General features: G+C 67.3%; 50 protein-coding genes and 3 pseudogenes (2 of these 53 only partly in view). 36 read left to right on the top strand and 17 right to left on the bottom strand.

All coding sequences use genetic code 11. The features are described 5' to 3' along the window. Window positions 1-1,302, top strand: the 3' portion of a protein-coding gene (locus ACTJKF_RS17510) for an OprD family porin (RefSeq protein ID WP_440624754.1). 171 nt of this gene lie to the left of the window's left edge; only the last 1,302 of its 1,473 coding nucleotides appear in the window; its start codon lies beyond the left edge, outside the window; the stop codon is at window positions 1,300-1,302. Window positions 1,303-1,369: 67 nt separating this feature from the next. Here the strand turns inward: ACTJKF_RS17510 and ACTJKF_RS17505 are convergent, their stop codons facing one another. Together ACTJKF_RS17505 and ACTJKF_RS17500 are read right to left on the bottom strand one after the other, a co-directional pair. After that, window positions 1,370-2,362: a DedA family protein/thiosulfate sulfurtransferase GlpE gene (locus ACTJKF_RS17505; RefSeq protein ID WP_440624753.1), complete on the bottom strand. Its 993-nt coding sequence runs from the start codon at window positions 2,360-2,362 to the stop codon at window positions 1,370-1,372. A 163-nt stretch (window positions 2,363-2,525) separates the two neighbouring features. Beyond that, entirely contained in the window at window positions 2,526-2,795 is a 270-nt protein-coding gene (locus ACTJKF_RS17500) for a hypothetical protein (RefSeq protein WP_040138862.1), read from the bottom strand. Between the two features lie 263 nt (window positions 2,796-3,058). Here ACTJKF_RS17500 and ACTJKF_RS17495 point away from each other — a divergent pair. After that, window positions 3,059-3,291 (top strand): annotated as a pseudogene (locus tag ACTJKF_RS17495) (GNAT family N-acetyltransferase); the annotation flags it as partial. 174 nt (window positions 3,292-3,465) lie between these two features. Here the strand turns inward: ACTJKF_RS17495 and ACTJKF_RS17490 are convergent. Continuing rightward, window positions 3,466-3,717, bottom strand: a complete 252-nt coding sequence (locus tag ACTJKF_RS17490; protein ID WP_440624752.1) for a DUF4148 domain-containing protein — start codon at window positions 3,715-3,717, stop codon at window positions 3,466-3,468. 436 nt (window positions 3,718-4,153) lie between these two features. Beyond that, window positions 4,154-5,557 (bottom strand): GntP family permease, encoded by a 1,404-nt coding sequence (locus ACTJKF_RS17485; protein ID WP_440624751.1) that lies wholly within the window; start codon window positions 5,555-5,557, stop codon window positions 4,154-4,156. A 326-nt stretch (window positions 5,558-5,883) separates the two neighbouring features. On the opposite strand from ACTJKF_RS17485, the gene ACTJKF_RS17480 reads away from it, so the two are divergent. The 5 genes from ACTJKF_RS17480 to ACTJKF_RS17460 all read left to right on the top strand — a co-directional run bounded on the left by ACTJKF_RS17480 (window position 5,884) and on the right by ACTJKF_RS17460 (window position 11,650). Then, window positions 5,884-7,425 carry a sigma-54 interaction domain-containing protein gene (locus tag ACTJKF_RS17480; RefSeq protein ID WP_440624750.1) on the top strand — a complete coding sequence of 514 codons (1,542 nt, stop codon included), beginning with the start codon at window positions 5,884-5,886 and terminating at the stop codon, window positions 7,423-7,425. Between the two features lie 21 nt (window positions 7,426-7,446). Beyond that, window positions 7,447-7,974, top strand: a complete 528-nt coding sequence (locus tag ACTJKF_RS17475; RefSeq protein ID WP_440624749.1) for a BON domain-containing protein — start codon at window positions 7,447-7,449, stop codon at window positions 7,972-7,974. A 61-nt stretch (window positions 7,975-8,035) separates the two neighbouring features. Continuing rightward, on the top strand, window positions 8,036-8,320 hold the full coding sequence (locus ACTJKF_RS17470; protein WP_260432353.1) for a hypothetical protein: 285 nt from the start codon (window positions 8,036-8,038) through the stop codon (window positions 8,318-8,320). A gap of 103 nt (window positions 8,321-8,423) precedes the next feature. Then, window positions 8,424-8,720, top strand: a complete 297-nt coding sequence (locus tag ACTJKF_RS17465; RefSeq protein ID WP_440624748.1) for an H-NS histone family protein — start codon at window positions 8,424-8,426, stop codon at window positions 8,718-8,720. A 572-nt stretch (window positions 8,721-9,292) separates the two neighbouring features. Further along, window positions 9,293-11,650, top strand: coding sequence for a GNAT family N-acetyltransferase (locus tag ACTJKF_RS17460; RefSeq protein WP_440624747.1), 2,358 nt, complete (start codon window positions 9,293-9,295; stop codon window positions 11,648-11,650). 703 nt (window positions 11,651-12,353) lie between these two features. Here the strand turns inward: ACTJKF_RS17460 and ACTJKF_RS17455 are convergent. Together ACTJKF_RS17455 and ACTJKF_RS17450 are read right to left on the bottom strand one after the other, a co-directional pair. After that, complete coding sequence (locus ACTJKF_RS17455) at window positions 12,354-12,905, bottom strand: hypothetical protein (protein ID WP_440624746.1); 552 nt, start codon at window positions 12,903-12,905, stop codon at window positions 12,354-12,356. A 277-nt stretch (window positions 12,906-13,182) separates the two neighbouring features. Continuing rightward, on the bottom strand, window positions 13,183-14,007 hold the full coding sequence (locus ACTJKF_RS17450; RefSeq protein WP_440624745.1) for an IclR family transcriptional regulator: 825 nt from the start codon (window positions 14,005-14,007) through the stop codon (window positions 13,183-13,185). A 607-nt stretch (window positions 14,008-14,614) separates the two neighbouring features. On the opposite strand from ACTJKF_RS17450, the gene ACTJKF_RS17445 reads away from it, so the two are divergent. Then, window positions 14,615-15,463 (top strand): ureidoglycolate lyase, encoded by an 849-nt coding sequence (locus tag ACTJKF_RS17445; protein WP_440624744.1) that lies wholly within the window; start codon window positions 14,615-14,617, stop codon window positions 15,461-15,463. A 247-nt stretch (window positions 15,464-15,710) separates the two neighbouring features. On the opposite strand, the gene ACTJKF_RS17440 is transcribed toward ACTJKF_RS17445, so the two are convergent. After that, the gene (locus ACTJKF_RS17440) at window positions 15,711-16,094 is read right to left on the bottom strand and encodes a VOC family protein (RefSeq protein WP_440624743.1); all 384 of its coding nucleotides are present in this window, start codon (window positions 16,092-16,094) and stop codon (window positions 15,711-15,713) included. 254 nt (window positions 16,095-16,348) lie between these two features. Here ACTJKF_RS17440 and ACTJKF_RS17435 point away from each other — a divergent pair, with 254 nt between their 5' ends. Then, entirely contained in the window at window positions 16,349-17,002 is a 654-nt protein-coding gene (locus ACTJKF_RS17435; protein WP_440624742.1) for a CGNR zinc finger domain-containing protein, read from the top strand. 54 nt (window positions 17,003-17,056) lie between these two features. Here the strand turns inward: ACTJKF_RS17435 and prpR are convergent, their stop codons facing one another. Beyond that, complete coding sequence (gene prpR / locus ACTJKF_RS17430; RefSeq protein WP_440624741.1) at window positions 17,057-19,039, bottom strand: propionate catabolism operon regulatory protein PrpR; 1,983 nt, start codon at window positions 19,037-19,039, stop codon at window positions 17,057-17,059. 170 nt (window positions 19,040-19,209) lie between these two features. Between prpR and prpB the strand changes: the two genes are divergently transcribed. The 11 genes and pseudogenes from prpB to ACTJKF_RS17375 all read left to right on the top strand — a co-directional run bounded on the left by prpB (window position 19,210) and on the right by ACTJKF_RS17375 (window position 29,970). After that, entirely contained in the window at window positions 19,210-20,103 is an 894-nt protein-coding gene (gene prpB, locus ACTJKF_RS17425; RefSeq protein WP_440624740.1) for a methylisocitrate lyase, read from the top strand. 41 nt (window positions 20,104-20,144) lie between these two features. After that, window positions 20,145-21,317: a bifunctional 2-methylcitrate synthase/citrate synthase gene (prpC, locus tag ACTJKF_RS17420; protein WP_440624739.1), complete on the top strand. Its 1,173-nt coding sequence runs from the start codon at window positions 20,145-20,147 to the stop codon at window positions 21,315-21,317. 82 nt (window positions 21,318-21,399) lie between these two features. Next, a complete protein-coding gene (gene acnD / locus ACTJKF_RS17415) occupies window positions 21,400-23,994 on the top strand; it encodes a Fe/S-dependent 2-methylisocitrate dehydratase AcnD (protein ID WP_440624738.1) in 2,595 nt (864 codons plus the stop codon). Window positions 23,995-24,021: 27 nt separating this feature from the next. Continuing rightward, on the top strand, window positions 24,022-25,212 hold the full coding sequence (prpF, locus tag ACTJKF_RS17410) for a 2-methylaconitate cis-trans isomerase PrpF (protein WP_440624737.1): 1,191 nt from the start codon (window positions 24,022-24,024) through the stop codon (window positions 25,210-25,212). A gap of 312 nt (window positions 25,213-25,524) precedes the next feature. Further along, window positions 25,525-26,574 carry a CaiB/BaiF CoA transferase family protein gene (locus tag ACTJKF_RS17405; protein ID WP_440624736.1) on the top strand — a complete coding sequence of 350 codons (1,050 nt, stop codon included), beginning with the start codon at window positions 25,525-25,527 and terminating at the stop codon, window positions 26,572-26,574. A gap of 247 nt (window positions 26,575-26,821) precedes the next feature. Beyond that, complete coding sequence (locus ACTJKF_RS17400) at window positions 26,822-27,499, top strand: PAAR domain-containing protein (protein ID WP_440624735.1); 678 nt, start codon at window positions 26,822-26,824, stop codon at window positions 27,497-27,499. Beyond that, window positions 27,496-28,056 carry a hypothetical protein gene (locus tag ACTJKF_RS17395; protein WP_440624734.1) on the top strand — a complete coding sequence of 187 codons (561 nt, stop codon included), beginning with the start codon at window positions 27,496-27,498 and terminating at the stop codon, window positions 28,054-28,056. The genes ACTJKF_RS17400 and ACTJKF_RS17395 overlap by 4 nt, the downstream gene beginning before the upstream one ends. Further along, a complete protein-coding gene (locus ACTJKF_RS17390) occupies window positions 28,053-28,667 on the top strand; it encodes a hypothetical protein (RefSeq protein WP_440624733.1) in 615 nt (204 codons plus the stop codon). The genes ACTJKF_RS17395 and ACTJKF_RS17390 overlap by 4 nt, the downstream gene beginning before the upstream one ends. Then, the gene (locus ACTJKF_RS17385) at window positions 28,664-29,368 is read left to right on the top strand and encodes a hypothetical protein (protein ID WP_440624732.1); all 705 of its coding nucleotides are present in this window, start codon (window positions 28,664-28,666) and stop codon (window positions 29,366-29,368) included. The genes ACTJKF_RS17390 and ACTJKF_RS17385 overlap by 4 nt, the downstream gene beginning before the upstream one ends. 136 nt (window positions 29,369-29,504) lie before the next feature. Next, on the top strand, window positions 29,505-29,753 hold the full coding sequence (locus tag ACTJKF_RS17380) for a type II toxin-antitoxin system Phd/YefM family antitoxin (protein ID WP_440624731.1): 249 nt from the start codon (window positions 29,505-29,507) through the stop codon (window positions 29,751-29,753). Then, a pseudogene (locus ACTJKF_RS17375) lies at window positions 29,743-29,970 on the top strand (type II toxin-antitoxin system RelE family toxin). The gene ACTJKF_RS17380 and the pseudogene ACTJKF_RS17375 overlap by 11 nt, the downstream one beginning before the upstream one ends. A gap of 121 nt (window positions 29,971-30,091) precedes the next feature. Here the strand turns inward: ACTJKF_RS17375 and ACTJKF_RS17370 are convergent. Further along, window positions 30,092-30,535: a PaaI family thioesterase gene (locus ACTJKF_RS17370; RefSeq protein ID WP_440624730.1), complete on the bottom strand. Its 444-nt coding sequence runs from the start codon at window positions 30,533-30,535 to the stop codon at window positions 30,092-30,094. Between the two features lie 302 nt (window positions 30,536-30,837). Here ACTJKF_RS17370 and ACTJKF_RS17365 point away from each other — a divergent pair, with 302 nt between their 5' ends. After that, the gene (locus ACTJKF_RS17365) at window positions 30,838-32,466 is read left to right on the top strand and encodes a methyl-accepting chemotaxis protein (protein WP_440624729.1); all 1,629 of its coding nucleotides are present in this window, start codon (window positions 30,838-30,840) and stop codon (window positions 32,464-32,466) included. Here ACTJKF_RS17365 and ACTJKF_RS17360 read toward each other — a convergent pair. Continuing rightward, window positions 32,439-33,548: an AGE family epimerase/isomerase gene (locus ACTJKF_RS17360; RefSeq protein ID WP_440624728.1), complete on the bottom strand. Its 1,110-nt coding sequence runs from the start codon at window positions 33,546-33,548 to the stop codon at window positions 32,439-32,441. The genes ACTJKF_RS17365 and ACTJKF_RS17360 overlap by 28 nt on opposite strands. A gap of 115 nt (window positions 33,549-33,663) precedes the next feature. Between ACTJKF_RS17360 and ACTJKF_RS17355 the strand changes: the two genes are divergently transcribed. The 5 genes from ACTJKF_RS17355 to ACTJKF_RS17335 all read left to right on the top strand — a co-directional run bounded on the left by ACTJKF_RS17355 (window position 33,664) and on the right by ACTJKF_RS17335 (window position 37,077). After that, window positions 33,664-34,362 carry an MgtC/SapB family protein gene (locus ACTJKF_RS17355; protein WP_440624727.1) on the top strand — a complete coding sequence of 233 codons (699 nt, stop codon included), beginning with the start codon at window positions 33,664-33,666 and terminating at the stop codon, window positions 34,360-34,362. A 104-nt stretch (window positions 34,363-34,466) separates the two neighbouring features. After that, window positions 34,467-35,909 carry a flagellar hook-length control protein FliK gene (locus ACTJKF_RS17350; protein ID WP_440624726.1) on the top strand — a complete coding sequence of 481 codons (1,443 nt, stop codon included), beginning with the start codon at window positions 34,467-34,469 and terminating at the stop codon, window positions 35,907-35,909. Window positions 35,910-36,083: 174 nt separating this feature from the next. Continuing rightward, on the top strand, window positions 36,084-36,239 hold the full coding sequence (locus ACTJKF_RS17345) for a hypothetical protein (protein ID WP_440624725.1): 156 nt from the start codon (window positions 36,084-36,086) through the stop codon (window positions 36,237-36,239). Window positions 36,240-36,374: 135 nt separating this feature from the next. Continuing rightward, window positions 36,375-36,854 carry a GNAT family N-acetyltransferase gene (locus ACTJKF_RS17340; protein ID WP_440624779.1) on the top strand — a complete coding sequence of 160 codons (480 nt, stop codon included), beginning with the start codon at window positions 36,375-36,377 and terminating at the stop codon, window positions 36,852-36,854. A gap of 31 nt (window positions 36,855-36,885) precedes the next feature. After that, window positions 36,886-37,077: a hypothetical protein gene (locus tag ACTJKF_RS17335; protein ID WP_440624724.1), complete on the top strand. Its 192-nt coding sequence runs from the start codon at window positions 36,886-36,888 to the stop codon at window positions 37,075-37,077. A 54-nt stretch (window positions 37,078-37,131) separates the two neighbouring features. On the opposite strand, the gene ACTJKF_RS17330 is transcribed toward ACTJKF_RS17335, so the two are convergent. The 3 genes from ACTJKF_RS17330 to ACTJKF_RS17320 form a co-directional block, all read right to left on the bottom strand. After that, entirely contained in the window at window positions 37,132-40,185 is a 3,054-nt protein-coding gene (locus ACTJKF_RS17330; RefSeq protein ID WP_440624723.1) for a heavy metal translocating P-type ATPase, read from the bottom strand. Between the two features lie 212 nt (window positions 40,186-40,397). Further along, entirely contained in the window at window positions 40,398-40,721 is a 324-nt protein-coding gene (locus tag ACTJKF_RS17325) for a type II toxin-antitoxin system HicB family antitoxin (protein ID WP_440624722.1), read from the bottom strand. Next, the gene (locus ACTJKF_RS17320) at window positions 40,718-40,969 is read right to left on the bottom strand and encodes a toxin HicA (RefSeq protein WP_440624721.1); all 252 of its coding nucleotides are present in this window, start codon (window positions 40,967-40,969) and stop codon (window positions 40,718-40,720) included. Before ACTJKF_RS17320 ends, ACTJKF_RS17325 begins: the two co-directional genes overlap by 4 nt. Before the next feature lie 260 nt (window positions 40,970-41,229). Between ACTJKF_RS17320 and ACTJKF_RS17315 the strand changes: the two genes are divergently transcribed. Together ACTJKF_RS17315 and ACTJKF_RS17310 are read left to right on the top strand one after the other, a co-directional pair. Continuing rightward, window positions 41,230-42,669, top strand: coding sequence for a DUF1254 domain-containing protein (locus ACTJKF_RS17315; RefSeq protein WP_440624720.1), 1,440 nt, complete (start codon window positions 41,230-41,232; stop codon window positions 42,667-42,669). A 151-nt stretch (window positions 42,670-42,820) separates the two neighbouring features. After that, window positions 42,821-46,594 carry a DUF748 domain-containing protein gene (locus ACTJKF_RS17310; RefSeq protein ID WP_440624719.1) on the top strand — a complete coding sequence of 1,258 codons (3,774 nt, stop codon included), beginning with the start codon at window positions 42,821-42,823 and terminating at the stop codon, window positions 46,592-46,594. A gap of 54 nt (window positions 46,595-46,648) precedes the next feature. Here ACTJKF_RS17310 and ACTJKF_RS17305 read toward each other — a convergent pair whose 3' ends face one another. Continuing rightward, window positions 46,649-46,870, bottom strand: coding sequence for a hypothetical protein (locus tag ACTJKF_RS17305; RefSeq protein WP_040130869.1), 222 nt, complete (start codon window positions 46,868-46,870; stop codon window positions 46,649-46,651). A gap of 251 nt (window positions 46,871-47,121) precedes the next feature. Here ACTJKF_RS17305 and ACTJKF_RS17300 point away from each other — a divergent pair, with 251 nt between their 5' ends. Continuing rightward, the gene (locus tag ACTJKF_RS17300; RefSeq protein WP_440624718.1) at window positions 47,122-48,798 is read left to right on the top strand and encodes an alkaline phosphatase family protein; all 1,677 of its coding nucleotides are present in this window, start codon (window positions 47,122-47,124) and stop codon (window positions 48,796-48,798) included. 72 nt (window positions 48,799-48,870) lie between these two features. Here the strand turns inward: ACTJKF_RS17300 and ACTJKF_RS17295 are convergent, their stop codons facing one another. Then, window positions 48,871-49,767 (bottom strand): LysR substrate-binding domain-containing protein, encoded by an 897-nt coding sequence (locus ACTJKF_RS17295; RefSeq protein WP_440624717.1) that lies wholly within the window; start codon window positions 49,765-49,767, stop codon window positions 48,871-48,873. A gap of 160 nt (window positions 49,768-49,927) precedes the next feature. On the opposite strand from ACTJKF_RS17295, the gene ACTJKF_RS17290 reads away from it, so the two are divergent. The 7 genes and pseudogenes from ACTJKF_RS17290 to ACTJKF_RS17260 all read left to right on the top strand — a co-directional run. Continuing rightward, entirely contained in the window at window positions 49,928-50,779 is an 852-nt protein-coding gene (locus ACTJKF_RS17290) for an ABC transporter permease (protein WP_440624716.1), read from the top strand. Between the two features lie 7 nt (window positions 50,780-50,786). After that, window positions 50,787-51,830 (top strand): ABC transporter ATP-binding protein, encoded by a 1,044-nt coding sequence (locus ACTJKF_RS17285; protein ID WP_440624715.1) that lies wholly within the window; start codon window positions 50,787-50,789, stop codon window positions 51,828-51,830. A 26-nt stretch (window positions 51,831-51,856) separates the two neighbouring features. Then, complete coding sequence (locus ACTJKF_RS17280) at window positions 51,857-52,945, top strand: extracellular solute-binding protein (protein ID WP_440624714.1); 1,089 nt, start codon at window positions 51,857-51,859, stop codon at window positions 52,943-52,945. Window positions 52,946-52,955: 10 nt separating this feature from the next. Then, window positions 52,956-53,789 (top strand): ABC transporter permease, encoded by an 834-nt coding sequence (locus tag ACTJKF_RS17275; protein ID WP_440624713.1) that lies wholly within the window; start codon window positions 52,956-52,958, stop codon window positions 53,787-53,789. After that, window positions 53,782-54,315: a TIGR00725 family protein gene (locus tag ACTJKF_RS17270; protein WP_440624712.1), complete on the top strand. Its 534-nt coding sequence runs from the start codon at window positions 53,782-53,784 to the stop codon at window positions 54,313-54,315. The genes ACTJKF_RS17275 and ACTJKF_RS17270 overlap by 8 nt, the downstream gene beginning before the upstream one ends. A 113-nt stretch (window positions 54,316-54,428) precedes the next feature. Further along, window positions 54,429-54,623, top strand: coding sequence for a YqaE/Pmp3 family membrane protein (locus tag ACTJKF_RS17265; RefSeq protein ID WP_440624711.1), 195 nt, complete (start codon window positions 54,429-54,431; stop codon window positions 54,621-54,623). 450 nt (window positions 54,624-55,073) lie between these two features. After that, window positions 55,074-55,258 (top strand): annotated as a pseudogene (locus ACTJKF_RS17260) (helix-turn-helix domain-containing protein); the annotation flags it as partial. 84 nt (window positions 55,259-55,342) lie between these two features. Here the strand turns inward: ACTJKF_RS17260 and ACTJKF_RS17255 are convergent. Together ACTJKF_RS17255 and cydB are read right to left on the bottom strand one after the other, a co-directional pair. After that, complete coding sequence (locus ACTJKF_RS17255; protein ID WP_440624710.1) at window positions 55,343-55,531, bottom strand: hypothetical protein; 189 nt, start codon at window positions 55,529-55,531, stop codon at window positions 55,343-55,345. Beyond that, window positions 55,503-56,264, bottom strand: the 3' portion of a protein-coding gene (gene cydB, locus ACTJKF_RS17250) for a cytochrome d ubiquinol oxidase subunit II (protein ID WP_440624709.1). Its footprint extends 246 nt past the window's final position; the window shows 762 of its 1,008 coding nt (coding positions 247-1,008); the start codon falls outside the window, past its right edge; it ends in the stop codon at window positions 55,503-55,505. The genes ACTJKF_RS17255 and cydB overlap by 29 nt, the downstream gene beginning before the upstream one ends.

The following is a 56,264-nucleotide window of genomic DNA, read 5'->3' as shown; positions in this document are numbered from 1 at the left end:
CAGGCAATGACCCCGAACGCCATTGTCAACGCCGAGGCGCAGCAGGCCGTCACGCCGCCGGACGAGCCGTCGGCACAGTCGAAGTCGAACGGCTTCATCGCCGACAGCCATCTGAACTTCCTGTTCCGCAACTATGCGGACACGCTCGACAACAAGGGCGGACCGCATCGTCACGCGTGGGTCCAGGGCGCGATGGCGAACTTCGAGTCGGGCTTCACGACCGGCCTGATCGGTATCGGTTTCGACGCGTCGCTGTATGCGGCGCTGAAGCTCGACGGCGGCGCGGGCGCAGGCAGCATGGTGCACATCGCGAAGGGCGGCGGCGGTTCGAATCAGCTCGCGTGGGCCTATCCGGGCGTCTACGACGTGAAGGCACGGATTTCGAACACGGTGGTCAAGTACGGTCTGCAGGCCGTCGACAACCCGTTCATGGAGCAGCACGACAACCGTGCGCTGCCGCCGACGTTCCTCGGTGCGACGATCGTCAGCAACGAATTCAAGAACGTGATGCTCGAAGCCGGCAGCTTCACGAAGAACGACGCGCGCGGCCATACGACGCTCACGAACCTCACGACGCAATACGGCGGCACGCGCATCAACCGCCTGACCTACGTTGGCGGCACGTGGGACTATGCGCCGAACGGCGAAGTCGCGCTGTACGCGAACCAGGCCGACGACGTGTGGCACCAGTACTACGCGTCGGTGAAGCACAGCATCGGCGATGCGAAGTCGATCAAGTGGACCGGCTTTGGTAACGTTTACTCGACGCACGATACGGGCGACGCGCTGCAGGGCAAGATCGACAACAACGCGTACAGCCTGTCGCTGGCCGCGCAGCACGGTCCGCACGAGCTGTTGCTCGGCTACCAGCAGATCCTCGGCGACCAGTTCTTCGACTACCTGAACGAAACGAACGGCATCTTCCTGGCGAACTCGATGGACGTCGACTACAACGCGCCGCACGAAAAATCGCTGCAGCTGCGTTATACGTTCTACGGCAAGGAAGCGGGCCTGCCGGGCTTCAAGGCGATGGTCTGGGGCGTGACGGGCTGGGGCGCGGACGCCAGCGCTGGGGCCGCGAACGACCCGAGCAAGTCGAGCATCTACTGGAGCAACGGCGCGCCGGTGCAGGGCCGTCACCACGAGTTCGGCTTCATCCCGTCGTACACGTTCCAGAGCGGCAAGCTGAAGGACACGAAGGTCACGTTCATCGCGATGTGGCACACCGGTTCCGCTCACTACTCGGACGCGACCAACAAGGAGTATCGCCTGGTCGTGAACGTGCCGCTGCACGCGTTCTGATCGACGGGGGACGCCGCGTCCCCCGCGGGTTTTTCCGTTTCGCGCGGCCGGCCTGTCGCCCGAGTGCTCAGGCCGGCTTGTGCAACTCCGCCACCGGATCGTTTGCGGCCGGGGTGTCATCCACCAGCGACGTGAGCTGGCGGCCGGTGTCGCGCCACGCGTCGAGGCCACCGCGCAGCGGCAGCGCATCGGTGAAGCCTGCGTCGAGCAGGCGCTTGGCCATCAGTGCGGCCGTCACTTCATTCGGGCACGAACAGTACACGACGAACTTCTGCGTGAACGGGTAGCGCGCGACGATGTCCTCGATGTGCCGTTCGTCCGCGAACTGCGCACCGGGAATCGTGAACGGATCGAGCTTGCGGTGCTCCGGCGAGCGCACGTCGAGCACCACCGGCGCGGACGCGTCGCGCAGCCGCAGTTCGAGCTCGTCGACGCCGATCCGCGCGGTCGCGAGCTGGCGGATCAGTGCACGGCGGCGCATCCAGCGCACGGCCGCATAGACGGCCAGCAGCGCGACGATCACCAGCAGCACCGCGCGGCCGAGCCGGCTCGCGCCGGCGAACAGCCAGTCGATCTGCTTGTAGAACACGAGCCCGGCGACGAGCCCGACGATCGTCCACAGCGCGGCGCCCAGCGCATCGTAGCCGGCGAAGGTGCGATAGCGCGTGCCGAGCGCGCCCGCCATCGGCACCGAGACCAGCGACAGCCCGGGAATGAAGCGTGCTACCGCGAGCACGCGCACGCCGTAGCGGCCGAAGAATCGTTCGGTCTTCTTCACGCAGGTATCGCGCGACAGCGACAGCCGGCAGATCGTCTTCAGCGTCGTGCCGCCGTAGCGCCGCCCGGCGAGGTACCACGCGGTGTCGCCGATCAGCGCGCCGAACACCGACATCGCCAGCACCGTCAGGAGCTGCGAGCCGATCATCGCCGGATGCATCGCGGCCATCGCGCCGAACAGCACGAGCGTCGGCATGGCCGGCACCGGCAGGCCGATGGCCGCCGCGAGCACGTTGGCGAAGACGAGAAGCGGCCCGTATTGGGCGACGAGGTCACGGAGCATGACGGCTGGCCGAAAAGGAAGCGCGTGGTGGGAATGCGCAGATGGGCCGATTATCGGCCATTTTCAACCGGGCGGCGGGGAATGACGAAAAGCGCCTGACGGCGGCAGGGAGATGCAGGCGGATCGGTGAGCCGGTGCGTTGCGCGCGGCTCACTGGTTGACATCAGGACGGGGTGCGGGCGAGCGATGCCGCGCCGTGGTTTTCGCCGGGCAGCTCGGCGCCGTGCGAGCGGATCGCCGCGATCAGTTCGGCCGGCGTGATCTCGTAGCGGACCTCGCGGTGAATGCCGGGCTTGCGTTCGTCGATCTCGATCAGCAGCACGCTCTTGCCGTCGCCGGTCGATTCGAGCCGGAGCGAGCGCAGTTCGCGGCCGTCGGCCGGATCGTGTTCGGTGAGCAGGGTCATTGCCCCGGATGAGCCGGTAGTGCGCATCGAACCTATCCTCGTTTCGTGGGTGCCGGGTTGGCGAAGATGTCATTGTTGAATGCAGCTTGACGCAGTTTAACGCGAACGGGCCGCGACACGGAGCATTTTCGTGCGCGCGCAATGGGGGCTGCGCCAGCCATCCGTCGGATGGTTGGCCCGTTTCACAACCCTATGACGAATGCGTGCAATCGGAGAGTCTCGAAGGCTTACCGGCACGACATCGAAGCCCGATCCGGGGCTGTCGCGTGCGGCTTCGATCCGGGACCCTCATGGCCAACATCACGATTCGACACAGCGAGACGAAAGATATCGACGCGATCGGCAGATCGCCGCGGCCCCGGCCGTCTATGCGAACACGCTGCAGGCGCCGTTCCCGTCGTTCGAAAAATGGGCGCAACGCATCGACGGCAGACGCGAACGGGGTTTGAGCCTCGTCGCCGAGTTCGACGGTGAGGTGGTCGGCCATCTCGGGCTTACGCCGGAACAGAATCCGCGGCGGCGCGCACGATGCGTCGGTCAGGTCTGTCGTGAAGCAGGTCGACGGGGTGTGCGCGAAGCTGCCTGCCGCGGATCCGCAGGCAGCGGCATGCGTGAAACCGAATCAGCCGATGAAGGCGTGATGATGTGAGGGGGCGCGTGCGGATGGGCGAGGAAGCCGGGGGAGCGCATGCCGCGATTACTGGCTCGACTCCGACGATCCACCGCGATTGCCGCCATACCCGGCACCCTGCTCGCGGGCGATCTTCGCTTCGGCGGACTCGATGCTGGCTGGATAGAACCAGTCGCTCGGCTGGAAGCCGGCCTGCTTGAGCGCTTTCACTTCGGCGTGGACTTGCGCGCGCGTGAGCGGCGGGTTCGACTGCGCGTGCGCGGCCAGCGGCGCAGATACGGCAAGGGCAATGGCAACGGCATGAATCAGGCGCTTCATGATGGGAGTCTCCAGGTTTCCGACTGGGCGGCCGGCCTTCATTCGGCGAAGCGGCCGCGGTGGAAAACAGTGTAGGCGCGGCCGCGCGCGGGAAAAATGCGATCGCTCCCAACGCAGTGTTCTGCTGCCGGCAACAATGGACGGGGGTGGGGCCAGAGGGCGGGGCGTGGCGGGCCGTGACGGATGCCGGGTAATCCGGGCCGCGTGCGGCGGTGTCGCGCCGAGCGGTTCCGGTCGGTCGGGGAGGGAGGGCAATCCGGCGGGGATGAATTCCGGCGATCTGCCCAGGTCTGCATTGACGCTGTCGCCTTGCGGCGATGCCTGGCCTGTCGAACCGGCGTGACGAACAGCGGAAGGCGTGAGGGACGAAGCGTCGGCCGCGTCGATGCGACCGGCAAGGTCGGGCGGCGCTCGGTGTGCCGCCCGATGCGCAGGCTTACACGAGGCCCGTGGTGTAGTACACGGCGATCACGAAGAACACCGCGAGCGTCTTGATCACGGTGACCGCGAAGATGTCGCGATACGACTCGCGGTGCGTGAGGCCCGTGACCGCGAGCAGCGTGATGACCGCGCCGTTGTGCGGCAGCGTGTCCATGCCACCGCTGGCCATCGCGACGACCCGATGCAGCACTTCAAGCGGAATGTTGGCCGCCTGCGCACCCTTGATGAACAGGTCCGACATCGCGGCGAGCGCGATGCTCATGCCGCCCGATGCGGAACCGGTGATGCCGGCGAGCGAGCTGACCGACACGGCGGCGTTGACGAGCGGGTTCGGAATGTTCTTCAGCGCATCGCCGACCACGAGGAAGCCGGGCAGCGCGGCGATCACGCCGCCGAAGCCGTATTCCGACGCGGTGTTCATCGCGGCGAGCAGCGCACCGCCGACGGCGGCCTTCGAGCCGGCCGCGAAATGGTCGCTGACGCGCTTGAATGCGGTCAGCACCACCAGCACGACGCCGAGCAGCAGCGCGGCCTCGACCGACCAGATCGCGACGACTGTCTTGATCGATGTCGTGATCGGCGCATGCACGCCAGGCAGCACGTCCGGCGCGACCGTATACGATGCGGCGCCGTACCACTGCGGAATCAGCTTCGTGAACGCGAAGTTCGACCCGCCGACGAGGATCAATGGCAGCATCGCAAGCGCGGGATGCGGCAGCGACGTCGCCTCGACGCGCTCCGGCTCGTTGACGAGCGACGTGCCATAGCCTTCGCCCTTTGCCATGGCCGAACGGCGGCGCCATTCCAGATAGGTGAGGCCGACGACGATGATGAACAGCGAGCCGATCGTGCCGAGCGCGGGCGCGGCCCAGGCGGTCGTCTTGAAGAACGTGGTCGGGATGATGTTCTGGATCTGCGGCGTGCCGGGCAGCGAGTCCATCGTGAACGAGAACGCGCCGAGCGCGATCGCGCCGGGCATCAGCCGTTTCGGAATGTTGCTCTGGCGATAGAGTTCGGCCGCGAACGGATACACCGCGAACACCACGACGAACAGCGACACGCCGCCATAGGTGAGCAGTGCGCACACCGCGACGATCACCGCATTCGCGCGCGAGCGGCCGATATAGCGGATCGCGGCATGGACGATCGATTCGGAGAACCCGGACAGTTCGATCACCTTGCCGAACACGGCGCCGAGCATGAATACCGGGAAATAGAGTTTGACGAAGCCGACCATCTTCTCCATGAAGATGCCGGAGAACACCGGTGCGACGGCGGCGGGCTCGGTCAGCAGGACCGCGCCGAGCGCGGCGATCGGCGCGAACAGGATCACGCTGTAGCCGCGATACGCGGCAAACATCAGGAACGCCAGCGCGGCGAGGACGATCACGAAAGACAAGGGAGTCTCCTAATGGCTTTGAATGGCTTTGGTTGTTGTTCGATCGCGGGACGCGCCGCGGACCGGCTCAGGTTCGTGCAGGTTTCGTGCCATCGGCCGGATTGCGCCGCCGGACATGGATCCGACGCCGGCCGGCGGGCCTGCGCCGGCCAATGTCTGACGATTCTACATAAATCGTCTCCATTCGGAGACGAATCGGCCGTCAGGACAGCCCATGAAATCGGGCAGGGCTTTCCCGGACAAGGCATTCCGGCGTGTCTCCGAAGTGAGATACTTCGTCCCGTTCTGGAGACATCCGGCCAAGCATACGCGGAGACGACGACACGATGATGAACGACTGGGCCCGCCTGCCCGTCAATTACGGCGACGTGTTGCGGCGCGCCGCCGAGTCGCTGTTTCGTACGTTCGAGGATTCGAGCGCGGGTACGGTGGTCGTCGATCGCGACGCGCGCGTCGTGTGGATGAACGAGCGCTATGCGGCGCGCTTCGGATTCGCCGATCCGCAGCAGGCGATCGGGCTCGACTGCGAGGCCGTGATTCCGAACAGCCTGATGCGCGAGGTCGTGTCGAATGGGCAGCCCATCCTGCTCGACATCATGGAGACGGGCCGCGAGCCGCTCGTCGTCACGCGTCTGCCGTTGAAGAACGAGGCGGGCGAGACGGTCGGCGCGATCGGCTTCGCGCTGTTCGACCAGTTGAAGACGCTCACGCCGATCTTTTCCCGCTACGCGCAGCTCCAGCAGCAACTGATCGCGACGCAGCGTTCGCTCGCACAGGCGCGCCGCGCGAAATACACGTTTGCGAGCTTTGTCGGCACGAGCGCCGCGAGCCTCGAAACCAAACGGCAGGCGCGCCGTGCCGCGCAGGTCGATTCGCCGGTGCTGCTGCTCGGCGAAACGGGCACCGGCAAGGAGCTGCTCGCGCATGCGATCCACGCGGCGTCGGCGCGCGCGCTGCAGCCGCTCGTGACTGTCAACGTCGCGGCGATTCCCGACACGCTGCTCGAAACCGAATTCTTCGGTGCGGCGCCGGGCGCGTATACCGGTGCCGACCGCAAGGGGCGTGTCGGCAAGTTCGAGCTGGCCGATCGCGGCACGCTGTTTCTCGACGAGATCGGCGACATGCCGCTGCCGCTGCAGGGCAAGCTGCTGCGCGTGCTGCAGGACAAGGAGTTCGAACCGGTCGGCTCGAACCGGATCGTGCGCGCGGATGTGCGGATCATCGCGGCGACGTCGGCCGATCTGCCGGCGCTGGTCGAGGCCGGCCGCTTTCGCGCGGATCTCTATTACCGGCTCAATGTGCTGACGATCCATGCGCCACCGCTGCGCGAGCGTGCATCCGACATCGCGGCGCTGGTGTACGCGACGCTCGAGGAACTGGCCGCGCAGCACGGTCGCGCCGCGCACTGCGAGCTGACCGACGATGCGCTGCGGATGCTGTGCGCATACCCGTGGCCGGGCAACGTGCGCGAGTTGCGCAACACGCTCGAGCGTGCGCTGATGCTGTCGGATCGCTCGGTGATCGATGCGGGGACGCTCGCGACGTTCCTCGGGCCGGTGCGGGTCGCGCCCGACAGCGTGCCGGTGGGCACGCGGGCGGCTCCGTCGGCGGTTGGCCGCTACACGGGCGACGCGGGCGACGCGCAGGGTGCACCCGGTGCGCCGGTCGTTTCGTATACCGATGCATTGGCCGCGTGGGAACGCCAGTTCCTGGTCGACGCGCTCGCGGCCTGCGACGGGAAGGTGGTGGAAGCGGCCGCGCGCATCGGCATCGGTCGGGCGACGCTCTACAAGAAGATGACGGCGCTCGGGATCGACCGGTCGCGCGCGGCGGCCGACGCGCGCGGACATGAAGAACGGCACCGATGAAGAGCCCGACAGGAGACAACGATGAAACGAATCGGCATTGCCGGATGGCTGGCCGTACTGCTGGCGACGTCGGCATTCGCGCAGGGCGACGACGCCGGCGCGCCTGCGGTGCGGCGCAACTGGTACAACGATCCATTCGTCGCGTTGTCGCAGGACTTCGCCGAATGCCCGCTGCCGCTTGGCCCGTGGATGACGCGCGCCGAAATGACGGACGACGCGCATTACCGCGCCGAGCGCGGCACCTCCTGCTGGCTCGCGCATCGCTGCACGAAACCGAATTCCTATCTGTACGACGAGCCGATCGCCGCGGCGGCGAAAGCGCATTTCGCGGGCACCGACCGTCTGCAGGGCACGAGCCTGTGGATCACCGTGCAGCGGCGCTTCATTTATGTCGAAGGCTGTGCCGATCCGGCATTCGACCGGCAGGCGCTGGCGCGCGAACTCGGTGCGCTTCCCGACGTCGAGCAGGTGTTCGTTCGCATCACCGACGATCCGCACCAGGCCTTGCCATACAAGACGCGCGGCCGCCCCAACCGGGCGCCGGACTGAACAGGTGAAGGCCGTGCATGGCATACTCGCGACATTAAAAAATTGGTTGACGGAAAGAACAATGAAACACATGCTTGCGTCGGTCTGTCGGTGGCCTCGAACGCATTGGCGTCGGGCCGGATTGTTGGCCCTGGTTGCGGGGCTCGGCGGGTGCGGCGGCGGGGCGCCGCTGTTCACTTCGGATGGGCGTCCGACTACGCAGGTGCAGTGCACCGGCAGCGACTGGAGCAATTGCACGGACAACGCCCGAGCCATCTGCAACGGAGAATTCGACGTCCTGCAGCAATCGACTGATGACGCCGTGCGAAATCTTCTCTTCGCATGCAAGAAGAAAAGCGGTTATTGATCCCGACATGACCGGCTGAGGAGACCACAGTCGGGTGAAGTGCTTTTCTATTCGCTTGGAGTCGGCTATTTTTCATGAATAACACTCACGGAGTCCCATCCATATGGCGACCTACAGGCAACTGACAGCGCAGCTCGAACGACTTCAGCAAAAGATCGACAAGGAACGCGAAAAGGCGATTGCCGATGCGATTGCCGCGATTCGGGAGAAAATCGAGGAATTCGACATTACGGCGGAAGAGCTCGGTTTCCGTCCGATGGGCAGCGCCGCTGCCGCGAAGCCGAAGCGTCCGTTGCCGCCGAAGTACCTGAACCCGAAGACGAGCGAAACGTGGAGCGGCCGCGGGCGTGCGCCGGCATGGCTCGGCAAGAATCGCACGCGATTCCTGATCAAGGACTGACTCCCGAAAATCCTCACCTTTCGTGCGCTGACTGACGGTGCGAGCGGCCACGCGGCCGTCGCACCGTTTTCTTTTCGGGCTGCCGCCGCGCGATTCGGAATCGCAAATTGATTGGCAATGCCGCACGATTAACGGATATCGATTTGCGAATTCACCGCGATTCGACCGGATATCGCGGCGAATTGTGGTAAACAACCCTGTAATGACGCGGCATGCCCGCATCGGCGTTGGCCATCCTCGCGGTGCCGACGGGCTGCCGGCCGCCATCACCTTTCGCGCATTGGGCCCGCGCGCCGGGCAATTCCCGAATGTGCTCACCATGGCTCCTGTAAATCCTCACCTTTGACGGGGCGGCCGGAGGGTCCGCATCGCGTTGTCTTCGCCCGATATGTGGTGCGAAGGTGTTGGTTACCGGGCCATGGTGCGGGCGTTGATGCGCGTCGTACAGTCGGCCGTTCGGCATATAGGCAGCCGCATGCGGTTCGCCTATGCTTGGAGTTCGCGTCGGCCGGCGCGCGGCCATCTGGCCGGTGTGCCGGTCGGGTCGTCTTTCGTTACCGTATGGAGCCGATGTGACCGTCCGCCATCTCGATGCGTTGTTCCAGCCCAGGTCCGTTGCCGTCGTCGGTGCATCGTCGCGCGCGGGCAGTATCGGTGCGATGGTGTGGGCGCGCGTGCTCGGCGGCGCATTCGACGGGCCCGTGTGGCCGGTCAATCCGAAGTATCGCGAGTTGAACGGTCACACGGTCGTGGCCGATGTCGACCGGCTTCCCGCGCCGCCGTCGGTCGCCGTGATCTGCACGCCGCCTGCCACGTGGGCCGGCATCGTGCGCAAGCTCGGCGAGCTCGGCACACGCGTCGCGGTGATCGTCGGCGAGGCACGCACCGACGCCGATCGCGCCGCGCTCGATCGCACGCTCAAGGCCGCGAAGCCGTTCGTGCTCCGTATCGTCGGGCCGGGCAGTCTCGGCGTGCTGTCACCCGCACGGCATGCGCATTTCGGCGCGCCGGCCTATACGGCGCGATCGGGTGGCGTCGCATGGGTGTCGCAATCGAATGCGCTGACGAACGCGGTATTGGGCTGGGCAGATGCACGCGGCCTCGGCTTTTCGCATGTCGTCGCACTCGGCAGCGAGGCCGACGTCGATGCGGGCGACGTGCTCGACTACCTGGCGAGCGATCCCGGCACGCGCGCGATCCTGCTCGAACTCGACACCGTATGCGCGGCGCGCAAGTTCATGTCGGCGGCCCGCGCGGCGGCGCGCAACAAGCCGGTGCTCGCGCTGCGTACCGGGCGCGCGGATCCCGGCGATGCGCTGTACACGGCGGCCTTCCAGCGCGCGGGGATGGTGCGCGTCGATGCCCTCGACGATCTGCTCGACGAGATCGAGACGCTCGGCGTCGGGCGCGTCGCCGCGCGCGGCGCGGCGACGCTCGTGACGAGCGACGCAGGCGTCGCGAAACTCGCGGTCGATGCGGTCGCGGAGGTGCGTGACGTGCTCGCCGAGTGGCCGGCAGCGGCCACGTCGGCGGTAGCGGCTGCGCTGCCGCATCTCGCCGAACCAGGCAATCCGCTGACATTGGGCGACGACGCTCGCCCCGAGCATTTCGGCGCCGCCATCAAGGCGCTCGCGCCGTTTCCGCAAACGGGCACGCTGTTCGTCGTGCATTCGACGTCCCACAGCGCGCCGGCCGATGCCGTCGCACGCACCTTGATCGAAGCGCGGCAGTACGCGTATCGCGGCATCCTCGCGTGCTTCTTCGGCGCGGTCGACGCGGCGACGCGCGACGCCCTGCACGCCAACGGCATCCCGGTGCACACCACCCCGCAGCGGCTCGCGCGCGCCTATGCGCGGCTCGTCGACTACAACCTCGGGCGGCAGTTGCTGATGCAGACGCCCGAGGGCACGCCGCCGCAGCCGGCCGAGTGCGTCGCGTCGGCGCAGGCCGACGCGCGTCGAATGGTCGAGGCGGGCGAGCACGAACTGACCGGCGAAGCGGCGCTGCGCTGGCTGTCCCACTTCGGGTTGCACGGCGAGCCGGCCGACGTGCCGGCGGGCGCCAGGGTCGTCGACGTCACGGTCGACATGTACGACGATTCGAACTTCGGTCCGGTGTTCCGCTATGCGGTGCCGCCGGCAGACGGCGTATCGGCGCCGTTCGTCGTGTACGGGTTGCCGCCGCTCAACACGGTGCTCGCCCGCGCGGTGATGGCACGTTCGCCGTACGCGCGCCGCGCGCCCGTCGAACCCACGCTCGATGCGCTGACGGCGCTGTCGCAAGTCGTCTGCGACGTGCGCGAAGTGGTCGCGATGTCGGTCACGCTGCGGGTGCTGTCCGATCGTGCGTATGTCGTCGCGCCGCGCGTCACGCTGGCGGCCGGGCGCAGCCGGCTCGCGATCATGCCGTATCCGCGTCATCTCGAAGAGACGCTCGAATGGCGCGGCGAAACCGTGACGATCCGCCCGATTCGCCCGGAAGACGAGGAAGCGCACAACGAGCTGCTGCGTGCGATGACGCCGGACGATCTGCGGATGCGCTTCTTCGGCGCGGTGCGCAGCTTCGACCATTCGCAAGTGGCACGCATGACGCAGATCGACTACGACCGCGAGATGGCCTTCATCGTGTCGTTTACCGACGTGTCGGGCCGGTCGCACACGCTCGCGGTGGCGCGCGCGGTCGCCGATCCCGACAACGAGATGGCGGAGTTCGCGATTGCGGTGCGGCCGGACCAGAAGGGCAAGGGGCTCGGGCGGCTGATGATGACCCGCATCATCGACTACGCGCGCTCGCGCGGCACCGCATGGATGATCGGCGAAGCGCTGCGCGAGAACACGGCGATGATCTCGCTGGCGAAGTCGTGCGGCTTCGCGGTGTCGACGACGGAGGAGCCCGGCGTGGTGGGGTTCCGGATGAAGCTCCAGCCGTAATCGCGCCGGGGAGCAGGCTCGAACGTGTGGCCCTGTCGTGCGCGTTTCGTATGCAACGCGCAATGCAGGCAGCGCGCATCCGTGGTTGAGCGGCTTGGTTGTATTTTGGGATGCGAATCATCTGAGCCAGGCGAATGCGACTACGCATACGCATACGGAATACACACAGCGAAACAACGCGCTGTGACTCATGGGTAAAAGGCGAACGCGTCGCGTCGCAGCATCCGCGGCGGGCGCGTTGCACGGCGTCGACGACCATCGTGTATCGGCGGTTCCGGCCGCGCATTCGAGCGTGCCGATTCCCGCGATTCGCGGCTGCAGCAGCGAAAACACGTCGAAGGTGAGATTTTTCGGGAGCCCGGAGTGAGCCTTTCCGGGAGCAGTCGGGTGAGCCGATACGGGAGCGCTTGGTGAGCCTTCCCGGGAACTGCCGGTGAGCCCTTGCGGGAAACCCTGGTGAGCCTTTCCAGGAGGGCTTGGTGAGCGTCTGCGGGAGGCCTTGGTGAGGACGTTCGGGACGCATTGGTGAGCGTCTCCGGGAGCTTCAGGTGAGCTTTTCCAGGACGTGATGGTGAGCGCTTACGGGAGGTGAAGGTGAGGTTTTTCGGGAGCTTGCGGACGCAGCGCTCCGGCACGCGCGGCGCCGGCCTTGGCCGGCGTGCGCGCCGGTGCAGGCACGCATGAACCGTGCCCGCGGCAGTGCTTACGCAGCGAGTTTCGCCGCCGCGTCGTTCACCTGGTCGCGCGAAATCGCGAGTTCCTCGAGGTGTGCGTCGGCATAGACGCCGCCGGTTTCACGCTCGAGGCGGGCGATCGTCAGTGCGCAACGTGCGGTGTCTTTCGGCATGGCGATGAAGCGCTTGACCGACTCGCCGGACGTAAACGCGTCGAACAGTGCGCCGCGCACGTCGTCCGGGAGCGTCTTCGTCCATTGGTACGGCTTGCCGTTGAACGTGATCGACGGCGGCAGCGTGCGCTCCTTCTTGGTGGCCGTGATCAGGCCGTAGGTGCGCGCGGCGTCGCCGATCTGCTCGGGCGAGAAGAGTTCGTCGGGCGTGATGTCGAACTGCTCGATGTAGTTCTCGATCGCCAGCATCGCCGCGGCACGATCGTCGCGCTTCTGCTGCGCGCGCGCGACGATATCGCGCAGCTCGTCCGCTTCCTCGGGCGTGATCGTGAAGCTTGCCTGCTTCTGCTGAAGTTCGGAGAAACGCTGGAATTCTTGATCGTTCAGAAGTTTGGCCATGACATCCATCGGATACGGCGCCCGCGACAGCCGGCCGCCGTAGTTTTTGAGAGGGCCGCTATTTTAGCGTAGCGCCGGGGGCGCAGCGCTCGCGCAGCCGGCAATGGTCTGCCGAATGCCGCTGCGGGCGTTCGCGAAATTGCTGCGCATCGCACACCGCAGCGGTGTCGCCGAACGCCCCGGTGTGCTTGCGCGACCTGCGCGCACAAGCGTGATGAACGCCTGACGCGCTCGAACGCAGGATCGCTCGTCCGCCGGGCCGACCCGCTTCGGCGCCGTCGCGCGTTCAGCACGTCTCCGCGCGGCACATCGACAGCTGGCCGGCCGTATCGCGCAGCCCCGCGACGACCACGTCGACCGACGGCGCCATGTGCGCGTCGATCCGGCGCATGTACGGGCAGGTCAGCACCGCGATCGCATGGCCGGACGGGCCGAGAAGCGGCGCGCTGAGGTCGGTGACGCCGTAAGCCTGGCGGCTGTCCTGGCGCACGTAGCCGGACTGGCGGATGGACTGGCACGCGTGCGCGAGTTCCTGCTCGTTCATCGGCGTTTCGCCCTTGACCTTGCGATGCTCGGCAAGCATGTGAGCACGCTGCTCGGCACTCTGGAACGACAGCATCACGCGGCCCGATGCGGTATCGGCGAGCCCGACGCGCGAGCCGAGCCGCACCGATACGCCCCACGGGCCGGGCCCGTCCACCTGTGCGATCACGAGCAGGTTGCCGCGATCGTAGACGGTCAGATGGCACGACTGTTCGGCGGCCTCGGCGAAGCGCTGCATCAGCGGCAAGGCTTCGGCGATCAACCGGTTCATCGGCGGATGGCGGTGCGCGAGCGCGAACAGTTTCAGGCTAAGCGTGTAGCGGTCGCCGCCGCTCGAGCGCATCACGTAGCGGCGTGCGACGAGACGTTCGAGCATCCGGTAGATCTCGCTCGCATTGCGGCCGAGCTCCTTCGTGATCTCGGTACGGGTGAGTCCTTCCTTCTGCTCCGACAGGAGTTCGAGAATGTCGAGGCCTTTGTCGAGGGCGGGCGCGCGATAGCGATCGGCGGCGCCCATCGACTCCCGTGCGTCGCTGTCGGGAAGCGGGTTATTGGTCGTTTGCATCATGGCTATGTGGTCCGGGGATTGCCGATCGGCAGGCGACGCACGCTGGCCGGTGTTGCACGCGGAATCGGAAAGCCCGCATGCGGATGTGAGTGCCAACCGCGCGAGCTTAGCAATAAACTTTCAGTGTGCAATGCAGCGTGTTTTTACCGATCGTTACCGAGCAAGAACGGATCAAGTGTCGTTTTCGATGACAGGGTCGCAACGAATATTGTCTATTCATGTCCCGATGCTGCGATGCAACGCCGGCACGCGCACCAATAGTCGGTATCCGTCGCGGGCCATTTCACGGCGCGCTGCCGATGGTACAAAGAGTGGCGGGCCAGCGACGGCGCGGCCGCGCATGAAGCCGCGCCGGCACCGGCGGGCACATGACGCGGATGCCGGGCCGTCGTCGCCGATGCGCAGACCGGCGGCCGCCCGCTCGATGCGCGTCGCACTTCGGTGCGACGCCGCGATCGCTGCGCCCGCGCGAGCTTCGCGTGTCGAACGGCCTGCCGGATACGGCGCCGACGCGCGTCATCGACGATCGACATTCAGTCCGGCGCGTGGCCGCAAGCGGCCGCGTCGGCCGGTATCCTGTCACATTCGACAACAGAGGTTGAGCACGATGAAACTGCTTCGCTATGGCCCGTCCGGCCAGGAAAAGCCCGGTATTCTCGACGCGGACGGCCGGATTCGCGACCTGTCCGCGCACGTGCCGGATCTGGCCGGCGACGCGCTGTCCGACACCGGTCTCGCGCGCCTGCGCGCGATCGATCCGGCCACGCTGCCGCTCGTCTCCGGCGAGCCGCGCATCGGCGCGTGCGTCGGACGCGTCGGCAAGTTCATCGGCATTGGTCTGAACTATGCCGACCACGCGGCCGAAGCCGGCATGCCGGTGCCGAAGGAGCCGGTGGTGTTCGGCAAATGGACGAGTTCGATCTGCGGCCCGAACGACGGCATCGACATCCCGAAGGGCTCCGTGAAGACGGACTGGGAGGTCGAGCTGGGCGTCGTGATCGGCGCGACGTGCAAGGACGTGGACGAAGCACGCGCGCTCGATTACGTCGCCGGCTACTGCGTCGTCAACGACGTGTCCGAGCGCGAGTGGCAGATCGAGCGCGGCGGCCAGTGGGACAAGGGCAAGGGCTTCGACACGTTCGGCCCGATCGGCCCGTGGCTCGTCACGCGCGACGAGGTGCCCGATCCGCAGCGCCTCGACCTGTGGCTCGAGATCGACGGCCGCCGCTATCAGAACGGCAACACGCGCACGATGGTGTTCACCGTCGCGCAACTGATCGCGTATCTGTCGAGCTGCATGACGCTGCAACCGGGCGACGTGATCACGACCGGCACGCCGCCGGGCGTCGGGATGGGCATCAAGCCGTCGCCGGTGTTCCTGAAGGCCGGCCAGAGGGTGCGCCTCGGGATCGACGGGCTCGGCGAACAACTGCAGAGCACGCGCAACGCGCAATAAGCGTCGGCGCGGCGCGGGCTGGTGGTCGGGCCGGGGGCGGGCGCAACCGGCCGCTCACCTGCCGCTCACCGGCCGCGCTGTCCGACTTGCCGCCCGATCGCGCCGCCCGATCGCGCCGCAAGATCGCCGGGGGCGACCGTCGCGAACCGAACCTCGATGCAGTAAAGACAAAAGAAGACAAGGGCCCCGATTCCGCATCGCCCGGAATCGGGGCCCTTGTCGTTCATCCGCGTCCGGACGCGGCGAATCAGACGATGTTGTCCAGCTCGCAGTGGGCTTCGAGCCGATACCCGTCGGGATCGACGACGAACGCCGCGTAGTAGCCGGGGCCGTAGTGCTCGCGCTTGCCGGGCCCGCCGTTGTCCTGCCCGCCATGCTGCAGCGCGGCGCGATAGAACGCGTCGACTTCCACCGGCGACGACGCGCGGAACGACACGTGCAACCCCGAATCGGGATCGGCGGCGACCGGACGCGTCGCGCGCTGCAGCCACAGCACCGGTTCGGTGGTGCCGTAGCCGAGGGATCCGTCGTCGCTGTACAGCCGCTTGTAGCCGAGCGCACCGAGCGCGCTGTCGTAGAACGCACGGCTGCGGTCGATGTGGGCAACGCCGAACGAAAGGTGATCGATCATCTGTGGCTCCTTGAACTGAGGGGGGACGTCAGTGCAGCAAACCTGCTCACCAGCACCATGCCAGCCGCTTGTCGCGCAGCGTGCCGAGCGTGCTGTCGTAGAACGCACGGCCGCGGCCGGTGTGGATAACTCCATATGAAAGGCGATCGATCATCTGTGGCTGCTTGAACTGAAGGGGGAAGTCAGCGCAGCAAACCGTCTTGTAACCACCATGATGGTTATGTTAGAAACCGTCCGGACGCTTGTCAACCGGCATGGTGGTTAGATACGATCGCGTCATGAGCAAAACGCAACCTTCCGTCACGACGGACTGCCTGATTCCGGCGCCGTCCGAAACGTTGAGCATCGATTTCGCGAACACGCTTTACTGGCGCGGCGCCGACGTGCCGACGGAAACCTTCGGCACGCTGGATGACCTGTTCGCGTGGTGCAGCGCGCAGGCGGGCGTGCCGGCCGGCCTTGCCGATGCGTGTCGCGTTCGCGTACAAGAGACGACGACGGATGACGCGCCGGCGATGCTGGCGCGGGCGCTCGCGTTGCGCGAGGCGCTGTACCGGCTCTTTCACGCGCAGGCCGAGCGGTGCGAGCCGCAACCCGGCGATCTCGCGCTGCTGGGCGGTTTTCTGGCGGAAGCGGCGCCGCGGGTCGCGCTCGCGCGGATCGACGGTGGCTATGCGTGGCGGATCGGGGCAGCCGGCGCGACGCTTGCCGGGCTGTTGAGCCCGGTATTGTGGTCGGCAACCGACCTGCTCGGCGGCGCGCGGCTCGCGAAGGTCAAGCGCTGCGCGAACGACGCATGCCAGTGGCTGTTCATCGACGACAGCAAGAACGGCAGCCGCCGCTGGTGTTCGATGTCGTCGTGCGGCAATCGCGCGAAGGCGTACCGCCACTATCACAAGGCCGATTGACGGCGGGGTGCGTCCCGGCGCGTCACGCCCCGGTCGCGTGCATCCCGCCCGAGCTTATTTCGCCGACAGCTTCCGCCACAGCGTCGTCTTGCTGATGCCGAGCATCGCGCACGCGCGGTCGCGGTCGCCGCCGCACGCGTCGAGCACCGCGCGGATCTCGTCGGCTTCCGCGCGGCGGCGGCGCGCGTGGAGGGTCTGCACATCCTCGGCGTCGGCCGCATCGGGCGGCGCCGCGAACAGCTCGGGCGCGATCGCCTGCAGCGCGTCCGGCGCAAGCGCAGCGCACGCGGCGCCCGGATCGTTCTCGTCGACTTCCTCGGCCAGCTCCACCGCGATCCGCTCGACCACGTTCTGCAGTTCCCGCACGTTGCCGGGCCAGCGGTAGCGCGCGAGTGTCGCCTGCGTCGCGTCGAGCACGCGCATCGCATCGCCGGTCTCGCGCACGCGTTCGGCCAGCCGCTGCTCGCGCCGCGCGGCCTGCACGAGCAGCGTGGCGGCGAGCGCCGGAATGTCGGCGGCGCGCTCGCGCAGCGGCGGCAGCCCGATGTTGAGGATGTTGAGGCGGTAATAGAGGTCGGCGCGGAACGTGCCGGCTTCGACCGCCGCGAGCAGCGGCCGGTGCGTCGCGGCGATCACGCGCACGTCGATGCGGATCGGCTCGGTCGAGCCGAGGCGGATCACCTCGCGCTCCTGCAGCACGCGCAGCAGCCGGCTTTGCAGCGACGGCGGCATCTCGCCGATTTCGTCGAGAAACAGCGTGCCGCGGTGCGCGGCTTCGAACAGTCCGGTCTTGCCGCCGCGCCGCGCGCCGGTGAACGCGCCTTCCTCGTAACCGAACAGCTCGCTCTCGAGCAGTGCCTCGGGAAACGCGCCGCAGTTGATCGCGACGAACGGATAGCTGCGCCGCACGGACAGCGCGTGCAGGCTCTGCGCGATCATTTCCTTGCCGGTGCCGCTTTCGCCGAGCACGAGCACGGTCGCATCGGATTTCGCATAGCGGCGCACGAGATCGCGCACCCGCGCCATCGGTGCGGATGCGCCGACCACATCGTCGAGCGCGTAGCGCGCCGCGAACTGCTGCGTGTTCGGCTGCGAGCGCAGCGCGCGGTCGAGCCGTTCGACGGCGCGCGATTCCTGGAACGTCAGCACGCTGCCCGACGTCACGCCGCGATCGACGAGCGGCCCGCGATGCACGACGTAGCGCACGCCGCGCACGGTCGCGAGCGCGTCGCCGTCCTCGCCGCGCAGCGTGCGCAGCTCGGGCCGCAGATCGACCAGCGCGCGGCCGACGGCCGCCGCGGGTTCGACCCCGAGCGCCGACGCGAGCCGTTCGTTGATCGCCTCGACGCGACCGCGCGCATCGAGCGCGACCACGCCGTCGCGCAGGTGCTGCAACAGGGTGTCGAGCCGCTGGCGGCGAAACGCCTCGGCGTGCGTCGCATACGCGACTTCGAGCGCCGTCTCGACCGCCTTGCGCACCGACGCGTGCGAATACAGGAACACCGCGCCCATGCCGGCGCTTGCCGCGAGATCGGTGACGAGGCCCGGCCCGACGATCGTCTCGATGCCGCGGTCGTGCAGGTCGTGCACGCAGGCTTCCGCTTCCTGCGCGGACTGATATGACGCAAACTGCACGTCGAGGCCGTAGGCGGCGACGAAGCGGCGCACTTCGGGCGGCGTCTCGCCGGCGCTGACGAGCGCGATCCGCGACGCGTCGCGCCGGGCACGGGCGAGCGCCTGCATCACGTCGAAGCCGGTCGGCGACACGACCACGACCGGCACCTGCGCGCGCGTTTTCAGGAAGCCGCCGTTCGAGCCGGCCGCGACGATCACGTCGGGCCGCGCCGTGCCGGCCTCCGCGATCGCGCTCAGCGCGTCTTCGTAGGCGCGCGTGACGATGCGCACGTCGGCGCGTTCGTCGAATTCGCCGGCGATCTCGCGAAACAGGTCGCGCAGGCGGCTGATGCCCATCGCCCAGATGCGCGGGCGCACCGTGCGGTCGGCCGGGCCGACGGGCTTGGTCGAGGAGAGGTCCATGGCGACCGATTATGCGCGTGCGATTTCATTTTTGAAACATGAAATTGCCAAATTGAAACAGATGGGCAATGAAACGCCCGGGCCGGTTGCTTAAGAATCAGTAGGTTAGCGGCGTTTCGCGAGCTGGCCCGGTCCTTGCTGTTAATGGGCATTCCTTCAGGAGGCCGTTCATGAGCAACACGCATCTTCAGAGCGCCGGCGCGAAATTTCGCGCGGCAGTCGCGGCCGAGCAGCCGCTGCAGGTGGTCGGCGCGATCACCGCATACGCAGCCAAGATGGCGCAGGCCGTCGGCTTCAAGGCCGTCTACCTGTCGGGCGGCGGCGTCGCCGCGAATTCGCTGGGGATCCCCGATCTCGGCATCAGCACGATGGAAGACGTGCTGATCGACGCGAACCGCATCACCAACGCGACCGACCTGCCGCTGCTCGTCGACATCGATACGGGCTGGGGCGGTGCGTTCAACATCGCGCGCACGGTCCGCTCGTTCATCAAGGCCGGCGTCGCGGCCGTGCACCTCGAGGACCAGGTCGGCCAGAAGCGCTGCGGCCACCGTCCGGGCAAGGAAGTCGTGCCGGTCGACGAAATGGTCGATCGCGTGAAGGCCGCGGTCGATGCCCGCACCGACGACCAGTTCGTGATCATGGCCCGCACCGACGCGGCCGCCGCCGAAGGGATCGATGCCGCGATCGAGCGCGCGATCGCCTACGTGGAAGCCGGCGCGGACATGATCTTCCCCGAAGCGATGAAGACGCTCGACGACTACCGTCGCTTCAAGGCCGCCGTGAAGGTGCCGATCCTCGCGAACCTGACCGAGTTCGGCTCGACGCCGCTGTTCACGCTCGACGAACTGCGCGAGTCGAACGTCGACATCGCGCTGTACTGCTGCGGCGCGTATCGCGCGATGAACAAGGCCGCGCTGAACTTCTACGAGACGCTGCGCCGCGACGGCACGCAGAAGGCCGCCGTGCCGACGATGCAGACCCGCGCCGAGCTGTACGACTTCCTCGGCTATCACGAATACGAGCGCAAGCTCGACGAGCTGTTCGCGCAGGGCAAGAAGTAACGCGGCCCGACATACGAATCCGAATACTGGAGAACGGAAACATGAGCGAGACGAAAGACGCAGCAGCACCGGCCGCCGCAGGCGCATTCAAGCCGAAGAAGTCGGTGGCGCTGTCGGGCGTGACGGCCGGCAACACCGCGCTGTGCACGGTCGGCAAGACCGGCAACGACCTGCACTATCGCGGCTACGACATTCTCGATGTCGCCGAATCGTGCGAGTTCGAGGAAATCGCGCACCTGCTCGTGCACGGCACGCTGCCGAACCTGACCGAACTGGCGGCGTACAAGACCAAGCTGCGCGCGATGCGCGGCCTGCCGAACGCGCTGAAGGCCGCGCTCGAGCAGATCCCGGCCTCGGCCCACCCGATGGACGTGATGCGCACCGGCGTGTCGGTGCTCGGCACCGTGCTGCCGGAGAAGGACGATCACAACCTGCCGGGCGCGCGCGACATCGCCGATCGCCTGATGGCGTCGCTCGGCTCGATGCTGCTGTACTGGTATCACTTCTCGCACAACGGCAAGCGCATCGAGACGGAAACCGACGACGACTCGATCGGCGGCCACTTCCTGCACCTGCTGCACGGCAAGACGCCGTCGAAGTCGTGGGTCGACGCGATGCACACGTCGCTGATCCTGTACGCGGAGCACGAGTTCAACGCATCGACGTTCACCGGCCGCGTGATCGCGGGCACGGGCTCGGACATCTACTCGGCGATCACCGGCGCGATCGGCGCGCTGCGCGGTCCGAAGCACGGCGGCGCGAACGAAGTCGCGTATGAAATCCAGAGCCGCTACAACTCGCCGGACGACGCCGAAGCCGACATCCGCCGCCGCGTCGAGAACAAGGAAGTCGTGATCGGCTTCGGTCACCCGGTCTACACGATCTCCGATCCGCGCAACAAGGTCATCAAGGGCGTCGCGCACAAGCTGTCGAAGGAAGCGGGCGACCTGAAGCTGTACAACATCGCCGAACGCCTGGAAGCGGTGATGTGGGACGCGAAGAAGATGTTCCCGAACCTCGACTGGTTCAGCGCCGTGTCGTACCACATGATGGGCGTGCCGACCGCGATGTTCACGCCGCTGTTCGTGATCTCGCGCACGTCCGGCTGGAGCGCGCACATCATCGAGCAGCGCGTCGACAACAAGATCATTCGCCCGAGCGCGAACTACACGGGTCCGGAAGACCTGCAGTTCGTGCCGATCGAAAAGCGCTGAAACGCCCGCCACGCGCGCCGGCGCCCCTGATGCGGGCCGCCGGCGCGCGCGGAACGTCTTACCCCGAATTCCGCCCCACATCATGAATACCGCCAACCGCAAACCCCTGCCCGGCACGTCGCTGGACTACTTCGACGCGCGTGCCGCGGTCGACGCGATCGCCCCCGGTGCGTACGACACGCTGCCGTACACGTCGCGCGTGCTCGCCGAAAACCTCGTGCGCCGCTGCGATCCGGCGATCCTCGCCGAGTCGCTGAAGCAGATCGTCGAGCGCAAGCGCGAACGCGACTTCCCGTGGTTTCCGGCGCGCGTGGTGTGCCACGACATCCTCGGCCAGACGGCGCTCGTCGATCTCGCCGGCCTGCGCGACGCGATCGCCGACGGCGGTGGCGACCCCGCGAAAGTGAACCCGGTCGTGCCCGTGCAGCTGATCGTCGACCATTCGCTCGCCGTCGAGTGCGGCGGTTTCGATCCGGACGCATTCGCGAAGAACCGCGCGATCGAGGATCGCCGCAACGAGGATCGCTTCCACTTCATCGAGTGGACGAAGAAGGCGTTCGAGAACGTCGACGTGATCCCGCCCGGCAACGGCATCATGCACCAGATCAATCTCGAGAAGATGTCGCCGGTGATCCAGGCGCAGGATGGCGTCGCGTTCCCGGACACCTGCGTCGGCACCGACAGCCACACGCCGCACGTCGATGCGCTCGGCGTGATCGCGATCGGGGTGGGCGGGCTGGAGGCGGAGAACGTGATGCTCGGCCGCGCGTCGTGGATGCGCCTGCCCGACATCGTCGGCGTCGAGCTGACCGGCAAGCGTCAGCCCGGCATCACCGCGACCGACGTCGTGCTCGCGTTGACCGAATTCCTGCGCAAGGAAAAGGTGGTGGGCGCCTATCTGGAATTCCGGGGTGCCGGTGCCGCGAGCCTCACGCTCGGCGACCGCGCGACGATTTCGAACATGGCGCCCGAATACGGCGCGACGGCCGCGATGTTCTTCATCGACGGCCAGACGACCGACTATCTGCGCCTCACCGGCCGCAGTGACGAGCAGGTGAAGCTGGTCGAGACCTACGCGAAGGCGGCGGGCCTGTGGGCCGATACGCTGGACCACGCACAATACGAGCGCACGCTGACGTTCGACCTGTCGAGCGTGGTGCGCAACATGGCCGGCCCGTCGAACCCGCACAAGCGGCTGCCGACGTCCGATCTCGCCGCGCGCGGGATCGCCGGCCAGTGGGAAGAGAAGGCGGGCGAGATGCCCGACGGCGCGGTGATCATCGCCGCGATCACGAGCTGCACGAACACCAGCAACCCGCGCAATGTGATCGCCGCGGCCTTGCTCGCGCGCAACGCGAACGCGAAGGGGCTCACGCGCAAGCCGTGGGTCAAGAGCTCGCTCGCGCCCGGCTCGAAGGCGGTCGAGCTGTATCTGGAAGAAGCGAACCTGCTGCCGGAACTCGAGAAGCTCGGCTTCGGCATCGTCGCGTTCGCGTGCACGACCTGCAACGGGATGTCGGGCGCGCTCGATCCGAAGATCCAGCAGGAGATCGTCGACCGCGACCTGTACGCGACCGCCGTGCTGTCCGGCAACCGCAACTTCGACGGCCGCATCCACCCGTATGCGAAGCAGGCGTTCCTCGCATCGCCGCCGCTCGTCGTCGCGTATGCGATCGCCGGCACGATCCGCTTCGACATCGAGAAGGACGTGCTCGGCCATGACGAGAACGGCCAGCCCGTCACGCTGAAGGACATCTGGCCGACCGACGAGGAGATCGACGCGATCGTCGCGTCGAGCGTGAAGCCCGAGCAGTTCCGCAAGGTCTACGAACCGATGTTCGCGCGCACGGCCGATGCGGGCGAACGTGCGGCGCCGCTGTACGACTGGCGCGCGCAAAGCACGTATATCCGCCGTCCGCCGTACTGGGAAGGCGCGCTTGCCGGCGAACGCACGATGAAGGGCATGCGCGCGCTCGCGGTGCTCGGCGACAACATCACGACCGACCACCTGTCGCCGTCGAACGCAATCCTCGCGAACAGCGCGGCCGGCGAGTATCTCGCGAAGATGGGCCTGCCGGAAGAAGACTTCAACTCGTATGCGACGCACCGCGGAGACCACCTGACCGCGCAGCGCGCGACCTTCGCGAACCCGACGCTCGTCAACGAGATGGCGGTCGTCGACGGCGCGGTGAAGAAGGGCTCGCTCGCGCGCGTCGAGCCGGAAGGCAAGGTCATGCGGATGTGGGAAGCGATCGAGACGTACATGAATCGCAAGCAGCCGCTGATCGTGATCGCCGGCGCCGACTACGGCCAGGGCTCGTCGCGCGACTGGGCCGCGAAGGGTGTACGGCTCGCGGGCGTCGAGGTGATCGTCGCCGAAGGGTTCGAGCGGATCCACCGCACGAACCTGATCGGGATGGGCGTGCTGCCGCTCGAGTTCAAGCCGGGCACGAACCGCACGACGCTCGGCATCGACGGCACCGAGACCTTCGACGTGATCGGCGAGCGCAAGCCGCGCGCCGATCTCACGCTCGTGATTCATCGCAAGAACGGCGAGCGTGTCGAGGTGCCGGTGACGTGCCGGCTCGATACGGCCGAGGAAGTGTCGATCTACGACGCGGGCGGCGTGCTGCAGCGTTTCGCGCAGGACTTCCTCGAATCGTCGCAGGCGGCTTGACCGGGGTACACAGGGACAACGCAAAACATGGCTCACATTCCTCAAATCAGGGTTCCCGCGACGTACATTCGCGGCGGCACCAGCAAGGGCGTGTTCTTCCGGCTGCAGGACCTGCCGGATGCCGCGCAGGCGCCGGGCGCCGCGCGCGACGCGCTGCTGCTGCGCGTGATCGGCAGCCCCGATCCGTACGGCAAGCAGATCGACGGGATGGGCGGCGCGACCTCGTCCACCAGCAAGACGGTGATCGTGTCGAAGAGCGCGCGGCCCGGTCACGACGTCGACTATCTGTTCGGGCAGGTCGCGATCGACCGCGCGTTCGTCGACTGGACCGGCAACTGCGGCAACCTGTCGGCGGCGGTCGGCCCGTTCGCGATCAGCGGCGGCCTCGTGGATGCGGCGCGCGTGCCGCGCGACGGTGTCGCGACCGTGCGGATCTGGCAGGCGAACATCGGCAAGACGATCATTGCCCACGTGCCGATCGTGAACGGCGCGGTGCAGGAGACGGGCGACTTCGAGCTGGACGGCGTCACGTTCCCGGCCGCCGAAGTGCAGCTCGAGTTCATGGACCCGGCCGCCGATGAGGAGGGCGCGGGCGGCTCGATGTTCCCGACCGGCAACCTCGTCGACGATCTGGCCGTGCCGGGCATCGGCACGCTGAAGGCGACGATGATCAACGCGGGGATTCCGACCATCTTCGTCGACGCGGAAGCGATTGGCTATACGGGCACGGAGCTGCAGGACGCGATCAACGGCGACGCGAAGGCGCTCGAGAAGTTCGAGACGATCCGCGCGCACGGCGCGCTGCGCATGGGGCTGATCGACACGCTCGACGAGATCGCGACGCGTCAGCACACGCCGAAGGTCGCGTTCGTCGCGAAGCCGGCCGACTATGTCGCGTCGAGCGGCAAGCGCGTGAATGCGGGCGACGTCGACCTGCTGGTGCGAGCGATGTCGATGGGCAAGCTGCACCACGCGATGATGGGCACGGCGGCGGTCGCGATCGGCACGGCCGCGGCGATCCCCGGCACGCTCGTCAATCTGGCGGCGGGCGGCGGCGAACGCAACGCGGTGCGCTTCGGGCATCCGTCGGGCACGCTGCGCGTCGGCGCGGAAGCGCAGCGCGTGAACGGCGAATGGACTGTCACGAAGGCGATCATGAGCCGCAGCGCGCGCGTGCTGATGGAAGGCTGGGTGCGTGTGCCGGGGGATGCGTTCTGACGTATGGCGGGTTTAGCGTGCAAGACTGCGCGCGTGGACCTCGCCCCCGATCCCTGCGAAGCGGAACCGCTGCGCAGGGATTTTTTTGTTGGATGCAGGGATTCCGGTCGGCAACGCATCGTGTCGGAGTGCGGGATGACCCACGGTGATCGACCGCGAAGCATGGGACCAGCGTAAGTGCTAAAGCGCTAACGTGGGTCGACCGCGAAGCATGGGACCAGCGTAAGTGCTAAAGCGCTAACGCTGGTCGACCGCGAAGCATGGGACCCACGTAAGCGCTAAAGCGCTAACGTGGGTCGACAGGAGAATCGCATGTCGCTTGATGCACCGCTTGCCAGCGTCCATATCGTCGAATTCGAAGGTCTCGGCCCCGGCCCGCTCGCGGGCTGGATGCTCGCCGGAATGGGCGCGCGCATCACGCTGATCGCGCGCCCGGCCGGCCGCACGAGCGCGCCGGACGCGCTGCAGAGCCGCGACGGCGACTTGCTGCGCGAAGGCAAGTCGATCGTCGAACTCGATCTGAAGAACCCGGCCGGCCGCGACGCGGCGCTCGCGCTGATCGCGCAGGCCGACGCGCTGATCGAAGGGCTGCGGCCCGGCGTGATGGAACGCCTTGGCCTCGGCCCCGACGATTGCGCACGCCGCAACCCAAAGCTCGTGTATGGACGCATGACGGGCTGGGGCCAGGACGGGCCGCTCGCGGCCGCCGCCGGACACGACCTGAACTATGTCGCGCTGACCGGGCTGCTGTCGCTGTCCGCGCCGCGCGACGGCCGGCCGGGCGTGCCGCCGACCGTCGTCGGTGATGCGGGCGGCGCGCTCGGGCTCGCGTTCGGGATCGTCTGCGCGTTGTTCGACGTGCGCGGCGGCGGTGCGGGGCGTGTGGTCGACGGCGCGATCGTCGACATCGTGTCGATGCTTGGCTCGCTCGCGCTGTGGGCGCGCGCGAACGGCCAGCTCGATGGCGCGCAGCCGAGCCTGTTCCACGATGCGCCGTTCTACGACGTGTATCGCTGCGCGGACGGCGAATGCGTGACGATCGGTGCGCTCGAGCCGCCGTTCTACGCGCTGCTGGTCGAACGGCTCGGGCTGACCGACGTCGATCCGGCGTCGCAGTACGATCGCACGCGCTGGCCGGCGTTGAAGGTGCGTTTCGCGGAGGTGTTCGCGCAGCAGCCGTCCGCGCACTGGCGTGCGCTGCTCGAAGGCAGCGACGCGTGCTTCGCGCCGGTGCTGAGCGTGGCCGATGCGGTCGAGCATCCGCACAACGCGGCGCGCGGGATTTATCGCATCGATGGGAACGGCAACGTTCGGGCGCGTGTGGCGCCGCGGTTTTTACCGTTGAAGGGGGATGACGCCTAATCGCATCCCGAGGTCCGATGGCGCTTGGAGAGTGCGGTTGCAACTTGTCTCAACTCGGCAATGCGCTGAGCCAGACTTTGCCCAATCCTTAGCATTCCATCGATCGACAGAACGGTGAGATCTTGAGGAAAAGCGAATAGCCTCGTTATCGCGGTAATTTCGAATTCGTCTGATTGTTATTCCTTGCTCGTTCAAGCAAATTTTGTGTTGAGCAGTCCTTATCCATTTGTCGAGAAAGGAAATCTGGATGAAGAGCGAGCAGAGCGCACCGACTTATCTTTTCGCCACCATCGGAGCACTTACTAAGCGCGGCGGTCGTGTGACTGAGTGCACTAGTGGTCTCACTGTCGCTGGGCTTGCTGTTGCCCGTGTTGGCGATGTAGTGACGTACGAGGATGGGAGCGAGGCTGTCATTACCGATGGTGCCGGAAATTGTGCGGTTAGCCGGGACAAGCCGTTTGCACTTGTAGGTAGCCGCTTGAGCAACGGTGATCGTATCGTCGAAACGCTTCAGCGGTTGTGGGGCATTCATATCCCGGCGGGTGAGGCGGTCGACGGTTTGTTCGATGCGGCTTATGTGCCTGCGCCAGCGACGCCCCGCTATCGGCTCGCAGTGCGAGGGGCAACGACTGCGCGAGGTGGCGTGCTGTGCAACGTTACCGGCGCATGGGACACCGGGATACGGCTTGGCAAAGCCGGTACGGTTGGGGATCGTGTCGCCTATGCAGACGGCTCGACTGCGACAATCGTAAGCGGCCTCGCGCTAGTGGACAACCCTGGCTTCGAGCCACTGGCCTTTGTTGGTAGCGAACTGGATAACGGCGACACCATTACGGACAGCCCAGAACGCGAGGGTCTCGCATCCGCTTGTAACTTCGCACCGGTGAAGTGTTCGACCGTCGCATGCCAAGGTGACGTCGCGTGATTCGCTATTTCCTTGCAGAGGGCGATCAGGGCGGCAGCGCCATGATTACGGAGGGATTGGAGCACGTTACTTGTTCCAATCCGCCGCCGCTGGTGCATATTGCGACGCTCTCCATGAAAACATACTGTGCGGCGTGTAAGCAGGAAGGGTTTATTGCTCCCCAAGGTCCGCGGTGGCCGGGTACCGGGCCGAATGGCAAGCCTTGGGCGTTGAGTGGCGACATCAACGTCTGTGGTTGCAATCCTCCTCCTGTTTTTTACGCGGAGCGCGGGATGAGCATGTCTTTTACGGCAGAGGAAGCGGCGACGCTTGTTGCTCCGCGTACGGGCACCTATGTTCCCGTGAACGCGAACGTAGATGAGGATCTCGAGCGCTACTTCGAAATCTGTGACGCGATGACCGGTGCCCCTGTCGAGGGAATGACCTATGCGCTGGCAAGCGATGCGCAATCTCTCGTCTCCGACGCGGTGCTAACGGGAGGGAAGACTCGCGCGTTTTCGTTGAAGGACCATCCGAATCTCGTGTTCGTGGCGTGGCGTGAGGGGGATGTGCGATGAGTAGCGTGATCGATCGAGACGTGCGATTGCTTGCCGCGATTGCCTACGGGGAAGCCTCCACGGCGAACGCCTCGGAGGAAATTGGTGGGATTGCGTTTGCGGTTGCAAATCGATGCCGAGCGTGGGGAGGAAAAACAGTCTTCGAACTACGTGCAGCCGACCCGAATTATTCGTATGCATGGGACGGCTCCAACGTAAGGTTCAACAAGTTGATGCGCACGCCTGACAGCGAAATCGCATTGAATCCTGGGATGGCACTGGCTGTTGGGTGGGCTCAAAAAGCGTTGCGCAGTGAACTGCCGGATCCCTCGAACGGAGCGTTCTGGTGGGATGGTCTGGACTTCAAAACCAATTACAGAAATCATCCCAAGGTTCGTGATGGTTTTAAATGGGGTTCGCCAGCAGACAATATTTTCGGCGTGCCGGAGAAGCGGCGCGAGATTATCGTTCGATGGAAGATCCGTCATAAGAGAACCGGGAAGATCGTTGATGGTGGCGAACGCGGGCGCTACGACGCGGTATGGGTGTCAACGGCCGCGCACGGGAGCACGGTATTTTGGCGGCACAATTCTGACTACCTGAAAGCGAGCGGGGGAAAGGCATGCCGATGAAATCCGGAGTGATGTTGGCGATAATATGTGCTGCCTTCGCAAGCGGTGCCCGTGGCTCGACGATCTACAGTGGCTATGACGAGTTCTACGCGGCCCAATCGAATGCTGCATTTAGCGGCCCGGTCGAGCACGACGCAAGCGTTCTATATTCCAATCGCGATGGGGATGTCTACGGTTATTTTGATGTCAAGTCGAACGGTAGGGCAGTACACGTCGAAGTAACGGGGAACCGCGTAACGATAGGCGGAAGAACCTACCGCTTCGCGGATGCAACGACATTCTCGGGTGAATATCCGGTTGAAATTTATCCCGGCAGTGCGAACATGTTTTTCACCGAACGGACACACCGCCGGCCGTCCGCTCTCTGCGTTGAAGGGAGCGGCAGCGGATCGGGCGAAGCTAATCGTCGCAGGCAAATTTACTTGCTGATCAATCCGTTGGCACCGAAAAAGGAGGTGACTTTTCTTCATTTGCCGAGCTTGCTTTCATCCTGTCGGGCCGTATTGGTAACAAAGGACGGGACGCTCGCATTTCCGAAGAACAACTATTTGTTGGACGATGCGCAGGAGTCTCGTATTGGTCTTTTAATGTCGTACTACGCTTTTGAAAAGAATCGGTTCGTCCCCGTCCTGAACGACATTCGCCTTCGATTTTCGCGTCCTGACGTTCCATTTCAATTTTCGGTTCAGGACAAGGAATAAGGATCGCTGAAGCAGATCGTCGGCGAACCAGATTCACGCCGTTTCCGCTGGCACGGCACAGCGCGGTGAGCAGAGATAGAGCTAAATTCGGTGCTAAATGGAGCGAAATCCGATTCCAATCGATGAAGGTGCCGACATGCGCTACATCGTCCTGGCCAACGTTGCAGCGAGTGTTTCGGAATTGAAGCGCAATCCCATGGGAACTGTTGCGGCGGGCAACGGCTCTCCGGTCGCGATTCTGAATCACAATGAACCCGCGTTTTATTGCATTCCTGCGAAGACCTGGGAGGCGATGGTCGATCGTCTCGAAGATATCGAAGGCAACGCCCTCGCTGACACGCGCATCAAGGACAGGATCGTCAAGGTCAAGCTAAATGACCTTTGAACTTGCCCTTCTCGAGCTTGCGTTGAGAGTGGACGGAGCTCGATCGCACCATCCGCGACCAGTTCAAATCCCGGCTCGCCGAGCGGCTCGAGAATCCCCGCATTGCGTCGGCTACCGACTCGTCTACGAAGTGCGCGATACGGAAGTGATCGTACTGGTTGTCGCAGTCGGTCGCCGTGACCGCGATGCAGTCTATCTTGCCGCGATGAAGCGATAGGCCGGACGATACCCGACGCGTGTGCTGCCGCGGTTTGGGGGCCACGTTGCATCGCTGGTGTCCGGAAGTGCGATCGAAAACGCGCCGACAGGCAATCCGCCGCCTCTGGGTACGAAGCAACTTACGCCGTTTCCTCCGGCGCATCCGGCATCTTGCCGTCGCCGACGCGGTTGATCGTGCCTTGCGCGATCGCGACGAGCCGCTCGTGATCGCCGTCGATGACGAACACATGACACTGGCAGGTCGCCTGATGCCGCCCCGCATAGACGACCTTCGCACGCGCGACGAGCGTGCCGTTCACCGCCGGCCGCAGGTAGTTGATCTTGTATTCGGCGGTGATGACGCGCGGGCCGAGCACCAGCGCGCCGGCGAACGTCAGTGCGTTCTCGGCGAGATAGCCGATCACGCCGCCGTGCACGAAGCCATGCTGCTGCCGCAACTCCTCCCGCACGGGCAGGCACAGCGACACCTCATTGTCGCCGATATGCATCAGCTCCGTGCCTAGCAGCATGCTGAACGGTTGCGCGCGCAATGCGCCGCGCGCGTGGTCCGTGATGTCCGTCATCGCCTTCCTCGCAATGCGTGTCCGCTTGCGCTGAACTCTAGGAAGGGGGATGCGGATAAGCAAGGAAATTCGTCCGCATTTCGTGCAAATTCCGGCGCGATGCGACGCGATTATTGCGTCGAACGCGGGGGTTGTCCTCGTTTGAAGGCGATTCGACAGGAATGACCGGCGCAACGCCCTTTTATATGGGCGCCCCTAACCGGGCGTCCCTAACCGGGCGTCCCTAAAGTCCGACGAAGAAATGCCGCTAATGTCGGGGCATTGCTCATTGCTCCATCGTCGGCTCTCCAGGAATCTCCCCCATGTTCGGAAAAATCAAGCTCGCGTCGGGTCTGCTCGGCGTGTTGACCGTGTTTTGCCTCTTCCTGTTCGCGATCGAGGCGCTCGGTTTCTGGGCGCTCACGTCGACGCGCAGCGGCGTCGACGATCTGTCGAACGTCGCGATCGCACAGGTCGACGCGGCCAGCCAGGCCACCGAGCGCCTGCTCGACGCGCGCGTCAACCTGTCGCGTGCCGGCACGCGGATGGTCCGCGGCGGCCCGAAGCCCGACGACATCATCCGCCACGCCAGCGCGTCGCTCGCCGAAGCGGACAAGGCGTTCGGCGCACTGACGGCCGCGCAGGCCGTCGACGCAACGAACCGCGCACACGTCGCCGCGCTCGCCGAGCGCTATCGCGCGCTGCGCGGCGCGCTCGGCGAACTCGTGCAGTTCCTCGACGCCGACAACATCCAGGCGTTCCTCGACCAGCCGACGCAGGGCTTCCAGGACGCGTACCTCGCCGAACTCCACCGCTTCGCCGACTACGGCGGCGCATCGAGCCACGACGCGCTCGACACGATCGACCGCGGGATGCAGTGGTTCAAGTGGGTCGGCATCGTGCTGCTGGTCGCGATGCTCGCGGCGAGCGCGGCCATTTACGCGGCTGCGCGGCGCGCGGTGGTCGCACCGCTCGACGAAGCCGGCCGCCATTTCGAGCGGATCGCGCAGGGCCGTCTCGACGAAGCCGTGCGGGCGGGCGGCGTGTTCGAGATCGACCGGATGCTGCGCGGCCTCGCCGCGATGCAGGCGAGCATCGCGGACACCGTTCGAACCGTGCGTCACGCGTCCGACGCGATCCACCTCGGCGCGGGCGAGATCGCCGGCGGCAACGCGGACTTGTCCGCGCGCACCGGCACGCAGGCCGCCTCGCTCGAGGAAACCGCCGCGAGCATGGAGGAATTGACCGCGACGGTTCGCCAGAACACCGACAGCGCGCGGGCGGCCAGCGCGCTCGCCGACGCGGCGCTCGACGCGACGCGCCACGGCGGCGGCGTGGTCGACAGCGTGATCGACCGGATGCGCGGCATCGCGCAGAGCTCCGGACGCATCGCGGAAATCATTTCGGTGATCGACGGCATCGCGTTCCAGACCAACATCCTCGCGCTGAACGCGGCGGTCGAGGCCGCGCGGGCCGGCGAGCAGGGCCGCGGTTTCGCGGTGGTCGCGGGCGAAGTGCGCTCGCTCGCGCAGCGCAGCGCGCAGTCGGCGAAGGAGATCAAGGCGCTGATCGAGGAGTCGGTCGCACAGATCGACGGCGGCTCGGAACTCGTCGAGCGTGCCGGCGACGCGATGCGCACGGTCTCGGCGTCGATCACGCGCGTCGTGCAGACGATGTCGGAAATCACGGCCGCGTCGGTCGAGCAGAGCGTCGGCATCGAGCAGGTGAACCAGGCCGTCACGCAGATGGACCAGTTGACGCAGCAGAACGCGGCGCTGGTGGAGGAAGTCGCGGCGGCGGCCGCGTCGCTGAACGACCAGACCGCGCACCTGATGCAGGCGGTGTCGGTGTTCGAACTCGGCGACGCGCGTGCCGGACGTGGTGCGCGCGACGAGCGCGCGTCGGCGCCGGTTGCCGGCGCCGGTTACGAAACCGCGGGCAGCGCCGCGTAAGCGGTTGCGAGGTGGTAGGGCGTCGTCGACGGCAGGTCGGCGCGCGACACCTGCCCGTCCGCCGTCTTGCACTCGAACCAGCCGCGCGGATGCAGGAAGCGCGCGGCGAAGCGCTCGATCTGTCGCGCGAGCGGCGCGGACGCGGGCGTGCCGCCGTGCGTCGCGAGCGCGCGCAGATATTCGGTCTGCGCCCAGATCCGCTGCGTGCCGTCGATACAGGCCCCTTGCGCGTCGACCGCCGCGCACACGGCGCCCGTCTGCGGATCGACGCCGTGCCGTTCCGCGAACGCGAACGCGCGCGCGAGCGCGTCGGGCAACCCGGTTTGCGCGAGGCGCGCGCCGGCCGCATCGACCAGATAGAACCATTCGAACTGATGGCCGGGCTCGAAGCGGTTGCCGGCCGTACCGAGCGGCAGCTCGGCGACACAGCCGGTCGCCGGCTCGACGAAGGTGCGCTCGACGGCCTGTGCGGTGCGCGCGAGCGCATCGTCGAATGCCGCGTCGCCGAACGCATCGGCGGCGGCGAGCCACGCTTCGGTCAGGTGCATCAGCGGGTTCTGCAGCGCGCCGCTGCCCGATGACGAGAAATCGGCGTGACGCGCGGCGTCGAGCAACGCGTCGCCCGGCTGCGGCGCGAAGCGGTCCTGAATCAGTGCGGCGGTGTCTTCGGCGATCGCGCGCGCGGCCGCGTCGCCCGACGCCGCATGCCAGGCGGCGCACGCAAACACCACGAACGCGTGCGTATAAAGGTCTTTCGTCGTGTCGAGCGGCGCGCCTTGCGCGTCGACGCTGTAGAACCAGCCGCCGTGGCGCGGATCGCGAAAGCGGCTGCACAGCGAATCGAACAGCGTGGCCGCGTGCGCGGTGTTGCCGGCCTGGGCGAACACGAACAGTTGCCGCGCACACGCCATGGCGCGATAACGGGTGACGGGCAGCGGTGCATGGGTGTCCGGATCGACGGCCTCGAACGGCAGCCGCAGCACGTGGTCGAACCCTGAACCCTGCCAGATCGGCAAGACGACGTGCGCAAAATGGTGGTGCAGCGGGGCGGCCTGGGCGGAAGCGGAGTCGGAAACGGACATGGCGGGGTTGTGCGCTTGGATCGAAACGTGTCGGCGCGGCCCGGAGGATCGGCGCGACCGAGGCCAAGGATAAAACATTCCGCGGGGCCGGCACCAAAAAAAGGAGATAAATCCGATGCTGGGCAATCTGGAACTCGTGACGCGGCTGCTTCTCGCGGCGGCGCTCGGCAGCGTCATCGGCTTCGAACGCGAGCGGCTTTCATGGGCGGCCGGCCTGCGCACGCACATGCTGGTGTGCGTCGGCTCGACGCTCATCATGATCGTGTCGGCGTACGGTTTCGCCGACGTGCTCGGCCGCAGCGATCACATCGTGCTCGATCCGTCGCGGATCGCCGCGCAGGTGGTGTCGGGCATCGGCTTCCTCGGCGCGGGCTCGATCCTGCTGCGCGGCGAGATCGTGCGCGGGCTGACGACCGCCGCGAGCCTGTGGTCGGTCGCCGCGATCGGCCTCGCGGTGGGCGGCGGCCTGTACGTCGCGTCGATTTCCGCGACGATCATCATCCTGATCATCCTGGCCGGCATCAAGCCGCTCGAGCGGCGCTACTTCACGGTGCGCCAGCGCCGCCAAGTCGCGCTGACGGTGGTGAGCGGCGCGCTGACGTTCGATTCGCTGCACGCGGCGCTCGGCCCCGACAGCGCGCGCGTGAAGCAGTTCATCGTGCAGCGCGCCGACGACACGGATGAGCACGACGAAGTGCGCATCGCGCTCGGGCGCGTGTCGGACCTCGAATACCGTGCGATCTGCGACAAGCTGCGCGGGCTGTCGTGCGTCACGCGCTTCGAGGAAGGCAGCGGGTTGTCGAACGACGAATAGACGGCATCCGATCGGCCGGATCGGCGACCGGTCATGCGACAATGGCCGCGCACTGATTCCGTTCGACATTCGGTTCCGCGCTCGCGGGCCTGTTATCCGACTCCATGACCGAATCCGTTTTCCTGCCTCGCTCCCGTTCCCGTTCCAACCGTTCGTCGGCCCGTTTGCGTCCGCGCTCGGCCGCGGCTGCCGCGGACACCGCCGCCAAGGCCACCGCGCGACCCGGCAACGTGCCGGCCGGCGAGGCGCTGCGCGACGAACGCACGCTCGACCTGTTCGGCGATCCGGTGCTCGAGCCGGCCGCGCGTGCGCCGTCCGCTGCGCGCGACGAGGCGATCGCGGACGTCGACACGGTGGCCGCCGAGGACACCGGCCGGCAGGCGACGCTGGACGGATTCGGCGGGCCTGGCGCCGCGGCGCGTGGCAACACGGATGGCGGGACGGCGCAGGCTGCCGACGTTGCCACAATGGCGCAATCTGCACCGACGTCGGGAAAGGGCGATACGGTCGGCGTTGAAGTCGGCGCCGGCGTCGAGCGCGCGGTCGATGCCGATGCAACGAAGGCCGCTGCCGACGTGCGGCAAGCAGACGTCATCGTCACGACCGCAGCCGGCGAACCGACAGTCGACGGCGGCCGGATGAGCGCCGGCAGCGTGCCGAATACCGGCGACGCGGTCGTGACGAAGGCAGCGCGTTCGGCGGCGAATGCCGTGGCGGTCGACGCGGCTAGCGGCGATCGCACGGGGACAACCGGCAACGATGTTGACGTTGCGGCCGCACCGGTCAGGCATGACGCCGCCGCGCCGATACCCGGCGAGGTCCCGAAGGGGCGTCGCGCTTCCTCTGGCGGCAAGCGGCGTGCGGCCACCGGCGCCCGCGAAGCGGCAGCGGTGCGCAGCGTGGCGGAAGCGGCGGCCGCCGGCGCCAAGCCAGAGCTGGACCCGGTGGCGGCTCCGGCGCGGAACACGGTGCCATCTGCCGAACCGCAGGCAAACACCCAACCGCAGGCGAACACCGAATCGGCCGGGCCCGCGCTTGCCGCGAACACCGGCGATGCACCGCGGGCGGCCGCGGCCTCGGCATCGCCGGCCGCGCAGCCGGTCGCATCTGCGGCGTCGTTCGTGACGAAGCCGTCGGCGGATCGCGTGCAACCGTCCGTGCCGAGTGCGCCGGCCTTCGATCCCGACACCCATCTGCGCCCACTGTCGGACCGGCTCGCCGCGCTGCAGGCGGAGTCGGCAGGCATGAAGCAGGCGGCGGATCGCGAGATGCGCCGCGTCAACCGGCTGCTGCTGGCGCTGGCGGTCGTCGTGTTTGCGGGGCTCGTCGCGCTGGTGCTGCAAACGCGGCAGATCGCGCACCTGAAGCAGGATCTGGACGCCCGGCAACAGCGGATCGACCGGCTGACTGCCGATCTGTCGACGCAGCAGGCGACGCTGATGACGCTCGCGGAACACCACGAAGCGATGCTGTCGCAGGTCGACCGGCTTCAACGCAATGCGAACCGCGAGGCAGCGGCCGCGAAGCGCGCGCGCCGAACGCGATAAGCCTTCCGACCCTACCTGAAAACGCCGAGCCGGCAAGGATCGGCATGGCAGGCCGTCGATCGACGGCGGCGAACTGCGGCAAACTGATGCGGCGCGCTGGCGGAATTCAGGGAAAACCCTTACAATGGAGTCCATCTAAGGGAAAACCCTAGCACCATCTGTCAGGAGTCTCACATGAGCTTCATTCTTGCCCTGCTGCAAAAGATCGACGACCTGTTCGTCTCCCCGCACCTGCCGCTCGACGCGGAATATTCGTACGCCGCGCGTCGCGCCGAAGCCGATCGCCTGCGCCGTGCGAACCTCGCGCCGATCGTCCTGTACCGTCGCTGATTCGCTGATTCGCTGATTCGCTGATTCGGCGCGGCGCTCGCCGCACCTGTCCGTGCGTTTTCCACCGCTGCATCGCGCGCCGGTGCGAGCGTGCCGCTACACTGGAAGTTCGACTTCCTTCGCGACACCCGGGCCATGCTGCAGATGCGGCCGATGACGGCCGGCGAATTCCACGCATATCGCACGCGCGCCATCGACGGCTACGCGCGCGACCTTGTGTCATCCGGGCAAAACGCGACCGACGACGCAGCGGGCCGTGCCCGCGCCTGTTTCGATACGCTGCTGCCCGACGGCCTGCTCACGTCCGGCCAGACCCTCGTCCAGTTGATCGACGCCGCCAGCGGCGACACGGTCGGCGACCTCTGGTACGCGATCGTGCCCGAAGGGCCGAACCGCACGCTGTTCATCTATGACCTCGACATTGTCCCGTCCCGGCGCCGCCAGGGCTGGGCGACGCGCGCGCTCGATGCGCTCGAGGCCGAGGCACGCCGTCATGGCGTCACCGAGATCGGGCTGTCGGTGTTCAACCACAACACGGCCGCTCGTGCGCTGTATCGGACCTGCGGCTTCGCGCCGATCACCACGACGTTGATCAAGCCGGTCGTTCCGGGCTAGCCGCGAAGAAGTGATCAGCGGAGCACGGCTAATGTCCATTCTGTTCGTTTTGGCGTTCAACGCGATCAATTTGAACGAGGCATATGGCGACGGTCCGCCCTACTACTCCCGCACGACCAATATGGACAAGTGGACGAGCCCACTTCCGTTGCTCGGTGTCATCGACGGAGCGATGTTGGTCGCGATCGTTGCGTATTGTTTGTGGATCCGTCGAAGCCGATGAAACCGCCAAAGAGCGGGCAGACTGCCGTTCCGCCCGTATTCGCACTTCATCTCGTCACCGCGCCCGCCCCTTCCATCTGCGCAGCAGCAACGCGTTCGTCACGACGCTGACGCTGGAAAACGCCATCGCCGCGCCCGCGATCACCGGGTTCAGCCAGCCGAGCGCCGCGAGCGGCACGCCGATCAGGTTGTAGACGAACGCCCAGAACAGGTTCTGCTGAATCTTCCGGTAGGTGCGCTTCGAGATGTCGATCGCATCCGCGACGAGTGCGGGATCGCCGCGCATCAGCGTGATGCCGGCCGTATGCATCGCGACGTCGGTGCCGGTGGCCATCGCGATGCCGACGTCGGCCGCGGCGAGTGCGGGTGCGTCGTTGATCCCGTCGCCGACCATCGCGACGATCCCGCCGTGCGTGCGCTTCAGTTCGGCCACCACGCGCGCCTTGTCGTCGGGCAGCACCTGCGCATGCACTTCGTCGATCCCGAGCGCCGCCGCGACGGCCGCCGCGCTGCCGCGGTTGTCGCCCGTCACGAGCACGCTCGCGACGCCGCGTGCCGACAGCGCCGCGATCGCGTCGCGCGCGCCGGATTTCACGGTGTCGCCGAATGCGATCAGCGCGAGCGGTGCACGCGGCGCATCGGCGCGCATCAGCCATGAAATCGTGTTGCCCGCGCGTTCGAGTTCCGCGGCACGCGCATCGAGCTCGGGCGGCACGACGATGCCGAGCTCGTCGCGCCAGCGGGTGCTGCCGAGCGCGAGCCGCTGCCCATCGACGCGCGCTTCGACGCCGCGTCCGGCCACCGCGCGCGCCTCGGCCGCGACGACCGCCTCGGCCGAACCCGCGGCGCTGCTGCGGGCCGCGACGTCCGCATCGTGCGCGGCGACCACGGCGCGCGCGAGCGGGTGATCGCTGTGGCGCTGGACCGCGGCCGCGAGTGCGAGCGCTTGCTCACGCGGGATGCCGACGGCGTCGAACGCCGTCACGGATGGCTTGCCTTCGGTCAGCGTGCCGGTCTTGTCGAATGCGATCACGGTCGCGCGCTGCGCGAGTTCGAGCGCCTGGGCGTCCTTGATCAGCACGCCGTGGCGCGCGGCGACGCCGGTGCCGGCCATGATCGCGGCGGGCGTCGCGAGGCCGAGCGCGCACGGGCACGCGATGACGAGCACCGCGACTGCGTTGAGGATGGCCGTTTCGGTGCCGGCGCCGGCGATCAGCCAGCCGATCAGCGTCAGCACGGCGATGCCGAGGATCGCCGGCACGAACACTTCGCTGACCCGGTCGACCAGCCGCTGGATCGGCGCCTTTTCCGCCTGCGCGGATTCGACGAGGCGGATGATGCGGGCGAGCGTCGTCTCCGCGCCGATCGCGGTGGTTTCGACGACGAGCGCGCCTTCGCCGTTGATCGAGCCGGCGGTGACCGGATCGCCGCCGTCCTTCGGCACCGGCAGGCTTTCGCCGGTGATCAGCGATTCGTCGATGTGCGAGCGGCCCGACACGATCCGGCCGTCGACGGGCACGCGCTCGCCGGGACGGATCGCGACGGTCGTGCCGACGCGCACCTGCGCGAGCGGCACGTCGCGTTCGACACCCTGCTCGACGACGCGTGCGCGATCCGGGCGCAGCGCGTTCAGCGCGCGGATCGCGTCGGTCGTCTGGCGTTTCGCGCGCGCTTCGAGCCATTTGCCGAAGCGCACCAGCGTGATGATGACGGCCGATGCCTCGAAATACAGGTGGCCCGGGTGTGCGGGGTCGCGCAGCAGCATCCACAGGCTCAAGCCGAACGCGGCCGACGTGCCGAGCGCGACGAGCAGGTCCATGTTGCCGGTGCGTGCCTTCACCGCGTGCCAGGCGGCGCGGTAGAAGCGCGCGCCGAAGCCGAACTGCACGATCGATGCGAGCACCAGCTGCAGCCAGCCGTTCAGCATCGCGTCGATGCCGAACGGCGCGGTGAGCATCGGCAGGACGAGCGGTGCGCTCAGCACGGCCGCGCCGATCACGAGATTGCGTTCGCGGATCGCTTCGCGGCGCTTGCGGGCATCCGGCGCTTGCGCCGGGTCGCTGGCGCGGGCTTCGGCGCCGGTGTCCGGCGCGGCGGCGAGCGATGCCCGGTAGCCGGCCGCCGTGATCGCCGCGATCAGCGTGGCGGCGTCGAGCGCGCCGGCGCCGTGCACCGACGCGCGCTCGGTCGCGAGATTGACCGTCGCGCGCGCGACGCCCGGCACCGCGGCCAGCGCCTTTTCGACGCGGCCGGCACAGGACGCGCAGGTCATCCCGCCGATGTCGAATTCGAGATCGGCGGACGCGCCCGGCGCCGTGGCGGCGACCGGCGTCGCACCATAGCCGGCCTGCCGGACGGCATCCGCCAGTTGCGACGCCGAAACGCCGGCCGCCGCATCGATGGTCGCGCGCTCGGTGGCGAGGTTGACCGACGCCCGCGTGACGCCCGGCACCTTCGCCAGCGCTTTCTCGACGCGCGATACGCAGGACGCACAGGTCATCCCGTCGATGTCGAGCTCGATGCCGGCGGCTGCCGGAGGCGCGGACGGGGCGGGGGCGACGGCGGTATCCGATGCGACCGGCGTCGCACCATAGCCGGCTTGCCGGACGGCATCCGCGAGTTGCGACGCCGAAACGTCCGCTGCGGCGCCGACCGTCGCGCGTTCGGTCGCGAGGTTGACCGTTGCGCGCGTGACACCCGGCACTTTCGCGAGTGCCTTTTCCACGCGCGATACGCACGACGCGCAGGTCATGCCGTCGATATCGAGTTCGATCGTCGCGGCCGTTGCGGGCAACGCCGTCGTCGTGACCGGCGATGCTTCGATGCGCGCCGCGTGCTCCGCATGCGCGGTCGCCGCGGCGCCGACCGTTGCTTCGCGCACGGTCGCGCGATAGCCGGCAGCGCCGACCGCATCGACGAGCTGCGCGGGCTCGACCGTGTCGTGCGCGGTGACCGTGGCCGCATGCGCATCAAGATCGACCGCGGCCGCGACGACACCCGGCACGGCAGCCAGCGCACGTTGCACACGGCCGGTGCAGCCGCCGCAATGCATGCCGTCGACGGTCAGCTCGACCGTTTGCAGGGCTGCGGAGGCGAGTGGTTCAGTCATGTCGGATTCCCCAAAAGCGCGGATCGAGCCGCGAATGACCACAGTATCAACATTCCCATGATGGGAAGGTCAAGGGGGGTGACGATTCAGCGCAGGGAGGTGAGTCACAGCTCGGCGTTACCGATACGTCATGAGGTGTCGGGGCGCGAAAAAACAATACCCGGCGTCCGAACGGAACGCCTGCCATTCGCCGCGTGCATCATCGACCGCGATTACGCGCAGAGCTTTGCGCTCGCAAGACGGTTCAGGCTGACGCCTTGCTCCGCGGCCTGGATGACGAGCGCACGGTGTGCCTGTGGCGGGATGCGGACCTTGAATTCGCCGCTGTAGGTCCGATCGGCGATCGGGGCGGGGACTTTTTCTCCGTTCGCGGTCAGGTCGCGCACGACGTCGGCGACCAGCCGGCGAATGCCGGCAAGCGCGCCTTCCGGCGTCTGGGCGAGCCACGACAGGGAAGGGAATTCCGCACAGAGGCCGACGTGCTCCCCGTCCTCCGGGGACCACGTTACGCGATACGTAAAGTGGTCTTGGGTCATGATTTCCGTTCCTTCAGTCGGTCGATCGCGTCGAGTACCTGCCGGACCTGATAGGCCTTTGCCTTCCCGCGATCGTTCTGGATATTTACCCGCGGATCGCCTGGCCACGGTGTCTTGAAAATGGCATGGCTCGAACCGGATTGGCGGGCCTGACCGAAGTGCGCCTCGCAGATCTTCAGCAGATCGTTGAATCGCACATTCGCCGGCTCACGCCTCATTTGGTCGAGGATCTTCCATTCGTTTGCCATAACGATATGGTGTCAATAATGGCACCATAAGTCAAGCCGGCCGGAAGCGTGACGAAGGCCGCCCGCGACCGTCGACGCCGTAACTAGCGCCCTGCCCGCTAATCGGCATATTGGGGGATGCCCTTAGGCGCTATGATACCGGCCTGACATCAGCGCCCGCCGAGCGAAGCGGCGACCGGGCAGGCTGGGGTGCCTTGCTTTCGCCGATCGCGAGTCGAACAAGGCGTTGACTGACAAGAACGATATTCGGCCAGTAATCAATGATTGAAAATCTACGAGAATCCGTTTCTCTGCGGCGCGCGGCAGGCGCGTCGCTCGCCATCGCGGCGCTGCTGGCAGGATGCGCGTCGCAACCGGACGCGATCCAGCGGAAGACCGGCTGGATGCGCGCCGAAGTGGCCGACTCCTATATCTACGCGTACCCGCTCGTGCTGATGGACGTCGCGAAGGAAGCCGCGACGGGCGGCGACGGCGCGCAGCCGGGCCAGGCGCCGCTCAACACGCTGCGTCACGCGCAGGCGCTGCCGCCCGTCGGCGCGCTCAATCCGCCGCTGCCGGGTGTCGACACGCTCGACTCGACCGGCTGGCTCGACGTCGGCGCCGAGCCGGTGATCGTCACGCTGCCCGACACCCGCGGCCGCTACTGGGATGCCCGCGCGCTCGACATGTGGACGAACGTGCTGTGGTCGTCGTCGAGCGTGGCGGCGCGAGGCGCACGCGGCGGCGCGCGATCGCAAACGATTGCCTTTGCCGCGAAGGATTGGCAGGGCACGCTGCCGAAGGGCGCGTTGCGGATCGACGTGCCGTCGGCCAACGCATGGCTCGAAGTGCGGCTGCAGACGAGCGGCGGCCGCGACCTCACGAACGTGAAGAAACTGCAGCGGGCGATCCGCGTGGTGCCGCTGTCCGTCTATAGCGGCAGCACGCGCGGCGCGTCGGTTGCGGTCCATGCGGGCAGCGCGCCGTCGGAAGCCGTGAGCGGCGGCACGCCGGCCGAGCAGGTCGACGCGCTCGACCCGAAGGCGTTCTTCACCCGCTTCGCGCAGGCGCTGCAGGACAACCCGGCACCGGCCGACGACGCGCATGCGCAGGCGCTGCTGAACGACATCGGCGTGTCGGCCGGCTACCCGGTGCTGTGGACGGGCGATCGCCTGGGCGCCGCGACGGCCGGCGTCGCCGAAGCGCGCGCGCGGCTCGCGGCGCCGCCGCCGAACCTGCTGAACGCGAACGGCTGGAACTGGATCGGCGACACGGCCGGCAAATACGGGCAGGACTACGCGCTGCGCGCGTATGCCGCCTATACGCAGTTCGGCACCGCGACGCGCGACGACGAGACGCTCGCGCTCGTGCGCGTCGACAGCGACGGCCACCCGCTGAACGGCGCGAACCGTTACGTCCTGCACTTCGCGCCAGGCGCGCTGCCGCCGGTGCGCGGCTTCTGGACGCTCACGCCGTACGCGACGAACGGCGCGCTGCCCGACGTCGGCTCGGCGCGCCGCTCGCTCGGCGATCGCGACCGGCTGCGCCGCAATCACGACGGCTCGATCGACGTGGCTGTATCGGCATCGCCGGGCGGCACGCACGCGGCCAATTGGCTGCCGGCGCCGCGCACCGATTTCGCGCTCGGGCTGCGTCTCTACGCACCGAAGCCGCAAGCCAGCGACGGTTCGTGGATGCCGCCCGTCGTCGTCCGGAAATGAACCGACCCGCGCCGCCGTTGTCCGATCCGCGGGCGCGGCGGCCGCGCCTGAACGCCGTTCCGTCACCACCTCAGCCTATACTTTCGGGATAGCGTGCGCGGCCGTGCCGGCTTACGGTGCGGCCGGGCATCCATTCCCGAGGCATCCCAGCATGTCAAGCGCAGACAAAGAAACCGTACCCTCGACCCTCCAAGCCCTCGGCGGCATTGCACGTTCGCGCCGGACCCGGCGTATCGGCCTCGGCGTGCTGATCTTCCTCGTTATATTCGGACTGCTCGGGTTCTTCGCGGCGCCGCCGCTGATCCGTCACGTCGCCGAACAGCAGCTGAGCCAGCAGCTCGGCCGGCCGTCCACGATCCAGCGGATCGCGCTGAATCCGTACACGCTGAACCTCGAGGCCGATGGCGTGCACGTCGGCGAGCGCGGCGGCCAGGGCGACTTCATCGACATCGGCAAGCTCGTCGTGAGGCCGTCGTGGTCGTCGCTGTTCCGCGGCGCCCCGATCGTCAACGAAGTACGCGTCGACTCGCCGCGCTTGCACATCGTCCGCTACGACGCGCAGCGCTTCAACTTCACCGACCTGATCGAGAAGTTCTCGACGCCGTCGCCCAAACCCGCAAGCAAGCCGACGCTGTTCTCGGTGTCGAACATCCAGGTCAACGACGGCCGGATCGACTTCGACGATCGCCTGCTGAACGAAAAGCACGTGGTTGACAACTGGACGCTCGGCATTCCGTTCATCGCGACGCTGCCGTCGAAGACCGACATCTTCGTGCAGCCGAAGCTGCGCGCGCGGCTCGACGGCAGCCCGATCGCGATCGACGGCAGGACCAAGCCGTTCGCGCAGTCGCGCGAGTCGGAAGTCGCGCTGAAGTTCGACCGGCTCGACGTGCCGAAGCTGATTTCGTACGCGCCGGCGAAGCTGCCGGTGATCGTCACGAGCGGCCTGTTGAGCAGCGACCTCTCGCTGAACTTCGTGATGAGCGGCGACACGCCCGCGCTGCGCGTGTCGGGCACCGTCGACCTGAACGACGCGAAGGTGACCGATCGCGCGTCCGCGCCGCTGTTCGCCGCGCGCGGCGTGCATGTCGCGGCCGCCGGCCTCGAGCCGCTGCGCAACGTGCTGCATTTCGACGAGATCCGGATCGACCAGCCTGTCGTCGACCTCGCGCGCGACAAGCAGGGCGTGCTGAACGTCGAGAAACTCGCCGGCCCGCCCGCCGTCGCGCCGAAGGCTGCCGCGGGCAAGCCGGCCGCGTCGGGCACGGTCGCATCGACCGCCGCCACGGCTGCCGCCGCGAGCGGCGCGAAGGCCGAAGCCGCCGCGAAGGAAGCGCCGCCGCTCGACCTGACGATCCGTCATTTCGCGATCGACGGCGGCACGATCAACGTCGACGACCATGTGCCGGCGACGCCGACCGCGATGTCGCTGACGAAGCTCGCCGCGACGCTCGACGGCTTCACGCTGCAGGGCAAGACGCCCGCGAAGTACACGCTGTCGACGTCGCTGTCGCGCGGCGGCGACGTGAAGGCCGAAGGCGCGTTCAACGTGGCGGCGAAGCAGGCCGACACGAAGCTGACGGTCGATGCGCTCGCGCTGCCGGCGCTGCAGCCGTACCTCGGCGAGGCGACCCGCGCGCGCGTGCTCGACGGCACGCTCGGCGCGAGCGTCAACGCGAAGGCCGACTGGGGCAAGACGCCGCTCGACGCGCAGGTCGCCGACAGCACGGTGAGCCTGAAGTCGCTGAAGCTCGCGACGCCGGACGCGAAGGCGCCGGCGATCGTGCTGCCGGAGGCGAGCGCGAAGATCGCGAAGGTCGACGTCGCCGCGCGCACCGCGGAAATCGCGAGCGTCGACGCGACCGGGCTCGCGCTCGACGTGCAGCGCCTGAAGGACGGCAAGATCGACCTGGCAGCGCTGGCCCAACCCGCGCAGCCGGCGGTGCCCAGGCGCACGGTCGCGCGCAAGGCCGAGGCGGCCGCGCCGTCGTGGCATTACCGGATCGACGCGCTGAACGTGAAGGGCTCGTCCGCGAACTTCACGGACCTGTCGACGCCGCGCCCGGTGAAGCTCGCGATCAAGCCGCTCGACCTGTCGGTGCAGAAGCTCAGCGACGACATGACGAAGCCGCTGCCGGTGCAACTGAAGGCGACGCTGAACCGCAAGGGTTCGCTGAACGTGTCGGGCGACGTGACCGCGCAGCCGCTGAAGCTCGGCCTGAAGATCAACGGCAACCGCCTCGACGCGGCCGCGTTCGAACCGTACTTCGGCAGCGTGCTGAACGCGACCATCGCGAGCGCGCTGCTCAACGCGCAGGGCAACCTGACGTTCGCGCAGGTGAAGGACACGCCGCGCGCGACCTATCGCGGCGACGTCGCGCTGGTCGACGTGCGGATGCTCGACAAGGCGACCTCGGACCCGTTTGCGGGCTGGCGCTCGCTCGCGCTGTCGAACGTGAAGGTGAACTACGACGAGAAGGGCACCGATGTCGACGCCGCGCGCGTGACGTTCTCGAACTTCTACGGCCGCGTGCTGCTCGATGCGCAGGGCCGGCTGAACCTGAAGGACGTCGTCGCGAAGGAGTCGGGCCCCGCGCAGTCGCTGACGCGTGACGCGAGCAAGACCGAACCGGTGCCGCTGTCGCCGGGCGTGACGCCGCCGGCCAAGGCGCAGGTCGCACAGGCCGCGTCGGCGGCGGTCGTCGTGAAGGCCGCGCCCGCGCCGCAGAATCCGGTGCGCATGCATTTCGGCCAGCTCGTGCTGCAGAGCGGCCGCGTGACCTACACCGACAACTTCATCAAGCCGAACTACACGGCGAACCTGGTCGCGATCACGGGGACGGTCGGCGCGTTCGGCACGGATTCGACGGCGTCCGCGCCGGTCGACGTCGCCGCGAACCTCGCGGGCAACGGGCCGATCTCGATCAAGGGCTCGGTGAACCCGCTGATCGACAAGCCGGCGCTGGACCTCACGGCGACCGCGCACGACATCGAGCTGACCAACCTGACGCCGTATTCGGCGAAGTATGCCGGCTACCCGATCACGAAGGGCAAGCTCAACGTCGATCTGCACTACCAGCTCGCGAACGATCAGTTGTCGGCGAACAACCACATCTTCATCGACCAGCTCACGTTCGGCGATCACGTCGACAACGACACGGCGACCAAGCTGCCGGTGAAGCTCGCGATCTCGCTCCTGAAGAACACGCGCGGCCAGATCGACGTGAACCTGCCGGTGTCGGGCTCGCTGTCGAATCCGGAGTTCAGCATCGGCGGGCTGATCTGGCATGCGGTGCTGAACCTGATCGCGAAGGCCGTCACGTCGCCGTTCACGCTGCTTGCGAATGCGTTCGGCGGTGGCGGCGGCGAGGATCTCGGCTACGTCGAGTTCGCGCCGGGCTCGTACCAGCTGACCGACGCGCAGCAGAAGAAGCTCGACACGGTCGTGAAGATGCTGACCGAGAAACCGTCGATCCGGCTCGACCTGATCGGCCGCGTCGATCCCGCGAAGGACACGCCGGGGCTGCGCGACGCGTATGTCGAACGGCTGGTCCGCCAGCAGAAGCTGAAGGACGTGATCGGCCAGGGCGAGAGCGTCGATCCGATGTCGGTGAAGGTCGAGCCGGCCGAGTACACCAAGTACCTCACGCGTGCGTACAAGGACGCCGACTTCAAGAAGCCGCGCAACCTGATCGGCCTGCAGAAGACGCTGCCCGATGCGGACATGAAGCAGGCGCTCGCCGATCACGCGCCGGCCGACGACAACGCGCTGCGCACGCTCGCGCAGCAGCGCGCGCAGGCCGTGCGCCAGTACCTCGACGGCAAGATCGATGCGAGCCGCATGTTCGTCGTGGCGCCGAAGCTCGATGCGAAGGGCATCGAGGACAAGGGCGCGACGACGCGCGTCGACTTCGGGCTGCAGTAAGCGCAAGCCTGTCGGTCAGCCTCGTTCCGCCATCCGCCGCCGCCGCGCTTCCTGTCAGCGCGCCGCGATCGCCGGTTCGCGCTTGTCCAGTTCCTTCCTCGCGGCCAGCGGCAGGCGGGCATCGTCCCACTGCGCGAGCCATTCCACTTCCTTTGCCGTGAACACCTGGCCGTAGTTGCGCAATGCGTACTGCAAGGCATCGACGACGTGGTGGCGAATGATTTCGGGGGTACGTGCATCGTCCAGCACGAACCGGAGAGCTTCGAGGGTCGACATACGCGGGCTCCGGGCTAAGGGAAAACCCCTTATCACACGCCAATAGTCGAGTGCCAACCGCGAAAAAAAGCGGCCGCGGACGCGTGCGGCATGCAACGCAGCGCATTGCGACTGCGTGATGTCATTTGCGATTGGTTACGTTTGACAGAGAACAGAAAGCCCCGCTTCATCGGACCGCCGCACGATCCGGCGATATTTTGCGCGCCTGTTGGCAAGTCACGCGGTTCAACGTCTATCGAAGAGGTGGGGTGATGATTTCCAGGTTCGCCAAGCAACGAAAAATGGCAGTGGTGGTGGCGGGCGCGCTGGCGCTCGCAAGCGTGGGTGCCCATGCGGCGCAGCAGGACGGCAACAGCCAGGGCGAGAACGGTGGCAATGCTCGCCGGGTCGCGAAGCACGTGCTGCTGATCAGCGTCGACGGCCTGCACGAGCAGGATCTCGCGCGCTGCATCGGCGCGAACACGTGTCCGAACATCGCGGTGCTCGCGCAACACGGCGTCACGTACACGAACGCGTATACGCCCGGCCTGTCGGACTCGTTCCCGGGCCTCGCCGCGCTCGTGACGGGCGGCTCGCCGAAGACGGCCGGCCTGTTCTACGACGTGTCGTACGACCGCAACCTGTACGCGCCGACCGACACGACCTGCTCGGGCAAGCAGGGCTGGAACGTCGTGTTCGACGAGACGACCGGCATCGATGCATTCAACGGCGGCGCGCTCGTGCACCTCGACGGCGGCGGCGCCTTCAACCCGCAGGCGATCCCGCATGCGAAGGTCAACGGCCAGTGCGTGCCGGTCTATCCGCACAACTACGTGAAGACCAACACGGTGTTCGAGGCCGTCAAGGCCGGCGTGCCGAACGCGTATACCGCGTGGGCCGACAAGCACGCGTGGGGCTACGACTGGCTGAACGGCCCGTCGGGCACCGGCGTCGACGATCTGATGCGCACCGAGATCAATTCGATCGACCCGGCGACCAACACCGACTACACGGACGTCTATTCGCACACCGCGCGCTTCGACAACCTGCACGTGCAGGCGCTGGTCAACCAGATCGACGGCCGCGATTCGACGGGCACGAAGAACGCGCCGGTGCCGACGCTGTTCGGCGCCAACTTCCAGACGCTCAGCGTCGCGCAGAAGGCGCCGGTCGCGAAGGGCGGCGGCTATCTCGATGCGAACTTCACGCCGAACGGCCAGGTCGCGAACGCGATCACGTACGTCGACAACTCGATCGGCCGTGTCATCGCCGAGCTGAAGCAGCGCAACCTGTATACCTCGACGGCCGTGATCGTCACGTCGAAGCACGGCCAGTCGCCGACCGATCACACGAAGCTCGTGAAGAACGGCGACACGCTGACGAAGCTGCTCGAGGCGAACAACTATCTCGACCCGAACGGCAACTTCGGCCAGAACAACACGACGACGGGCAACCTGAACGACGGTTCGGGCCTGGTCGGCACAGGCTTCGTGCAGACCGACGACGTCGGCCTGATCTGGCTGCGCGACCGCAGCCAGCGCGCGGCGGTGGTGCAGACGCTGAAGGCGAACCTCGGCTGCAACGCGCCGGGGATCTGCGCGGACGGCGCGCAGGCGTATATCCTGTCCGGCGCGGCGCTGGCCGACCGGTTCGGCGATCCGGCCAACGGCCGCACGCCGGACATCGTCGTCCAGCCGAATCCGGGCGTGATCTACACGTCGAGCACGAAGAAGGACGAGGAGCACGGCGGCAACGCGCCGGACGACAGCCACCTCGGCCTGCTCGTGTCGTACCCGGGCCTGCATCGCGCGCGCGCCGTGAGCGACCTCGTCGGCACGAAGCAGGTCGCGCCGACGATCCTCGGGCTGCTCGGCGCCGATCCGAAGCTGCTGCACGCGGTCGTGGCCGAGAACACGCACGTGCTGCCGGGGCTGGGTATCGACCACTGACGACGTCTGCCGGACGCCGCCGGCGGGTGGTGTCCGGCACGCGTTCCGCCCGGGGCACGATGCGCGGCCGGCTCACGTCGTCGCGCATTCGTCCAGCATCCATGCCCTGAAGTGCCGCAACGCCTCGCTCGTGTCGAGGCGTTCCGGCGCGTAGCACAGGTAGTGCCCCTGCGCGGCGACCTCGACGGGCGCGTCGAACGGCTCGACGAGCGTGCCGGCCGCGAGATTGTCCGCGATCAGGAAGCGCGGCACGAGCGCGAGCCCGAGTCCCGCCAGCGCGGCCTGGATCAGCACCGAATACTGTTCGAAGCGCGGCCCCGCAAGCGCATTCATCTGCGTGGCGCGATGGCGTTCCGCCCACGCGGACCACGCGATTTCCGCCTGCTCGTGCACGAGGCGTGGCGCCGCGACGGCGTCGTCGGGCGTGCGCAGCGCATGCCGCTCACCGAACGCGCGCGTACAGACCGGCACGAAGGTCCGCCCGTCGAGATAATCGCTTCGCACCCCTTCCCACGCGCCGTCGCCATAGCGGATCGCCGCGTCGAGCCCGAACGGAAAGATGTCGCCGTGCGCGAGATGCCGGCGAAAGCTGAGCGTGACGCCCGGCGCGACGGCCAGGAAGCGCGCGAGCCGCGGCACGAGCCACTTGGTCGTAAACGTCGGCACGCTCGCGATCGTCAGCAGGTCGCCGTTTTCCCGCGCGCTGAGCAGTTCGATCGATGCGTTGCCGATCTCGCGCAGCGGGCCGGCGACGCGGGCGTGGTACACCTGCCCGGCGCGCGTGAGCGCGAGGCTGCGCCCCTCGCGCACGAACAGCTTCACGCCGAACAGTGCCTCCAGATTCGCGATCTGCCGGCTGACCGCGCTGGGCGTCAGCCCCAGTTCGCGGGCCGCGTAGGAGAAATTCAGGTACTTCGCGGAACAGGTGAATGCGTGCAGTTCCGAAACGTTCGGATACAGGTGCTTCATCGCGACTATTCCTTCGGCGCACAGATCGATGCGGGCTTTGTACGTTTTTTTCATGACGGTGCCATGTCGAATCCGCACACTGCGGCCATCCAGAAGCGCGTGACAACCCCGTCCGGCGGGCGTTGCGTGGCGTCTTCGTCTCTTGCTCGCGAGTGTTTCCATGCCTGCGTCTACCGCCCCGGCACTGGCCGATGGTGTTCCGATTTCGCGTAACAGGCCCGTGCGTCCGAGCGCGGGGCGCCTGTTGCTGCACGCGCTCGTCGCGGTGTTCGGGCTTTACCTGCTGCTGCCGATCGCGCTGCTGCTGATCGGCTCGGTGGGCCAGTCGTGGACGAACACGCTGCTGCCCACCGGCTTCACCGGCCACTGGTTCGCCGAGCTGGCCGCGAACCGCGGCTTTACCCGCGCGTTCGGCGTGAGCCTGACGGTGGCGCTCGCGTGCTGCGCGCTCAACGCGGTGGTTGGCCTGCCGCTCGCCTATGCGCTGCATCACCGCGCCGAGGCCGGGCGCGGGATGGCGACGCGCATCGTGATGCTGATGCCGGTCGGCGTGCCCGCGCTGACGCTGGGCTTCGGCTATATCGCGATCTTCAGCGGCGACACGCTACCCTGGCTCGGCACGCTGCCGCTGATGATCGCGGCGCACGCGGTGCTGACGCTGCCGTATCTGCTGCAGACGCTGCTCAGCGACCTGCGCCACCTCGGGCTCGCGCGCCTGGAGGCGTGCGCGGCGACGCTCGGCGCGACGCCGCTGCGCCAGTTCTTCACGATCGTGCTGCCGAACCTGCGGCACAGCCTGTTTTCGGGGCTCGTGATGGTGGCCGCGCTGTCGATCGGCGAATTCCAGATCTCGAACCTGATCGCCGGCTTTCGCTACCGCAACTATCCGATCGTGCTGCTGCAGGCGTTCTACGGCGCGTCGGGGATGGCGTGCGCGGCCACCGTCGTGCTGCTCGTCCTCGCCGTGCTCGCGACGCTCGTGTCGGTCGGCACCGTGCAACGTCTGAAGTGAGTCCGTCATGAGTCTCGAATTCGAACACGTCAGTTTCCGGTATCCCGGCGCGCGTCACGGCGTCGACGACGTCACGCTGGCCGCCGCGCAAGGCGAACTGCTTGCGGTGATGGGGCGCAGCGGCTCCGGCAAGTCCACGCTGCTGCGGCTCGCGGCCGGCCTGCTCGACGGCGCCGGCGGCCGCATCGCGATCGGCGGCGCCGACATGGCGGGCGTGCCCGTGTGGCGGCGCGAGGTGGGCATGGTGTTCCAGCACTACGCGCTGTTTCCGAACCTGTCGGTGGCCGACAACGTCGCGTACGGGCTGCGGATGCGCGGCGTCGCGGCCGATGCGCGGCGGCGGCGCGCGCGCGAGATGCTCGAACGCGTCGGGCTGGCCGCGCACGCGGAACGCGGCATCGCGATGCTGTCGGGCGGGCAGCAGCAGCGCGTCGCGCTGGCGCGAGCGCTCGTGATCGAACCGAAGCTGCTGCTGCTCGACGAGCCGCTGGCCGCGCTCGACGCCGGCATCCGCCATCAGTTGCGCGACGAAATTCGCGCGTTGCAGCGCGCATGCGGCGCGACGACGCTGCTCGTCACGCACGACCAGGACGAGGCGCTGAGCATGGCCGACCGCGTCGCGATCGTCGACGGCGGGCGCGTGCTGCAAGTGGGCACGCCGCGCGACTTGTACGAGCGGCCGGCGTCCGCGCAGGTCGCGCGCTTCGTCGGGCATTCGACCCTGCTGCGCGGGCGCGTGATCACGCAGGACACGGTCGACGTGCGGTTCGCGACGTTGCGCGTCGATACCGGCGCGCACGCGGCGGGCGCCGACGTCGAGGTGCTGGTGCGCCCCGAGCACGTGGAGGCCGATCCGCCGGAGCACGGCGCGAACCGCATCGACGGCTGTCCGGGCGAAGTGCGCTACTTCGGCGCGACGCAACGCTACGACTTCATTCCCGCCGGTTCGGCCGACCCGCTGCTGTGCGAAGGCCGCGTGCCGGCCGCGCGGTGCATCGCGATCGACCCGCGCCATCTGCTCGTGCTGCCGGCCGCGCCGGATGCGCGATGACCGCTTTCATTCAACGGAGATTCCCGATGCCTGCAGGCCACCCTCTTGTGAAAACCCTGCGCGCCGGCGTGCTCGCGCTGTGCACGCTCGCGACGCTGGCCACCGCGCCGGCGCATGCCGCGCCGCTGTATCCGGGCGAAGACGCGCTGTACGCGAAGGCCGCCGAAGAAGGGCTGGTCGTGTCGTTCGACACGGGCCCCGAATGGGCGAACTGGAAAGCGCTGTTCGCCGAGTTCCGCAAGCGCTATCCGAAGGTCGAGATCACCTACAACGACATCGGCTCGGCGGCGACCGTGGTCGCGCTCGACAAGTCGCGCCGTCGCCCGCAGGCCGATACCGCGTACTACTTCGCCGCGTCGGCGCTCGATGCCGAGAGCAAGGACGTCGTCGTGCCGTTCAAGCCGGTCAACTTCGACAAGTTGCCGAACGTGTTCCGCTCGGCGGATGGCCGCTGGTTCGCGGTGCACTCGTTGAACATCGCGTTCCTCGTGAACCGCAAGCTCGTGAAGAACGTGCCGCAGCGCTGGTCCGACCTGCTGAAGCCGGAGTATCGCAACGCGGTCGTCTATCTCGACCCGCGTTCGACTGGACAGGGGCAGGTCGCGGTGTTCGCGGCCGCGTATGCGAATGGCGGGAGCGTCGAGAATCCGAAGCCGGGCGCGGAATTCTTCGGCAAGCTGAAGCGCGCGGGCAACGTGCTGCGCGTCGAAGGTACGACGCCGTACGCGAAGTTCGTGAAGGGCGAGATTCCGATCCTGATCGGCTATGAGAACGACGGCCTGAAGGCGAAGTACGTCGACGGGATGGGGGACGCGGCCGACGTCGTGATTCCGCAGGACGGCAGCGTGTCGGCGCCGTATGCGATGAGCCTCGTGAAGAACGGCCCGAATCCGTCCGCCGCGCAGCTGTGGCTGAACCTGGTGATGAGCGACGCCGGGCAGGCGCTGTTCGCGCAGGGTTTCGTGCGGCCGGCCGTGCCCGGCACGCCGGTCGCGCCCGAGGTCGCGGCGAAGCTGCCGACGGCGCCGCAGGTGCGCCCGCTCGACGTCGCGAAGGCGGCCGCACGCAAGGCCGAGGTCGACCAGCTCTGGTCGCAGGCGACGCTCGGTCAGTAAGGAGCGCGCGATGCAGACCTCGATGGCCGAATCCGGCGCGCTGCGCCGCTTCGGCGCGGTGCCGGCGGCGATCCTGCTGGCGGTGTGCTTCGTGCTGCCGCTCGCCGCGCTCGTCGGCTCGGCGTTCACGGACGGCGGCCTTGCGTTCGCCGCGGTGCTGCGCGACCCGCTCGTTGCCGATGCGATCGTGCGTTCGCTGGCGCTGGCGGCCGGCGCGGGCACGCTGTCGGTCGGCGTCGGCGTGCCGGTCGCGTTCGCGCTGGCCGGGCAATCGCCGGCCCGTCGCCACGGGTTGCTCGCGCTGCTCGGCGTGCCGCTTGCGTTCTCCGGGCTCGTGATCGCGTACGGCTTCATCCTCGCGTTCGGCCGCGCCGGCTTCGTCACCACGCTGGCGGCGTCGCTGGGCGCGGACCCGAACGTGCTCGGCGGCGCGATCTACACGATGCCGGGGCTGGCGGTCGCGTATGCGTATTACCTGATTCCGCGGGTCGCACTCATGATCTACCCGGCGCTCGCGAATCTCGACCGGCGGCCGCTCGAGGCGGCGCTGACGCTCGGCGCGCGGCCGTGGCGCGCGTGGCTCGACGTCGCGTGGCGCGAACTGTGGCCGTCGGTCGCGTCCGCGTGGTGCCTCGTCACGGCGATCGCGCTCGGCACCTACGGCACGGCGCTCGCGCTGGCCGGCACGCAGATCAACATCTTGCCGCTGCTGATGTACCTGAAGCTGTCGGACGGGCAAACCGATTTCTCGCAGGCGGCCGTGCTGTCGATCGTGCTGACGGCGATCTGCACCTGCGTTCTTGCATTGGGGGAAGGCCTTGTACGGCAACGGCGTCATGGATGAGTGGTCGGAAGCGGCGTGCGACGCGCTGGCGCGACTCGCGCAGCGGCAGCGCGGCGCGCGGCGGCATCGCACGCCGGTGGGCGTGATCGGCCCGCGCGAGGCGACCGACGAGCAGATGCGGATCGCGGAGCGGGTCGCGCATGCGCTCGCGGCGGCCGGCATCGCGATCGTCGGCGGCGGCAAGCAGGGCGTGATGGAGGCGGCCGCGCGCGGCGCGCAGGCGGGGGGCGGGTGCGCGATCGGGCTGCTGCCCGAGGACGATGCGCGCGAAGCGAACCCGTATCTGACGGTCGCGTTGCCGACCGGGCTGGGCATTACACGCAATGCGCTGATCGCGCGCGCGTCGCTGTGCCTGGTCGCGGTGGGCGGCGGGCTCGGCACGTTATCCGAGATCGCGCTCGGGCTGCAGTGGGGCAAGCCGGTGTTCACGATTTGCGACGCGCCGCGTGTGGCGGGCGTCGAGTGCTTCGACGAAACGGATCCGCTCGTCACGCGTGTCGCGCGCTGGCTGGCCGATTCGGCGTAGGCCGAAGGCCGGCTGCGTCCGCGCGTGCGTGGCGGGCAGGGCTTGAAATGGGGCGCGCGACCCGCCATATTGGCTGCGCGTGAACGTTCAACGACGCTTCCAGAGGATTCCCGATGCGCCTTTTACTTGCCTTGCTGTTGCCGTGGTTCCAGTTCTTCACGATCGGCCGTCCGATCGCCGGGATCATCTGCCTGATCCTGCAACTCACGATCATCGGCTGGCTGCCGGCCGCGATCTGGTCGGTGTATGCGCTGAGCCAGTACAAGACCGACCGCAAGATCGAGGCGGCGCTGCGCGAGCGGGGGTAGGCGGGGCTCACCACGTCGATCGAACGGCGTAGTTTTTATTTCGGCAGAAATTTATGTAATTCACTGAAGTCGAGTGACGTATTTTGTATAAATTTCTACTTGAATGAGGGCTTCCTGCACGATCCAGCTTCACGCCGACGGTATCTGGCATGACGTCGGCGGCGTCACCCTGTTCGGCGAACCGGACGAGGGGTGGCGCGGCCGCGCCGATACGGGCTACGACGTCGAATGGATCGTTCGTCGTCAGTCCGCCCGCGACGCGCGCGCGATGTCATGCCTTTCCCGTCGACCTCGAGCCACTGTTGACGTCCCATTGGCCCGTTTTCCTGATTGATTTGCTGCCGCAAGGGTTTGGCCGTCGGGAACTGCTGCATCGACTCGATTTCCCCGAGACTGCCGAGGAGCGTTCCGACTGGCCGTTGCTGCTCGCGGGCGCCGGCAACTCGATCGGCGGTGCGCCATCTGAAGAAGACGATGCGGATGACGAGTGCCGAAATGGCGAAGCTCGCCGGCGTATCGACGAGACGATTCAGGATATCGAACAGGGTCGCAGCGACGGGACGGTCCAGACGATGAACCGCATATTCGGCATGCTGGGATTGAAGCTCGGCGTTGTGCGGCGAGCGCCGCAATAACCTGCACCGTGGCGGTGTGGGCGACGCATCCGCCGGGCCATCGACGGAGGCGTGATGCGTCGGGGTGGTGGAATGCCGGCCGGCTTACTTCACCGCAAACAGCGTCAGGTTCATGAAGATCTTGAACACGTAGCCGAGCGTGACGGCGCCGAGCACGCCGCCCGCCCACAGCACGACGAACCACATCCAGCCGCGCATGCGCGGCTTCTGCGCAGCGGGCTGCCCGGGCTGCCCGGCGGCGGAATCAGTGATGGTAGTAATGCTGGTCTTCATGGCGCACCTTGCCTCGGAATACCCAGTAACCCATCGTCGTGTAGGCGATGATGACCGGAAGGATAACCGCTGCGCCGACCAGCGTGAAGGTCTGGCTCGATCGCGGCGCGGCCGCTTCCCAGATCGTCATCGTCTGAGGAATCGCATACGGGAACATCGTGACGAGCAGCCCGACATAGCCGAGCAGCACGAGCGCCAGCGCGAGCACGAACGGGGTCATGTCGTGCCGGTCGCGCACCGCGCGACGCATCCACACCGCGCAGCCGGCGACCAGGAACGGCACCGGCAGCAGCCGCCAGAACAGCCCCGACTCGAACCAGCGCTGCGCGATGGCCGGATCCTGCAGCGGCGTCCACAGGCTGACCACCGCGATGAAGCCGAGCAGCACGACGGTCAGCGGCCACACGACGCGATGCAGGCGCCGCTGCAGGTCGCCTTCCGTCTTCGCGACGAGCCAGCAGCAGCCGAGCAGCGCATACGTGGCGATCAGGCCGAACCCCGTCAGCAGGCTGAACGGCGTGAGCCAGTCGAATGCGCCGCCGGCGTACACGCCGTCCTTCACGTCGATGCCCTGCAGGAACGCGCCGAGCGCGATCCCCTGGAACAGCGTCGCGCCGGCCGAGCCGCCGATGAACGCGAGATTCCACAGCTGCTTCGTGCGCCGCGCCTTCGCGCGGATCTCGAACGACACGCCGCGGAAGATCAGGCACACCAGCATGAAGATCAGCGGCAG

This window comes from Burkholderia sp. 22313 (genome assembly GCF_052045245.1).
GTDB lineage: Bacteria > Pseudomonadota > Gammaproteobacteria > Burkholderiales > Burkholderiaceae > Burkholderia.
This window is presented reverse-complemented; position numbering and strand designations above follow the sequence as displayed.

Excerpts from the sequence above, each read along its gene's own strand:
- ACTJKF_RS17445 (WP_440624744.1), top strand. The coding sequence starts at position 14,615 with ATGAAACTGCTTCGCTATGGCCCGTCCGGCCAGGAAAAGCCCGGTATT.
- ACTJKF_RS17315 (WP_440624720.1), top strand. The coding sequence starts at position 41,230 with ATGATTGAAAATCTACGAGAATCCGTTTCTCTGCGGCGCGCGGCAGGC.
- ACTJKF_RS17380 (WP_440624731.1), top strand. The coding sequence starts at position 29,505 with ATGCGCTACATCGTCCTGGCCAACGTTGCAGCGAGTGTTTCGGAATTG.
- ACTJKF_RS17330 (WP_440624723.1), bottom strand. The coding sequence starts at position 40,185 with ATGACTGAACCACTCGCCTCCGCAGCCCTGCAAACGGTCGAGCTGACC.
- ACTJKF_RS17480 (WP_440624750.1), top strand. The coding sequence starts at position 5,884 with ATGATGAACGACTGGGCCCGCCTGCCCGTCAATTACGGCGACGTGTTG.
- ACTJKF_RS17450 (WP_440624745.1), bottom strand. The coding sequence starts at position 14,007 with ATGATGCAAACGACCAATAACCCGCTTCCCGACAGCGACGCACGGGAG.
- ACTJKF_RS17265 (WP_440624711.1), top strand. The coding sequence starts at position 54,429 with ATGCGCCTTTTACTTGCCTTGCTGTTGCCGTGGTTCCAGTTCTTCACG.
- ACTJKF_RS17255 (WP_440624710.1), bottom strand. The coding sequence starts at position 55,531 with ATGAAGACCAGCATTACTACCATCACTGATTCCGCCGCCGGGCAGCCC.
- ACTJKF_RS17345 (WP_440624725.1), top strand. The coding sequence starts at position 36,084 with ATGAGCTTCATTCTTGCCCTGCTGCAAAAGATCGACGACCTGTTCGTC.
- ACTJKF_RS17490 (WP_440624752.1), bottom strand. The coding sequence starts at position 3,717 with ATGAAGCGCCTGATTCATGCCGTTGCCATTGCCCTTGCCGTATCTGCG.
- ACTJKF_RS17360 (WP_440624728.1), bottom strand. The coding sequence starts at position 33,548 with ATGTCCGTTTCCGACTCCGCTTCCGCCCAGGCCGCCCCGCTGCACCAC.
- ACTJKF_RS17440 (WP_440624743.1), bottom strand. The coding sequence starts at position 16,094 with ATGATCGATCACCTTTCGTTCGGCGTTGCCCACATCGACCGCAGCCGT.
- ACTJKF_RS17455 (WP_440624746.1), bottom strand. The coding sequence starts at position 12,905 with ATGGATGTCATGGCCAAACTTCTGAACGATCAAGAATTCCAGCGTTTC.
- ACTJKF_RS17325 (WP_440624722.1), bottom strand. The coding sequence starts at position 40,721 with ATGACCCAAGACCACTTTACGTATCGCGTAACGTGGTCCCCGGAGGAC.
- ACTJKF_RS17295 (WP_440624717.1), bottom strand. The coding sequence starts at position 49,767 with ATGAAGCACCTGTATCCGAACGTTTCGGAACTGCACGCATTCACCTGT.
- ACTJKF_RS17350 (WP_440624726.1), top strand. The coding sequence starts at position 34,467 with ATGACCGAATCCGTTTTCCTGCCTCGCTCCCGTTCCCGTTCCAACCGT.
- prpF (WP_440624737.1), top strand. The coding sequence starts at position 24,022 with ATGGCTCACATTCCTCAAATCAGGGTTCCCGCGACGTACATTCGCGGC.
- ACTJKF_RS17270 (WP_440624712.1), top strand. The coding sequence starts at position 53,782 with ATGGATGAGTGGTCGGAAGCGGCGTGCGACGCGCTGGCGCGACTCGCG.
- ACTJKF_RS17370 (WP_440624730.1), bottom strand. The coding sequence starts at position 30,535 with ATGACGGACATCACGGACCACGCGCGCGGCGCATTGCGCGCGCAACCG.
- prpR (WP_440624741.1), bottom strand. The coding sequence starts at position 19,039 with ATGGACCTCTCCTCGACCAAGCCCGTCGGCCCGGCCGACCGCACGGTG.
- ACTJKF_RS17335 (WP_440624724.1), top strand. The coding sequence starts at position 36,886 with ATGTCCATTCTGTTCGTTTTGGCGTTCAACGCGATCAATTTGAACGAG.
- ACTJKF_RS17505 (WP_440624753.1), bottom strand. The coding sequence starts at position 2,362 with ATGCTCCGTGACCTCGTCGCCCAATACGGGCCGCTTCTCGTCTTCGCC.
- ACTJKF_RS17300 (WP_440624718.1), top strand. The coding sequence starts at position 47,122 with ATGATTTCCAGGTTCGCCAAGCAACGAAAAATGGCAGTGGTGGTGGCG.
- ACTJKF_RS17365 (WP_440624729.1), top strand. The coding sequence starts at position 30,838 with ATGTTCGGAAAAATCAAGCTCGCGTCGGGTCTGCTCGGCGTGTTGACC.
- ACTJKF_RS17400 (WP_440624735.1), top strand. The coding sequence starts at position 26,822 with ATGAAGAGCGAGCAGAGCGCACCGACTTATCTTTTCGCCACCATCGGA.
- ACTJKF_RS17320 (WP_440624721.1), bottom strand. The coding sequence starts at position 40,969 with ATGGCAAACGAATGGAAGATCCTCGACCAAATGAGGCGTGAGCCGGCG.
- ACTJKF_RS17465 (WP_440624748.1), top strand. The coding sequence starts at position 8,424 with ATGGCGACCTACAGGCAACTGACAGCGCAGCTCGAACGACTTCAGCAA.
- ACTJKF_RS17390 (WP_440624733.1), top strand. The coding sequence starts at position 28,053 with ATGAGTAGCGTGATCGATCGAGACGTGCGATTGCTTGCCGCGATTGCC.
- prpB (WP_440624740.1), top strand. The coding sequence starts at position 19,210 with ATGAGCAACACGCATCTTCAGAGCGCCGGCGCGAAATTTCGCGCGGCA.
- acnD (WP_440624738.1), top strand. The coding sequence starts at position 21,400 with ATGAATACCGCCAACCGCAAACCCCTGCCCGGCACGTCGCTGGACTAC.
- ACTJKF_RS17405 (WP_440624736.1), top strand. The coding sequence starts at position 25,525 with ATGTCGCTTGATGCACCGCTTGCCAGCGTCCATATCGTCGAATTCGAA.
- ACTJKF_RS17285 (WP_440624715.1), top strand. The coding sequence starts at position 50,787 with ATGAGTCTCGAATTCGAACACGTCAGTTTCCGGTATCCCGGCGCGCGT.
- ACTJKF_RS17355 (WP_440624727.1), top strand. The coding sequence starts at position 33,664 with ATGCTGGGCAATCTGGAACTCGTGACGCGGCTGCTTCTCGCGGCGGCG.
- ACTJKF_RS17310 (WP_440624719.1), top strand. The coding sequence starts at position 42,821 with ATGTCAAGCGCAGACAAAGAAACCGTACCCTCGACCCTCCAAGCCCTC.
- ACTJKF_RS17435 (WP_440624742.1), top strand. The coding sequence starts at position 16,349 with ATGGTGGTTAGATACGATCGCGTCATGAGCAAAACGCAACCTTCCGTC.
- ACTJKF_RS17305 (WP_040130869.1), bottom strand. The coding sequence starts at position 46,870 with ATGTCGACCCTCGAAGCTCTCCGGTTCGTGCTGGACGATGCACGTACC.
- prpC (WP_440624739.1), top strand. The coding sequence starts at position 20,145 with ATGAGCGAGACGAAAGACGCAGCAGCACCGGCCGCCGCAGGCGCATTC.
- ACTJKF_RS17470 (WP_260432353.1), top strand. The coding sequence starts at position 8,036 with ATGAAACACATGCTTGCGTCGGTCTGTCGGTGGCCTCGAACGCATTGG.
- ACTJKF_RS17275 (WP_440624713.1), top strand. The coding sequence starts at position 52,956 with ATGCAGACCTCGATGGCCGAATCCGGCGCGCTGCGCCGCTTCGGCGCG.
- ACTJKF_RS17475 (WP_440624749.1), top strand. The coding sequence starts at position 7,447 with ATGAAACGAATCGGCATTGCCGGATGGCTGGCCGTACTGCTGGCGACG.
- ACTJKF_RS17290 (WP_440624716.1), top strand. The coding sequence starts at position 49,928 with ATGCCTGCGTCTACCGCCCCGGCACTGGCCGATGGTGTTCCGATTTCG.
- ACTJKF_RS17385 (WP_440624732.1), top strand. The coding sequence starts at position 28,664 with ATGAAATCCGGAGTGATGTTGGCGATAATATGTGCTGCCTTCGCAAGC.
- ACTJKF_RS17280 (WP_440624714.1), top strand. The coding sequence starts at position 51,857 with ATGCCTGCAGGCCACCCTCTTGTGAAAACCCTGCGCGCCGGCGTGCTC.
- ACTJKF_RS17340 (WP_440624779.1), top strand. The coding sequence starts at position 36,375 with ATGCTGCAGATGCGGCCGATGACGGCCGGCGAATTCCACGCATATCGC.
- ACTJKF_RS17500 (WP_040138862.1), bottom strand. The coding sequence starts at position 2,795 with ATGCGCACTACCGGCTCATCCGGGGCAATGACCCTGCTCACCGAACAC.